The sequence below is a fragment of the Methanobrevibacter sp. genome (genome assembly GCF_045539575.1).
In the GTDB taxonomy this organism is placed as follows: domain Archaea; phylum Methanobacteriota; class Methanobacteria; order Methanobacteriales; family Methanobacteriaceae; genus Methanocatella.
The window spans coordinates 1-57,298 of the sequence record NZ_JAZQFM010000075.1; the positions used below are offsets into that span (position 1 = coordinate 1).

Here is a 57,298-nt window from a genome sequence, read left to right on the forward strand (position 1 = left end):
ATTTATTTTCATTTTTTCACATTTTTTTATTAATAATTTATTTATTCTATTTGTTTTTTAAATTTATATTATTTGTGATATTATAAAAAATATGGTAACCTTTATTAATGACTTAGTTAATATATTTAAGTATTCTATATATTACGATATATGATTTTTATATAGCTATTATTCGAACTTAATATTATATAGCTATTTTTTAATTAAACATGTTCATTCATGTTATTTTTATTTCGGAGGAATAATCATGGTTCGTGCTTATACAAGAAGAGATTACATTAGAAAAACCCCAAATTCAAGAATTGTACAATATGACATGGGTAATTTAAGAGATGAATTCCCTGTTTCTGTAAGTTTAGCTGTAAAAAAACCAGCTCACATTAGACACAACTCTTTAGAAGCTGCAAGGATTGCTTCTAACAGATTAATGCAAAGAGCTGCTGGTAGAATGGGATACCACTTAAAATTAAGAGTATACCCTCACCAAATCGTAAGAGAAAACCCAATGGCAACCGGTGCAGGTGCGGACAGGGTTCAAAGTGGTATGAGAAATGCTTTCGGTAAACCAATCAGTGTTGAAGCTATCGTTAAAAAAGATCAAAGAGTCATCACTATTGACTGCCAAGAAAAAAACTTTGAACAAGCTAAAGTTGCATTAAAAAGAGCAGGTATGAAATTACCAGTTCCATGCAAAATTGTCGTTGACAAAGGCGCTGAATTAATTAAATAATTTTAATTAATTTATTTTTACTCTTTTTTTTAATTTAACCATTTCAACTATTTTAACTATTTTTCTAATTTTTATAATTAAATATTTAAACATTAAAATTTATAGTATTATACATATTATTGGTAATGTTTTTATCCAAACTATTGTCAATTGAATATGTGTTTATACCAAGAGGTTTTATTTTATGTATGTTGTAAAATTTGAGGATTTAAGTAAATCCGATATTGGAATTGCAGGAGGAAAAGGTGCTAATTTGGGAGAATTAACCCAGGCAGGCATTCCAGTACCTCCAGGTTTTGTAGTAACTGCACAAGCATATGAAAAGTTCATGGATGAAGCAGGAATTAATGACAGCGTCATGAAAATTCTTGATGAAATTGATATCAATGATACTAAAGCTCTTCAAGCAGCAGCTGAAAAAATAAAAAAGATTATTATTGAAGCTCCTATTCCAGAAGATTTAGTTTTATTTATCCGTGAATTTTACAATGAACTTTGTCAAAGAGTTGGCGAAGATGATACTGATGTTGCAATCAGATCATCCGCAACTGCAGAAGACTTGCCTGAAGCTTCATTTGCAGGTCAACAAGATACTTTCTTGCACGTTTCAGGTGATGACGAAGTAATCGAATATATCAGAAAATGTTGGGCATCTTTATTTGAAGCAAGAGCAATTTTCTACAGGGAAGAAAATAACTTCGAACATTCAAAAGTTTACATTGCTGTTGTTGTTCAAAAAATGGCTATTGCAGATAAAGCTGGTGTAATGTTTACTGTAAACCCATCTACCGGTGAAGAAATCGCTTTAATTGAAGGATCATGGGGTCTTGGTGAAGCAGTTGTATCCGGAGATGTAACTCCTGATAATTATCAAGTTGATAAGAAAAATAATGAAATTATCAATGTAACAATTAGTGACAAAAAAGTAATGTACACTAATGATGAAAACGGAACTAGTGTAAAAGTTGAAGTTCCTGAAGATAAAAGAAATGAAAGAGTATTATCTGATGATGAACTCATAGAATTAACTGAAATGGGTAAAAGAGTTCAAGCTCATTATGGTGAACCTATGGATACCGAATGGGCATTTGAAAGAGATAACTTATTCTTATTACAAGCAAGACCTATCACTACTTTAGGTGACGTTTCAGAAGAGGAAGACTCTGATGTTGGCGCAACCGGAGATGTTCTTGTAAGAGGTCTTGGTGCAAGTCCAGGTATGGCAAGCGGTAAAGTCAAAATCGTTTTAGATATTGATGAATTAGATAAAATCAAAGACGGGGACATAATGGTCACAACCATGACCACTCCTGATATGGTTCCTGCTATGAAAAGAGCTAGCGGTATTGTTACTGATGAAGGTGGAGTAACTTGCCACGCATCCATTATTTCCCGTGAACTTGGAATTCCATGTGTTGTTGGAACAGGTAATGCTACAGCTACTTTAGAAGAAAATGCTGGTGTTACTTTAGACGGTAAAAAAGGATTAGTATTTGAAGGAATTTCTGAAGTTAAGGAAGAAGCTCCTGCTGTAGCTAATGTTGAAGCAGCTCCAATCATAACTGTTACTGAAGTAAAAGCTAATGTAAGTATGCCTGAAGCAGCAGAAAAAGCAGCTGCAACCGGTGCAGATGGTGTCGGACTTTTAAGAACCGAACACTTAATGTTAACCTCAGGTGTTCACCCTGGTAAATTCATCGCAGACGGTAAAGAAGACGATTTAATTGACACTATTGCTGAGAAGGTTCAAATTGTAGCTGATGCATTCTATCCAAAACCTGTATGGTACAGAACTTTAGATGCTCCTACTGATGAATTCATTGCATTAGAAGGTGGTGAAAACGAGCCTAGGGAACACAATCCTATGCTTGGTTGGAGAGGTATCAGAAGAGAATTGGATCAACCTGAAATCCTCAAATGTGAGTTCAGAGCTATTAAAAAGTTACATGAAAAAGGTTACACTAACATTGGAATCATGATTCCATTGTCACAAAATCCTGAAGAACTTGTACAAGCTAAAGCTCTTTGTTCCGAAATAGGTTTAGAACCTCACAAAGATGTTGACTTCGGTATGATGGTTGAAATTCCAGCAGCAGCTATTATGATTGATGAATACATCAAAGTTGGAATTGACTTTGTAAGTTTAGGAACCAATGATTTAACCCAATACACTCTTGCAGTTGACAGAAACAATGAATTTGTGGCAAAACACTATTCAGAAGAACACCCTGCAGTAATGAAATTAATTGAAAGAACAATTAGAAAATGTGCTGAAGCAGGTGTTAAATGTAGTATCTGTGGTCAAGCAGGTAGTGTACCTCACATTGTTGAAAAACTTGTTGGTTTCGGAATCTCAAGTGTATCCTCAAACACTGATGCTATTGCTGATGTGAGGAAAACTGTCGCTAGAGCTGAACAAAAAATTATTCTTGACGCTGCACGTAAACGTTTAGAATAATTTCTTTATTTCTTTTTTTTATTTTAATTTTTATTTTAGTTATTTAGTTTAATTAGGTTATTTTATGCAAGAAAAACCAATAGATAGAGAAGAAATCTTAAAGGAATTGGATGAAATTCATAAATTAGATAATAATTATGCGGACGGTAGGATTTTAGGGTCTATGTGTACTGAAGCCCATCCCTTTGCAAAGGAAGTTTATTGTAAGTTTTTAGATACTAATTTGGGTGATCCAGGTCTTTTTAAAGGAACAAAATTTATAGAAGATGAAGTAATCAAGTCTATTGGTAATCTGTTGTCTTTGGACAATGCTTTCGGAAACATTGTAACTGGCGGAACAGAAGCAAATATCATGGCTATTCGTGCCGCTAGAAATCATGCAAGAAAATACAAGGGAATTACTGATGGGGAAATTATCATCCCTGAATCCGCTCATTTTTCATTTAAGAAAGCTGCTGACATGTTAAACTTGAATATAGTTGAAGCAAAACTGGATGAAAATTATAAGATCGATGTTAATGCATTAAAAGATGTAATTTCTGATAAAACTGTGGCTATTGTAGCTATTGCAGGCACAACTGAATTGGGTTTAATAGATTCTATTGAGGAAATTTCACAAATTGCTCATGAAAATAATATCTATTTCCATGTTGATGCCGCATTTGGCGGTTTTTCAATTCCTTTTTTAAAAGAAATTGGTTATGATTTGCCTGTTTTTGATTTTTCATTGCCGGGAGTCTGTTCAATAACTGTCGATCCTCACAAGATGGGGCTTGCCCCTATTCCTGCTGGAGGAATCATATTTAGAAAAGAGGAATATCTTAATGTAATGGCTGTTGATTCTCCATATTTAACTGTTAAAACTCAATCAACAGTTGTTGGGACCCGTATTGGCGCTTCATCTGCTGCCACTTATGCCATCATGAAATATTTCGGGCGAGAGGGTTATTGCAAACTTGCTGAAAATTTAATGAATAATACTAAATTTTTAAAAGAAGGTCTTGAAGAGATAGGTTATGATGTTGTTTGCGAACCCGAATTGAATATAGTGGCTTTTAATCACCCTGATTTTGATGCGAATGTGCTTTCTGAAAAATTAGAAAAATTAAATTGGAAGGTTTCTGTAGCAAAATGTCCTGTTGCAATTCGGATAGTCTTAATGAATCATATTAAAAAAAGTCATTTAAAAGAGTTATTGGAAGATTTAAAAGAAATATATTAACTTTTAATCTTCTGCAATATCTTCAACATACATTAAAGGATAGTTTAACTCTTCAATGAATTCAATTCTTATTATTGCTGTGACATTTTCTACTTTTGTGTAGATTTTAACATCAAGCATATCTCCAGTAAGAGATGTGTATTCAAATTCAGTCATTGATTCTTCTAGTTTATCAAATCTGATATTGACTTTAACATCATCAATAGCTGGCTGCAATTTTAAAGATTCTTCCATACTTGTCTCTAAACTATTTTTAGTATTTTTATTGACGGGAGTTCCAACAAATTGATGAAATAGAGCTCCCATACTAATAGCTCCTTCAAATATGGCTCGTTCTCTTGTTGTTATATTAGAGAAATATTCTTTGTCGACATCCATCATATTCCTCCATTTAAAAAGATTATTTTGTCATATATTAACTCGGATGGCATTGGATGAATACAACAAAATATTAAAATTGCTGTAATAATCAATACTGTTGCTAAAATATAAACTCTTTGATTTTTCGGATAGAAGAAACTGAATATCAATCCAATTCCTAAAAAGATTGCAGTAATTATCAATGCATTCAATCCTTGAGGATTACTATTGATTATATCGCTATTTAGTGCATTAGTTTCACTCAATTCTCCTTGTATGATCAATCTATTTTCAGTAGATCCGATAGGATCACAGGTAATTAAATATAGTGAATTTCCACCTTCCACAGCGTCAAGCTGATAAGTAGCAGGCACAATTGTTGAACTTATGACTTTATATTTTAATTCTCCGATTCCAGGCCATTCTAAGATTAGTTCGTCTCCTTCTGATAATTCATTAAGCCTTAAGAAAGGAGAACCCTGCAGTGTTCTATGTCCGAATAATAATACATCACCACTTAATGGAGCATATGAACTTGGCTCATGCAATACTCCCTGTGAGAGAGATACCTCGTTAATTTTTTCAGTAACTCCAATAGAAGGAATTATAATCATTGGGGACTCTATATTGCTTTCCACAGCATTTTTTGATGAGAAGTAGTTAACTTCTCCCATTGCATATAATCCTATTATGAGTAAACATATAATAACAATTATTGTTGTAATACTTGGTCTATTCATAATATCACTTTTGTAAATATCTAATATAATAATTTTTTCAATTGTTATACGTAGTGTAAATTTCATTATACATCCAGTTTGGAGCATGTGATGTTGGAATAGTTAATACAATATTTTCCATGTTGTTTATTACAAAATTTACCTTATCTTGGGGCGTTTCAATTAAAAGCATGTATTGGGCATCTAAATCGCCTAGATTGATTTGACGTTCATAATTCGATAATTTAACCCCATAATCCTTAAGCATTTCAACGGTTTCCTTTTCACTATATCCTTTGACAATTGATCCCTTTAAAAGTTCCAATACGTTGGATGAAAAACTTTTCGTGTTTTCCTTTGGGTAGGTATCGTTTCCTTTCACATGGACATTGGATTTTGAGTATTCTGAGTCTATTTCTCCGTTTTCCTCATATCTCATTATGGAAAGCACTGTACATCCGCTTATTTCAGGGCTTGAATTGTTTTCGCTAATGTTTTCGTCAGTGTAATTCGAATTTAAATAGATGTCCACCACACTGCCCACATTAATTAGTCCTGCACCCGCCTGCAGCCTTGAAACTAATATCGGCACTGAAACTGTATTGGGGGTTTCAAATTTAATTTTTGACAGTACAGTTGCATCATTCTGACTAACAATTTCCATTGCCTCATTACTGTTCATTATGACGTCTTTGCTTTCATTTCCATATACTACCATGGTTCTGTTGAATTTATCCTGATTGGCGTAAATGGCTTTTTTATGATATGATTTCCAGTCTTTGGTTGCTGATGTCAGAATGTTTATGCTTTCCAATTCTTCACAGCTTCTTGCATCATCAATCTTGTTTTCTAAAACTAATGCATTTGATGATGTCACCAACGGGCCTGAATATAACTCGTGAAGCTCATTTAATTTTTCAGTTCTCATTAGGGACAGTTCCTCCTGCTGTGGCTGGTAAACTAAAAAGTAGTAAGACGCTATTATCAATGTGGATAATATCAAAATTGTGATTATTATTCCAATTTTTCTTTTTTGTTCATCTTCGGTAATTCTTGTTGTTTTCGGATTTAAATAAACTCCAATTTTATGATTAAGCTTTTTTAAGGGACTTAATTCATCTTTTTTTGAAGGTTTGGGAAAATTTTCTTCGATATACTGTTCTTTTATATCTTTTGTTTCCTCAAAACCTTTGGGAAATAATGGATCTTTTGGTTTGGTCATTTTTCTACTCCTAATATTTAATTAAAAGTAGATGGATTAATTTAATTGGTTTTTACAGTGAAATTTTTAATTAAATTAATTAAAAGGTAGTATAAACAGAATAATAACAATAATAGTGCTGGTATATTAATATTAAACAAGATTATTTTGAAAGGGAGAATTAACAAAATGATTAATATGACTGATATTGCTAGAATTGGCATGTTATCGAATTTAGGATAAATGATTTTACTAATCATGATTAAAGAAATTATAATGCTTAATATTATTGCAAGATATTCATTATATAATCCACTTAAATAATATGTAGCTAAGATAAATGCGATTCCAGGTATCGGGAATCCTATAAAATCTTTAGTTTTGATTTGATTTGCAATTACATTGTATCTTGTCAATCTCAAAATTCCACAAATAACAAGTAATAAACTAACGATTATTACAATTGGTTGAATAATAGTTGATGTGGTGTTAATAGTAGAATATAGGAATATTGCTGGCGCAACACCAAATGAAACAGCATCGGATAGGGAATCAATATTTTTTCCAAATTCCAATGTGTCATGTCTATTGGTTTTTCTTGCTACCCAACCATCTACTGAGTCAAACATGATTGCAAATATCATTAACAGTGCTGCTAGTTCAAAGTTGTTATTTACTGAACTGATTATAGATATAAATCCGCAACTCATATTGCATAATGAGATCATGTCGGATATTGCAATGAATTTTTTAATGCTTGTATCTTCAATATTCATGTTCAACCTCTGTAATACTTTTTAATTCATAAGTTATTAATTTTTTCTTGGATTTCGTCTTATATTTATTAATATTTGTATTTAATTATTTATAAGTGTTATTTTATATTGAATTTGTTAGTTTGTTTGGTTTTTAAGTTTTCACTTGTTGTATGTGTATTTTTTTTAATAATTTCGCATAATTATTTAGTTTGATTAAAAAAATTGAAATTTATTAACTAATTTTGAAAAATTAACCTTAAAAGATAAAATATATATAATAATATTTTTAATAAATATTAATTGATAAACTATCGATGAGTGGTTGAAAATTAAATTCTTAAATTTAATTTTAAGCTGTTTATCTTTAGTTTTAGAACTTAATATTAATGTAGTGAGTAGTTAAATGATTGAAGATAATATACGTGTCCTTAGGCAGGCTGCAATGGTCACAACAGACAGCAATTATAAAATTGAAAAAACTTGGTGTGTTATTGCAGGTAATGCGGATTTGGTTGATGAAATGGCATATAAAGCTATTTTATCTAATTCAACTGTCAAGATATTGTTTAGGGAGCATGTTGTATTAAAGGAAGGTAAATTGGATAAAACATTTGATTTTATCATGATTTATGGCAATTCTATTGTTATAAATGATTTTAAAAATCAAACAAGGCAACGTGGTGGAGCTTATGTCCAAATACTTCGTAAATATTTATCTGATGAACCTAATGTGATGGTATTTGTTGCCCCTGAGAATGTGCTGAAATCCACATTGTCAAAAATTGGCAAATCACGAGTGCCATTCAAGATTCTTCAAAAAGCTCAGACTACCAGTTTCATTAATGTTGACATAAGTAATGAAGTTAGATTACCAAATTTCATCAAATCTGCTTTGAAACCATTCTATAATGCTAATGAGGTCGTTCTAACAACAGTTGTTGTTTCTGTTGAGAAAAATGAGCATGTTGGAAAAATTCAAAGCATCGCTACATCTAATAAGGTATTCGTTATAGATTTTAAAGATATTGTAACGGAGGAATAATCATGAATATTTTTGGAAAAGAAGAGGAAGAACCACAAGTTGATGACACCAGAGTCATTAGCAACAGTCTCGGAATTGATTTAGGAACTTTAAACACAGTTATAGCAAAACCTTCTGGTGATAAATTTGATTTATATCAAATCCCATCAGTTGTTGCCGTAAAAAAAGATGATCCATCTGAAGTTTTGGCAGTAGGTGAAGAAGCTAAAAGAATGCTTGGAAGAACTCCTGAAGATATTCTTGCAGTAAGACCTTTGAAAAAAGGAGTAATCGAAAATGTTGTACAAGCACAAGCATTACTCATTAAAGCAATGCAAATTGGTATTAATGAAGGCGAAAGTGTTGGTAGAATAGTTATCGGTATTCCTGGTGACGCATCTGAAGTGGAAAAAAATGCTGCTGAAGAAATAGGTAGGAAAGCAGGTGCTCAAAATATTCTGGTTATTAGTGAAGGTTTAGCAGCCGCTATTGGTGCAGGTTTGCCTATTGCAGAACCAAATGGTACCATGGTTGTGGATATTGGTGCAGGTTCAACTGATATTGTAGTTATTTCCCTTGGAGGAATTAATGATATCGAAACTGTAAGATGTGGTGGTGACGATATTGATAACAGAATCGTTGAACTTGTAGCAGAAAAATATGATGTAGCTATTGGTATTCATGATGCAGAAGCTGCTAAGATGGAAGTGGGTATGGTTCACTGTTCAGAACAGCTTGAAAATTTAAGTGTTGAAGTCATTGGTAAATCTTTAGAAACTAACAGACCTAAAAAAGTTATTATTGATTCAATGTTAGTTGCTGAAGCTGTAGAGCCATTCATGCAACAAATTGTAGGCGGATTAAATATTATCTTGGAAAGATTATCCCCTGAATTGATGATGGGAGTTTATAATAACTCTGTTGCTGTTGGTGGAAGTTCAAGACTTCGCGGTATAAAAGAAAGGATTTTTGATGAAATTGGAATTCCAATTGAAATTTCAGAAGATCCAATGACTGTTGTTGCAAAAGGTACTGCTATTGTTGCTGCAGAACCACTTGCATTAGAACCTGAAGTCCGTCTTAGGGCTATGAAATAAATTTCAATATTTATTTCTCTTTTTTTTACTTTTTTTGATTTTTATGGATATTTTAGGCATTGATGAGGCTGGAAGAGGGTCTGTTTTAGGTCCGATGGTTATTGCAGGAGTTATAGTTCCTGAAAAAATGGAAAAGGTCTTGGAACGGATGGGCGTAAAGGATTCCAAAAGATTGGCTCCTCACAGAAGGACAATTTTATCCCGTAAACTTAAAAAGATGTTTGAATATGAAGTTGTAGTCATTTCTGCCCGTGAAATCGATGAAATGAGGGCTGATGGGATAAATCTCAATGAAATTGAAAAAAATGCCATGGAATCTATTTTAATAAAAATGAATCCTGAAAAGGCCATAGTCGATGCTGTTGATGTTAAAGCGGAACGTTTTCAAGAAAATTTGCGCAAAGACACTGGTGTTAATGTCATTGCCGAACATAAGGCAGATGATAAATATATTGAAGTTAGTGCTGCGTCAATTATAGCAAAAGCCGAAAGGGATAAGCAAATTGAAGAAATTAATAAAGACTTTATCAAGTCTGGGGGCATTGGTTCAGGTTATCCTTCAGACCCAAAAACAAAAGAATTTTTAACTCACTACACTTATGATGAAATGCCCGATTTTGTTAGAAGGTCATGGGCAACTGTTGCAAAATTGAAATAATTTCAATCCTTTTTAAATAATATTTAAGTATATGGAATAATAAAACTATTCTTATAAAATTTTCGATATAATGTTATATAGAGGATGAAAATGATTATAGAATATATTTATCCATTTCTTGACGGAATTGTTGATATTTTCTCTCAAGGTGGAATTATTACATATATAATTCTTTTTGTTGGTATCTATGGATTAATTATTTCAATAAGAAAAATTGCTTATCTTAGAAAGATTAGTAAAGTTGATACTACAGAGATTTTTGGCGTTGTTACTGCATCCATGGAAAGAGGTGGAGCAGTCGAGGCATTAAAACAAATCAACGGTTTTAAAAATCCTATTTCTAAAATTATTTCTGAGACTTTAAAAATTGGTTATAAAAACAAAACTGAAGTTGAAGAGAGTATGGAGCAAATTTTCATTGTTGAAGTAGCAAAGATGACAAAAGGATTAAGTACTATAAAAACTATTACAGAACTCGCTCCTTTTTTAGGTTTGATTGGTACAGTAATTGGTATTTGGATGACATTCAAGTCATTGGGAGTCAATCCTGATTCAGCCGCTATGGCAGAAGGTATTTACGTTGCTTTGACTACTACCATTATGGGTCTTTTGGTTGCAATTATATTATTGCCTATCTACACTTATATTCAGGACCTTATTTCTGCTGAAATGGACAAGATTGAGCTTGCTACAAAAATGACCAATTGGGGATTTGCTGTAGTTAAAGTGAGAGTTGATTCTAATGTTGAATGTGCTCTTGAAGCTCTTCAAAAAGCTGAAGGTGTTGTAAACACCAGGCTGATTTCAGATCCTTATGCTAATATTAAAGTTTCATTTAAGCCGAGCATGTTGGATAAGAGTATTTCAAATATTATTTTAGAAAAATGTAATGTTAATGCTGAGATTACAGAAAGTAAACTAAAACAATAGGTGATTTGATGGCTATTGACGTTAGAGGATATAAAAAGAAGGTATTAAATCAAAAACCAAGTATTAATCTTGTTCCATTTATTGATATTCTTTTTACTATCATGATCTTTTTAGTTGTTACTAGTAATTTTTCAGCTACTGATGTTCAAACCGACGACGCTGATGTTGTTGAAGATGCAACAGGAAAACCAAATGTGACTGATGTTTCTGGGGACGCCCAGTATTATGTTATGCCGGTAGCTAATTTGCATAAAGTTACGGTAAATGGTGTTGATAAGTCAGACACGATAGTCGGCAGTGCTGTTGGTGTACAGGCGAGAGTTATTGATGAAGGACAAATCACAATTAAGCCGGGAGAAATTAGTATTACCACTCCTCCAGGAGTCTCCCCAGATGTGGCTGTCCAACGTCCAGAATTATAAATGGGGAATAAAAGTGTATACAGGTAGAATTTTATCAACTGGGATGAATAGTGATGGTAAACCTTTCGTAGCTTATCGTGTTTCAAGCAGGTCATTTCCGAATAGGCAATGCTTAAAATTTGAAAACCGTGCAGCTATTGTTCCAAAAGAGGGTTTTGAGAAAGATATTTATGAGAATACATATATTACATACAATTGTATCCGTATTGTAAGAGATATGGCTATTGTATCCAATGGTTCTCATACTGATGTTATAGCAGATAAAATCGCTTTAGGAATGAATATCAAAGATGCAATTGCATATTCATTGCTTACCATGGATTATGAAAAAGATGATTATCATACTCCAAGGATAGCTGCTGTTGTTACATCAACAAATAAGAAGGATGAATATGGATGTTATGTTGGAATTGCTAACGATAAAAAATTGTTAGTGGAACAAGTTCCTTATGGAGATGCAGTATTTATTTCAACATACGGAAGTCAAGTACATGACTTGGTTGATTTTGAAGCAAAAACCGCAACAGAATCTGCTAAATTTATTTTTGACGAAGGTACTTTTGCTAATTATAAAAAACCAGTAACTTCATGTGCTGCTGTATTTAATGGAGAATGGACTATCGATGTCTATAATCCATAATTTTATTTTTTTTTAATTTTATTAGGGATATTATGAGTATTGAATTGATTGGTCTAGAAGGTATTCCTATTGTTGATGAGTCCAGTGATATTTCACAGATTATCAAAGATGCAATTTTAAAACAGGGCTGCGGACTTAAACATGGGGATATTATATTAATAGCTGAAACCTTAATTTCAAAAGCAGAAAACAATTTTATAAAACTTGATGAATTGACTCCAAGTGAAGAAGCTATTGAACTTGCTGAAAAGTCTAAAAAAGATCCAAAACTCGTTCAGGCAATATTGGATGAATCTGTGGAGGTTGTAAGGGTAGGTCCTAAATTCATCATCACAGAAACAAAACACGGATTTGTTTGTGCTAATGCAGGAATAGATGAATCCAACGTTGGTGAAGGTTTAGCTACTCCGATGCCTGTTGATGCTGATAAATCTGCCTTTGAAATTCGTGAATTTTTAGAAAAAGAGTTTGATGAAGAAATTGCAGTCATCATCACTGATACTCAAGGTAGGGCTTTTAGATTTGGAGCTATCGGAACAGCAATTGGATGTTCAGGAATCACTCCTCTTTGGAGAAGAGTAGGTGAAAAAGATTTATATGGCCGTGAACTGGAAACTACTGAAATTGCAACTGCTGATGAGTTGTCCGCTGCTGCATCATTAATTATGGGGCAAGCGGATGAAGGCCTTCCTGTTGTGTTAATTAGAGGATTTAACAGTTTTGATGCAATTCGTGACACTGACTCAAATATCAAGCCTTTGCTCATGACCAAAGAATTTGATGTATTTAGGAAATAGATGGTTTTTATGATTACTGTTTTATCCGGAGGCACTGGCACTCCAAAATTATTACAAGGTTTAAAAGAAGTAATTGATACTAAAGATTTAACAATTATTGTAAATACTTTAGAAAATGATTTTTTCTCAGGAGTTTATGTTTCAGCAGATATTGACACTGTGTTATACACCATGGCTGACATGATAAATGATGAGTTATGGTACGGTGTTAAAGGCGATACATTCATTACCCATGAAAGGCTTGGGGAGATAGGTTGTCCGGAATTGCTCCGTATTGGAGATATTGACAGGGCAACTAAAATTCAAAAAACTCAATTGATGGAAAAATACGGTCTTTTAAAAGCATGTGAAATTCAAGCAAAAAACATGGGGATTGATGCAAAGATAATTCCTATGAGTGAGGAAAATTCAGATATAAAAATTATAACTGACATCGGAGAGTTGGAATTTCATGATTTTTTAATTAAACATCAGTCACAACCTGAAGTTTTAGACGTTAAGTTTTCCAAAGTAAAACCTAGTGAAGGTATTATTGATGCGATAAAAAATTCTGAAGCAGTAATAATTGGACCTTCAAATCCAATAACTTCAATTTTACCAATCTTATCATTAGATGGCGTTCGTGAAGCTTTAAAAGACACTTATGTCATTGCTGTTTCACCAATTATCGGAAATGACAGTGTTAGCGGTCCGGCAAGCAAATTTATGGAGGCATTGGATATTGATGTTTCAGCGGTTGGTGTTGCATCAGTATATGATGATTTTTTAGATGCTTTTGTAATAGATGATAAAGACAATGATAAAAAAGTTGAAATAAATCAAATAGTTAATAAGGTAATAACTACAAATACAATAATGAATAATTTAGATGCTAAAATAAATTTAGCTCAGATAATTATTGATTGTATTCCTTAATTGAAGAGGCGATTATTCAATGATACAAATGACATTAATACAAATTGACAATTATGGTCCTTGGACTGTTACTCCAAGACCACGAACAGAATCTGACTTACAAATGCTCCAGGCAAGTTTATTTGCTGATTTAAACAACCATTTTGGTAATAAAAAAGGGTTAGTTTTCTTCACAAGATTTGACAATCTGCTTGCAATTTCAAATGGTCTTGATGAGGAAGACCACTTAAGGATTCAAAGATCAATTAGAAACAGATATCCTATAACTGTTAGTATGGGTGTAGGTGCAGCTGAAACACCTCATGAAGCTCAAAGATTGGCTACTATAGCACTCCAAAAAGCAGGAAGTGCTCAATCCGGTGAAAGAAAAGAAATATTAGCTATTGACAGTTTGGTTGATGAGGAAGATAGTTTTGTTCAAGCAGCTCACATTGATATTAATAGTGTAACTGAAACATTAACTGATATTGAATCTGCATTTGACACAAGTTTCATGGTTAATAAGGCTCAACATTATTTAATGACTAAATTAATCAAAAAAGGAGCATTATTATTCTTCATTGGTGGAGATAACTTTATGTCTCCATGTAATGGTTTGTCTGAAAAGGATATAGAAGAAATAATGATAGAAATTGATGAAGAAATAGGCATTAAACTTAAAGCAGGTATCGGTCGTGGAAAAAATGCGGAAGATGCAGCATATATGGCAGATATCGGTCTTGAAGAAATTCGTGCTCACAATAATGAAATGTGGACTTGGGTAATTGAAAAAGAATACTGAGGAATATCATGATTAAAGTAGTTGCACCTATGGCGGGGATAACTAACTCTGAATTTTTAAATAAGGTTATTCCGTATGGTTTTGATGTAGCTACTTTAGGAGGATATAGTCTTGATGCTCCAACAATTGAAGCAAGCAAAAAGATCATTGCAAGGGGAAGAAAAGAGTTTGATTTTCATTTAGATGAAATTTTTTCCCATATTGAAAGTGAAGTTGCTTCAATTAAAAAGATTCACAGTGATGTAAAAGTGTCTGCTAATGTGAGAGCAACAACTCCTCAACCAATTATTGAAGTAGGTAAAATAAAAGATTTGGATATTGTTGAAATTAATTGTCATTGTCGCCAAAATGAAATTTTGGATATTGGTTGCGGACAAGAAATGTTAAAAAGACAGGATTTGGGAGATTTTATCTCTCAAGTTGTTGATCATGTTGATTGCGAAGTTTCAGTTAAAATCAGGGCTAATGTCGATGGAGTAAATACATTGGATATTGCCCATATAATTGATGATGCCGGTGCAGACTATTTACATGTTGATGCTATGAAAAAAGGGGTATTTGATGCTGATTATAATCTCTTAAGAGAAATTTGTAATAATGTTAAAATCAAAGTAATTGGAAATAATTCTGTAAATTCAATATCAAATACTCAAAAAATGATTGAAACTGGTGTAAATGGTTTTTCAATAGCTCGTGGAGTTATTTCTGGTAATTTGGACTTTGATATTTCTAATTTTTAAGATTTTTAAAACAATTGTTATTAGAAAACATTATAAATGGTTTTAAATAAAAATTATTTCAATAGGTGATTTCATGGATTTTATAACTCTTAAGAATATTACAAAAACTTTCGATGGCGTTGATGTTCTTAAAGATATTAATTTGAAGATTGACGAAGGAGAAACTTTGGGAATTTTAGGACGTAGTGGAAGTGGAAAATCTGTTTTAATTAACATGCTTAGAGGTACATTAGATTACAAGCCTGATGCAGGTCAAATTTTAGTTAATGTTGCAGTTTGTCCTGATTGTTTGGCTGTAGATTCTCCATCTCATACTGGTGAAAAATGTAGTTGCGGTGGAACTTTAGAAGCACGCGAAGTAGATTTCTTCAATGCTGAAAGAAAATTATTCGCAAGTATTAAAAGAAGAATTTCCATCATGTTGCAACGTAACTTTGCTCTTTACGATGAAGAAACCGTTATTGAAAATGTAATGAGAGCAATGCCTGATGATCAGGAATACGAAGACAGCATTTATGAAGCATTGGAATTATTAGAAATGGTTCAAATGAATCACAGGATAACTCACATTGCTCGTGATTTAAGTGGTGGGGAAAAACAGAGAGTTGTACTTGCAAGGCAATTAGCTAAAAATCCAATGATGTTTTTAGCAGATGAACCTACTGGTACATTGGACCCACAAACCGCTGTAAAACTTCACAATACATTGAAAGAAGGAGTGAAAGATGAAGGAATCACCATGTTAATCACTTCTCACTGGCCAGAAGTAATGATTGAACTTGCAGATAAGGTAATCTGGTTAGAAGATGGTCAAATTAAAGAGGAAGGAGAACCTCAAAAAGTTGTTGATGAATTCATGGCAACTGTACCGATTCCTAAAAAACCAGAAATTCCTGAATTCGGAGAACCTGAAGTAGTTCTTGAAGATGTTAAAAAACATTATTACTCCATTGAACGTGGTGTTGTAAAAGCTGTGGACGGTATAAGCTTAACTATTAATAAAGAGGAAATTTTCGGTATTGTAGGATTAAGCGGTTCCGGTAAAACAACCACAACCAGAATGTTGATGGGATTAACCGAACCAAGTAGCGGTAATATCGAAATCAAACTTGGTGATGAATGGATTGACATGACTAAAGTAGGCCCTCTTAACCGTGGCCGTATCATGCCATATATTGGTTTATTACACCAAGAATATTCCTTATATCCTCACAGGACAATTTTAGGTAACTTAACTGATGCTATTAGTTTAAATTTACCTGCGGAATTCGGTAAAATTAAAGCTATTCACGCATTAACTACTGTTGGATTTACCGATGATACAGCAGCTAAAATTTTAGATAAATATCCTGACCAATTAAGTGTAGGGGAAAAACACAGGGTTGCTCTTGCTCAAGTTTTAATTAAAGAACCTAACCTTATTGTGTTAGATGAACCTACAGGTACTATGGATCCGGTTACTCGTGTTGTTGTAACTGACTCTATCTTAAAAGCTCGTACAGAATTAGAACAAACATTCATTATCATTTCTCACGATATGGACTTTGTTTTAGATGTATGTGACAGGGCTGCTTTAATGAGAGGAGGTAAACTCCTGGACATAGGCACTCCTGAAGAAATTGTTGATAAATTAACTGTAGATGAAAAAGAAGATATGCTTAAAGAAAATAGATAATTCTTCTTATTCATTTAATCTTTTTTTTATTTCTTTCCAATTTGGACAAAATTTGTCCATTAATTTTTTAAAATTTTTTCCATGGTTGAATTCAATCAGATGGCATAATTCATGTATCATAACATATTCCAAACATACAGGGTCTTTTTTTGCAAGGTTTAAATTTAAAGTAATTCTCTTGTCATGATATCTGCAATTTCCCCAGTTTTTCATCTTTCTTATTTTTACTTCAGACGGAGTTCTGCCCACTATTTTTGTGCATTTATCTAAAACAGGGGGGATTGCTTTTTGCATCTCCTGTCTGTAAAATTCATCCAATATTTTTTTTCTTTTTTCAATAGTGCTTCTTTTTGGTACTGGAAGATAAATCATTGATTTTTCTTCATCAATTAGAACCTGTTTGACACTATCATTTTTAATTAGGTGTAATTCGTATTCTTTTCCCCATACATAATGTTTTTCACCATTATCATATTTCAATGGGGCTTTTATGTCATTTTCCTGAATGTATTTTTGTTTTTTTAAAATCCAATCCTTTTTGGATTTAATAAAATTACTAATCTCATCATCTGATAAAAATAGTGGTGCGCTTACCTTAACTTCTCCGTTAGGCGGCAATATGCGCAGATACATATTTTTAATATTTTTACGCTCTAATGTAATGGTAATGTTTTCTAGGGTTATGGTTTCTTTTTTCATTTTAATCAAAAATTTGAATAAGGTTTTTAAAACCTTATTGTGCCATTGGATCAAATCCAAATACTTTTTTCGCAAGTCCAAATCCAATTGGATATATGATTATATTTATTAATAAATATGCTGTTACCCATCTCACAGGCCACAAATAGAACAGATATTCAAACGGCATTCCCATAGGCAATCCGAATATTGCTGCCATGATGAAACTCATCATCAGGCTTATGAAGAATGCAGCAGGGTTCCAAAGTCTCATGTATAACCTCCATTATTTTCTTTTTTATATTAATTAATTTGGGGTTTAAATATGTTTGTATAAAAAAGGTTATATATTCATAGTTAAAATAAATTATATTATTATTTTATATTTATTAAATTAGGTGAAATGAATTTATTTTTTCGGAGGTTTATCATGACTTGGGAAGATGCACCATCTCATATTTGTAGAGGGGGAGATGTAAGAGGATTAGCATTTTGTTGTCCTCCAGTAAAACCATGCCCAGTATTAAATGCTTTACAGCAAGTAAATTTAACTCCACGAGAGTACATAGAAATTAAAACTCAATTTGCAAAGGAAACTAGATTAGGCGAAGGAGCAGGAACTTGTTTTGGTTCACTTGTATGGTGTTGTAAGCCATCAAAACCATGTCCATTAAGAGACATGACTTTAAGAAATATGGGGATGAGTCATGATGAATATTTGGACTTGAAAAAAGAGTTATCAGAAAGGTTAGTTGGTGTTCAAAAGCCGGATCCTGATGAAAGGGCTGAGGCTTTGGCTGAAACATTCCATGTATCAAAACTTGAAGCAATGAATGTCTTGACTGAATGCAATAATGATTTAAGGGCTGCTGTAAAAGTATTGCACGCAAGATCTATTGAAGACTCTGATTAAAATGGATTGGACTTCTCTTTATTATAAAACTTCTAATTTGAATGTTTTTATATTGGGCGCTGGTGAAGTTGCAACAAGAAGAGCCAACAAATTTCTCGACCATGGGGCTAATGTGAGACTGGCGGGAAATAATTTATCCGAAGAGCTGGAGGATAAAGGGGCTGAATTATGCTCCACTCACAATGTAGATGAATTGGTTGAGTGGGCGGATTTGGTCGTTGTTGCCAGTGGAGATAATGAGTTGTCCGATTATGTTTCAAGGATATCCTGCGATAAATTATTGAATCGTGCAGATTATCCTTATGAGGGAAATGTTATTGTTCCAACAAGCTTTAAAATTGGGGATATTGAAATATCTATTTTTACTAATGGAAAAAGTCCATTGATGGCTCGTCAATTAAGAAAAAAAATTCAATCAATAATCACTGAAGAGGACATTTTGGAAATTGAACTTCAGGATTATGCTCGTTCTCTTTTAAAAGAGTCTATTGACGACCAAAAGGAAAGAAGAGAATATCTTTATCGGATATTTGAAGATGAAAAAATTAACGAGTTTATTCGAAATAATCAGATTGATGAAGCAAAAGTTTATATTGATAATTTGATAGGGGATTGCAGTGATACTTAATTTAAGGGTTGACCATAAGATGGCGGATATTCAGTCCATGGAAACTATTTCAAAAGACATGGATGAGTTGTTTTGGAAGTTGCAGGAAAAATATTCTATTGGGGAGTATATTGAAATTTCTACATGTAATAGGAAGGAATATTATATCAAAAATGATTATATTCCTGAAGATGAGGAATTATTGTCTCATGAAAATCAAAGCATCATTATAGAATACGGTGAAGCTGCGGTTATGCATCTTTTGAGAATGACTTCAGGGCTTGAATCAATGATAGTTGGTGAAGACCAGATTTTGGGCCAGGTTAAGGATGCAAAACATAAGGCAGTTAAAAACCGTCACTGCGGACGTGGCCTCGACACTATTTTCACAAAGGCCATTCATGTAGGTCAAGTTGTCAGAAACAAGACCAATATTAATAAGGGTTCAGTTTCTATAGGTTCTGCAGCTATTGATTTGGCGGAAAAACATATCGGATCTCTCGATGATAAATCTGTTCTGGTTATTGGTGCCGGAAAGATGGGTAAATTGGTTGCCAAAGCACTTGCAGAGAAAGACTTGAATGCTATTTTTGTTGCAAACAGGACCTATTATGTTGCAGTTGAGCTTGCTAAAGATTTGGGAGGGCAAGCTATCTTATTTAATGAATTGGAAAAATACTTGGCTACTGCTGATGTAGTAATAAGTGCAACAAGTGCGCCTCATGCAATAATTACTAAAAAACGACTTGAAGATATTGAAATGGACTATGAAAATATCATGATGGTCGATATTGCAAATCCTCGCGATATTTCTGAGGATGTAGGTGAACTTGGTGTAAAATTATTCAATATTGATGATTTAAGGGAAATTGCAGACATCAATACTCAACTTAGAATTAAGGAATTTGGTGAGGCCGAAAACATCATTGCAGATGAGTTCATTTTACTTAAAGAATCACTTAAAATAATGGAAGTTGATGAGATGCTTGGTAATTTAAGAGCATCTATGGAAGATATAAGACAACGTGAAACTAAAAAAGCATTGGTTAAGTTGGCTGATGTAGATGGTAGTGCAAAAATTTTAAATAATTTAACAAATTCCATTGTGAACAAAATCTTTTTTGATATTTCTAAAAATGTTAAGGATGCTGCAAAGGATGAAAACAAGGAAATCATTGCAGCTGCCGAATATTTGTTTAATTCAAAATAATTATTCAAACATTCCTTTTACATCATTGTTTTTTACTTTGCCTGCTTTTATGGCATAGTCTATATTTTCCATTCCGATTATGTCACTGTCGTTAGCTATTGTATTGTGAAGAGCGGTCTTGAGAATTTTTTCCTTGATGTCTCTTCCGGACAGTCCTTTGGTTAGCTTTACAATTTTTTCTAAATCTAAATCGTATTCTAATGGAATGGTTTTAAGATTATTTTCCAAAATCATTAACCTTTCTTCATCATTAGGCAATTTAAATTCTATTTCCTCTTCAAATCTGCTTCTGACTGCAAAGTCAAGACTTGTAGGATTATTTGTTGCACCAATGGTTATAACTGCCTCATTTTCACTTATTCCGTCCATTTCGGTTAAAAGTGAATTTACAATTTCAGATACGTCTCCTCTTAGGGATTGAAATGACCTGTGGAGTGCAATAGCATCAATTTCATCGATAAAAATTATTGATGGTGAATTTTCACTGGCTTTTTTAAATAAATCATGTATTTTAGATGCACCGTCTCCGACGTGGTCACCTATCAATGAAGTTGCTTTAATTAAATACAATGGAACTTCAAGCTCGTTGGCAAGTGCTTTTACAAGCATTGTTTTACCGGTACCTGGAAGGCCGTAAAATAAAATATTTTTTGGAGCCCATGGTCCAAAACTTTCAGGGTCTTCAAGATATTTGGTAATGACTTTAACTTTATTTTTGGCGTTAGTCTGTCCAACGATATCTGTTAGAGTAATGTTTGATTTAACTTGATTGTTCTCTTTTTTGGTGTTTAATTCATCAGTAATAAGTTTTATTTTAGTGTTTTCAGAAATTATTGAGTTATTCGGTTTTGCAGATACAATTTCAAAACCGTAATCAGGAATAATTTTTTGATCAAATAAGTGTGAGTTTTCTTTCACAACTAATCCCAACCACTGTTCGCGTGCATATTCTTCAAATAATTCATGATTTTTGATTTCAAAGTCATCTTCCATCATATTGAAATCAAAAGGATAACCCACTGGCTTTAAAACTACACATTGCGCATATTCCTTGTTGTCCTTTTCGATTTTTGTTGGTTTTTGGTTAGTTGTTTTCAGTTCTACTTTTTTGTTATCGCTTTTCAAAAACTCACCTCCACATTTTTTTACACAGTAACATATGTTTTAATTGTTTAAATAGTTGATGGGATATAATAGTTATGAGGTAATTTTTCATGAGTTTTAGGACCAAAAGAGTATTATTCATCACTCCATTTTACATGATTTTTCAGTTCTTTTTGTTGAAATATCTATTTTTACTTTTGGGAGATGTGTCTGATGGTCATCTGATAATTTTAACTATTCTGCTTGGTTTGATTCATTGCATGCCGATGTTTTTTGAGGCAAAAAAATCAACTTATTTGGGCAGATTGCTCTCAACGATAGATGGTATTTGGATGTGGGCATCGGTGATGTTTTTAATAGACATTGTGGTTATTTACATTATTGGCACATTTATAATGCTTCCAAAAATTTTTATTTATTGTTTGTTGGCTATTGTGCCGGTTTTAGGCATTTATAATTACTATAAAGCCCATCATCTGGTTGTCAATGAAAAAATTTTGGAATTGGATAATTTGACTAGGGATTTTAACATCGTACATTTGTCTGATGTTCATTTCGGGTCTGTTCGCCATAACGAAATCATTCACCAGATTGTCTCTAAACTAAAAGAGCTTGAAGGCGAATGTGACTTGGCAATAATTTCCGGAGATTTGGCAGACGGTTCATCAGTTGTGGAGGAAAACGATTTAATTGAGTTTAATGATGTGGATATTCCCATAATATTCACTCCTGGAAATCATGATTTCTATCCTGGAATTGAAAGTGTCATAATTGCATGTAAAAATGCAGGAATTATTGTTTTGGATAATGAAAGCAGGGAATTTGACTGTTTAAACATTTTCGGACTAACATACAGTATTGAGGATAAGGATATTCCAAAAATTGACAAATCATTAGTTAAGCCTGGATTTGTAAACATTATTAATTATCACGTCCCATATTATTGGGAAGAATTTTCCAGACTGGGTTTTGATGTTCAATTGTCTGGCCATACTCATGGAGGACAGTTTTATCCGGCTGTAAACTTTGCAGAAATGATGTTTAAGTATAATAGGGGTTTATTCAAAAATGATTTTGGCAAGTATCTGCATGTCACAACAGGTGTCGGTTCAATGGACACTCCGATGAGATGGGGAACCGACAGTGAACTCGTAGTTTTAAGGCTGAAAAAGAAGTGATTTTGTGCTTGTGGGCTAAAATTTATTATATGTAAAAATTCTAATTATAATCATATGGATATTGAAGATAATCACAATCATTTTTGTATTTACTGTGGAGCCAGAATTGATGTTGGACAAAATTTCTGCTCTGAATGTGGAAAACCGGTATTTAGAAAAGAAGTTAAGGTAAAAATAATTCCTTCTAAATACATGGATAAGATTAGTCAATTGGAACAGGATTATGACCTAAAACAAGGTAGAGCCAAGGAATTGGTTGAAAAACAGTTTGATCCGAATCATTTGGCTTATGAAAAATTCATGAATTCCATTAACAAGTCCAATAATTTATTTTCAACACAATTGGATATTGCAAAAAAGATGGCTGAAATGGATTTAAATGAGAGTCCATTTGTCGAAAAGGAAATAGAAAAAAAGCTGAAAACCCTTCAGGCATTCATTGATAAGATGGAAGATTTGATAAATGAATTGATTATCCATATGAGCTCAAATAAAGAAGATGGCACTGACATTAACAATTTATTTAGTGATATGGATGATTTGATCGATTCTGTAAAAGATTATTAAGAAACAATTTAAAATTATTTCTTCATATCCTCATATAGTTTTTTCATTTTAAGTGAATCCTCATCTCTTAGTGGGGTTTCACAGATAATATTTGCATTCCAACCATTATCTATCAAAACAGATAATAAGTCCTCAATATGCGGTCCATAATCATCGCTTTCAGCTAGTGTGTGATGCTTTACTTCACCGCCCTGACCATACTCGATTGTTGTAAAGTGACAGTGCAGTATGTCAATATCCAAATTATCTTCTATTGTTGAAAATATGCAATTGTAATCTTCTTTTTTGTTTAAAAACCCACGGCCTCTTGCATGAACATGTGCAAAATCGATTGTAGGCTCAAAGTGATCAAATGTGGCACAGAGTTCAACAACTTCACCAACGTTACCGAGCTGTGTTCTTTTTCCGGTGGTTTCGGGTGCGAAAGTAAATTCTTCAATGCCTTCTGCTTCAAGTTCTTCAAATAATCTGTTGACAGTGTTTTTGGATATTTCCATGGCTTTTTCCGGCTTACGGTTCAGGTAGGCTCCAGGGTGGAAAACTAACCTGTATGCTCCCATCCATTCCCCTGCACGGGCGGCTGCTATTAAATGACCAATGCTTTTTTCAAGTTTGGATTCCTCTTTGGCGCATAAATTTATGTAATACGGAGCGTGCATTGATACCAGAATGTCATGCTTTTCAGATTCTTCCTTTAATGTATTTGCAGAAGTTTCACCAATTCTAACTCCATATGGGGATTGATATTCATATGAGTTCAATCCTTCTTCAGAAATATATTTTGGCGCTTTATATGCTGCACCTTTATAATTTATAGGACTGCCTGCAGGTCCAAAAAGTACATTATGTTTCATTTAAATCAGTTAAAAAAAATAGTAAAAAAGGGAATTTAGAATATTCCCATAGCTTTGTTAGTTTTTGCAATTGATTTTTCGTTGTCACTTTCCATTTCTAATAGTGCACGAATTGCATCAATGTTTTCTGGAATTACGTCAGATTCTTGGTGGACTGCTTGCATGTAGAACAATTCATTTCCAACGACATTAATGGATTCTCTCCAAACTGGAATTTCGTATAAGTCATTTCTGTTTCTTCCAAGTTCTTTTGCATATTCCATTAACTCAGCGGTGGAACCTAATCCTTCTTCTGCAGAAACTACAAGTACTCTGGAACGTTTTTCTAAAGCTTCAATAATTTCTTCGGTTTCAACGTCATTGTTGATTTCAACCATAATGTTGTGTTGGTGCATTAAAGTGGTAGGTACGAGCAATGCCATGGTTGTCACATCAATTCCGTTCATAACGGTTTTCACGTCAGGACCGTGGTGAGATGGTACTTTTGGAGGATTTGGAACAATAGCATTGATTGGTCCTTTTTTAATTTCTGATGGGTCTGATCCTCTTCTAACCATTACTGCTCTTACTTTTTTGATGTCTGCAATAGGATCAATTGTAGATAATGTACGGGTGAGTCCGGTAGTGTTACATGAAACTACACGGGTGTAATCTGCACCATAGGAGTCATCATAATTGGAAATAGCATTAAATGAAAGGCCGGTTAATTCATGATCTTCTCCACCTTGATAAATTGCTTTAACGCCTGCTTTTTTATACATTTCAAGGTTTTGCGGTCCGATACTTCCTGGAGTACAGTCAACAACAACATCAGCTTCTTGTATCATGTCCTCAACGGTACCTGCTATTTCAATTCCAGCATCTTTAAACATTTGTTCTCTTTCTGGAATTCCGATGTATAAAGGATAGCCTTTTTCTTCAACTGCAGTTCTTGCTTCGTAGTTTGGTCTAGTTTTACTTACACCAATAACTTTCATATCATCTTGAGCAGCTACTGCGTCAGCTACTCTCTTACCGATGGTTCCATAACCATTAATTGCAACAGTTTTCATTTTAATCCCTTTTTAATTATAATACTTAAATATTATATGGATTAATCTCTGTTTTTCAAATTATATATAATTTGATATTTTTAATGGACTTGTAAAAACTAAGATTTGCCTTTATCTTTGAAATTAAAAATTTCAAATAAAGGTATTTATAATGAGTATTATAATATATTTTATGAATTATAAAATTGAGGGAAATGGTGATGCCTTACTTTTCATTCATGGACTTTCAGATAATTTGCTCTACTGGGAAGTTTTAGCCGCCCATTTAAAAAAAGATTATACTGTTATAAGAGTTGATTTAAGGGGTCATGGTGAATCTGAACTTGGAAGCGAGGAAATTTCAATCAGTTCCTATGTGGATGATTTGAAATGTCTTTTAGATGAATTAAATCTTAAAAACTTTAATCTGATTGGCTTTTCTTTAGGTGGAGCAATTGCACTTGATTTCACAATAAAATATCCTCAATTGGTTGATTCTCTTATTTTGATGTCCACTTTTTTCAAAGTTAATGAACATTCAGCAATGATGTTTGATGAATTTAAAAAAGCATTGAATATGGGATTTGATGAATTTTTTGATTTTATGTTGCCTTTGGTGCTGTGTCCGAATGTCATTGCGGATAATAAAGAAGAACTGGAAATGCTGAAACAAATCAGTTCACCATCTGCCAATGTTGAAGCGTATATTGCCGCTGTTGATGCCTGTTTGAACTTTGATGCTGAAAGTGGTTTGGCCAGTATTGTAGTTCCAACATTAATTTTGGCAGGCCAATATGATGAGATATTTCCTGTGGATATGCAAAAAGAGTTGCAAAACAAAATTAAAAATTCCAAATTGATTATTCTTGAAAATTCAAAGCATAATCTTCTTGTCGGGAAAAATAATGAAAAAATAATAAATATAATAAAAAAAGAAATTAAGTAGAATTATTCTACTTTGAATCCTGCTTCTTCAACAGCTTCGTTAATGTCTGCATCACTTACGTCGCCAGACATAGTAATTTTGGTAATTCCAGAATCTAAATCTGCTTTTGCATCTTCGATTCCGTCAACATCTTTTAAACAAAGTTCTACAGCATTTACACATGATGGGCAGTGCATGCCCACTACTTTGATTTCTTTTTCAGCCATAATTAATCACCTTATTATCGATATATAATATTATGTAATGGATTTATTTAAACTTTTAGTCATGCCTAACTTTTTAGCTTTTTTGTAATCTTTTTTTGATATTTTGTATTTGATTAATGATGTTGAATAAATGATTACAATTACTGATCCTAGATTGTGTATTAATGCTCCTTCAATAGGATTTAACATTCCGAGAATCGCTAATCCCATGGCGGCAATATTCAATATCAATGCAAATGCAATGCTGAAGTTTATTGTTCTGATAGTTTTTCTTGCAATTCCAATTAAGTGGGGAATATCTTCAATGTTATCGTTAATCAAAGCTATATTCGCTGCTTCAACACTTACATCACTTCCAATGCTGCCCATTGCTATTCCCACATTTGCCTTTTTGAGAGATGGCGCATCATTTATGCCATCGCCGATCATTGCAACTTTATGTTTTAATAATTGTTCTTCTTTAATGTAGTTGGTTTTATCTTCAGGCAAGCAGTTTGATTTAACATTTCTAATTTTTAATTGTTTTGCAATGTAATTTGCGGTTTTTTCATTGTCTCCTGTAAGTAATGTTGTTTTGATTCTTAATCGTTTAAGATTTCTTATTATTCCTTTTGATTCGTTTCGTATTGTATCTGCGAGTAGGATTTTTCCGATATATCTGTTATTTTTGGCAACATATATTGGTATTTCACCGCTTTCAGGTTCATGTTCTTTAGTTAATTCAATTTTTTCCAGTTCAAACAGTTCTTTATTTCCGGCAATTACTTTAAAACCATCTATTGTTCCGCTAATTCCTTTTCCAATATGCATTTTAAAGTCATTGACTTGCGCTAAATTGTTTTTATTGTAATGATTAACTATGGATTTGGCTAAAGGGTGCTCGGATTGGGATTCCAGTGATGCTAGAAGATACATCATCTCTTGAGGATTATCTGAAATGATGTTAATTACCTTTGGCTTGCCGTATGTTAGTGTTCCTGTTTTATCAAACACCATTTCATCAACCTTTGCCAGTTCTTCTATGGCTTCTCCATCTTTTACAAGAATGCCGTATTTAGTTAGATTTCCTATTGCGGCCATGATTGCAGTGGGTGTTGCAAGAACCAATGCGCATGGGCAGAATACCACTAAAATTGTGACTGATCTAATTATTTCAAATGTGAATAAATATGTAAGAATTGCGGCAGTAAATGCAATAACTACAATTAAAGTTGCCCATTTGTCCGCTTGACGAACTATTTTTGCATTTTCAGGTTTGGAGGATTCAACCAATCTTATTAATTTTTGAAGAGAACTCTCCTGGCTGACTTTTGTGGATTTCATTGTAAATGATCCGTAAAGATTGATTGTTCCGCTGTACACTTCATTATTTGCTGTTTTATCGACTGGCAGTGATTCTCCTGTTAATGTGGATTGGTCAATTGATGTTTCTCCGCTGACAATTATTCCGTCTGTAGGTATGCTTTCTCCGGGAAGCACTTTTAAGATATCTCCGACTTGTACATTTTTTACAGCTATTTTTTCTTTGACTCCATTTTTTATTCTTGTTGCTACTTGAGGTGACATTTTAACAAGTTCTTTAATTTTTCCTTGTGTTTTGTTAACTGTGTATTCTTCCAAGAATCCTCCAATTGCCATGATGGTTGCAATTTCACCTGCTGCAAATACTTCACCTATGATTATTGATGCAATAATTGCAATTGAAACGAGCAAATCTGCCTTAATGTCAAATTCAGTTATCAAACCTTCTATACATTCCTTAAATATAGGTATTCCACAAAGTATAACTGCAATCCATGCGATGTAATCGAGAGATAGAGTGAAACTTGCAGCTACACTTATTGTGGAGATTACTATAAGTAGGATATCTACTTTTTCATCCCTTGTAAAATTCATATTAAACAGCCCCAATAGTATAGATATACCCCATAGGGTATAAAGTTATTTTAAAAAAAATTAAAGTCTGGAGTAATATTCCAAAATTGAAGTAATGTCACTTATCGCTTCATCAGAATCTTCATCTTCAATAGCCTGTTTTACACAGTGTTCTAAGTGTCCTTCAACAATAATGTGTCCGACTTTATGTAATGCTGATTTTGATGCATTTACCTGCATTAAAATCTGTTCACAGGGAATATCCTCATCAATCATTCTGTCAATTGCATTGATTTGTCCGATGATTTTCTTGAGTCTCCTGTGTAAATTGTCACTATCCATACATTCTTTCAAAATAACACATCCTATACCTATGGGGGTATATGAATCTTATAGTATATAAATGTTATCTTGAAAATATTTTTAAAAAAATAAAAAAAGGAGGAAAGGTTCAAGACTATGCTTGATTTTCCATTTCTTCAAATTTAGCTGGGAAGTATGTGTCTACAACATACTCAAGCCCATATTTTGAGAAAGATTGCTGTTCTGCTTTCTTACCGATTTTAAGCATTTTCTTAATTTCTGTTTGCCAGAAATCACCTTTATACCTTGGGTCTTTTGAAAGCTCTTTCAATCTCATCACGTCAACATCTTTCAATTTGTCTGTTGGTAAGTCGTAATTGATGATGTCTGATGCTGTTACTCCGATAAATTTAGCGTCAGGAGTAGCAAGCTGATCGTTAACGTGAGCTAGTTTTGCACTTCCGGAAATAATTACCTGTGCAATGTGGAATCCCCAAGGGTCTCCGTCGTTACAAATGTAGACCGGTAAGCCAAGTTCTTCATTAACTCTTTTAATGAATCTTCTTGTTGCACGAGCTGCCTGTCCTTTAAGACCAACAATCAAACAGTTAAATCTTTTATGAGCATTTTCTTGAACTAACCTGTGGAACATTCCCATTGTTTCCACAGCCAATACTTTGTCTACATTGTGGTCGAGGAATTCTACCTGGTCAATTGTTGGAGAAATTGTATACCCGGATTTTCCCATTTTTGCTGCATTAATTTCCACTTCATCCAATAGTGTGATGTCTCCGTAAACTGATGCGCCGTCTTCTTCAGGCATTAATCCTAAATCCTCACGGGTTACCCCTAATTTCACTTCAAGGTCTTCACCCACAATGTTGGATTCCTGTTGTGTTTTAAAGCTGATTCCCCAACCTTCAGAAACGTAATACATTTCCCTGATGGTAGCTGTTTTTTCTCTTGCAACTAAATCTTTACAGAAATTTCCTACATAAACCATTTGACCTAATTTTCTGATTTGTTTTACATTTCCTAAAGATCTTCTTCCATACCTGTCACCTAACTCGTAGTATCTTTTTGCATCATTGAAAACAATGTTTCCAGTACCACGGGATGGAATTTTAAGACTAGGCACTTTATTTTTTTCAATGTCTTCGATAATTTCTTGACCTAATCCTTTTAATTTATTGTAGGTGTATTGTTTTCTTTCTTCTTTATGGGATTTTCCACTTTTTGGTTTGTCTGCCATCTAAATCACCTAATCTTCAAAACCGTCTTCAACATCATCTTCCTCGAAGTTATCTAATGCGGATTGGCCGTCTTCAACAGCATGTCCGAATTCATCAACTTCTTCCATGATGATTGCATCAAGTTCTTCTTCCTCTTCTTCTTCCACTTTCTCACCAAGTAACTCGGCAAGAGCCCTTTTAGTAACCTTTACAAGAATGTCCTGATATTCAGGAACTCCAGTTTCACCAAGTTTTGCAGCTTCTTCAATAATTACCGGTACGTATTCTTCAAATACTTTTGAACGTTTTTCTTTTTCTTTAGCTGCTCTTTTAGCTCTTAAGTGTTTTTGTAATTTACGAGCTAGTTTCATGGTTGCTTGTCTGATTTCATGGACAATTTCAGGTTCAGGTGAAACACTTTGTTTACCTGTTGAAAGGTACGGTACCTGAGTTGAGATAATGTTTACAAATAAAGTTAATGGGGTGTTGTCCATGTCTCTTAATCCGTAACGTTTCCAGTCGATACTTTTGAGCGCTTCTGTGATTGCACAGCTTCCTGCATCGAAAGTTAATGGAACTCTGTTAGCGAATCTCATGATTTCAGATTTTCTCTGTTCGCTTACGACTCTTCCTGCTTCCCCACCGTATGCGAGGCCTGCTTCAATAATGAATGAGACACCACCTGCATAGGTTACAGGTTTTCTTGTAATTGTGGTAACAAATTCAGGTTTAAGGATTTGTTTCATACCTTTTTCAATTTGTTCAGATCCGATTGGTATAAGTCCGTCTGTTGGAGGTGCCATGAATTTCATTTTCTTAAAGCAGTGAACGATAGCTTCCGCTTCCTGGAAGGTCATGGCTTTTGGACGTTTATTCATGTCAATTCCAGTGATTTCTGCGATTTCATCAACTCTTTTTGCGGACATTCTGGACATTGATGAAGTTAACATGCTTTTATATCTTCTACTGTCTGTGTTTTTAGCCATTGTCATTAAGTCGTCAGCGCTTACACCTTTAGGGTGAGGTAAAACTTCTTTTGGTTGTACTGGAACTACGTCAGCTGCTCTTTTAAAGATATATTTGTGTCCGGATGGGTCTCTGAATGTGATTTTTGCGTGAGGGTTTCCAATCATGGTTCTTCTGATGTATTCGAATGCACCTTGTTCTGCAAGGGAGTATGAAACCTCTTTGAATTGCAATTCAATACATACTCCTGTACTTTCAGCAGGATAATCCTCTCTTTCCATTAAAATTCCACGGTTGTTTTCTACATCCATTTGGAATTTCATTTTCATTCCTTTGATTTCATCTCCATCCTTGTAACAGGAGATTACGCGAGCAGGCTTACCTGTAGTCATCTGTGATAATAGCACACATCCACTACAACCTAAACCTTGCTGACCTCTGGATTGAATGTTTCTGAATTTAGATCCTGCAAACATCATACAGTATACTTGCATTACATAGTCTTCAGGAATTCCCGGTCCGTTATCCTTATGTCTTAGGATATAATGTTCTTTGTCGACACGCTTCAATTCGATGTCGATGTCAGGCAATATTCCGGATTCTTCACATGCGTCAAAACTGTTTGTAATCAATTCGTGGAAAACAATAGTTAAAGAACGGATTTTACCTGTAAATCCAAGCATCTGCTTGTTTTTTCTAAAGAACTGTGATGGGGTTAATCTTTGAAAATCCTCTTCCCAATCAAGTCCCATTTGTTGTTCTTGAGCCAAAATTTTTCCTCCTTATTTTAATATGTTTAAATTTATTATAATGGATATATTTAAATTAAATCAGAGAGCATTTGAAAAGTAATATTCATACCCTACCCTATCTAACTTGTTTAAATATGTGGTAAAATAATAATTTAAAAACATGTAGAAAATATAGTATTTGTACTATGTTATCTATATATGTTGGTTGAAGTATATAATAGTTTGCTATATTTTGCATAATTTTTATAGCTATCTTTCATTAAAATTGATTTAACTTTGTAATATTTATTTGATTCTGTTTTAGGAAGTTAATAAGATTTATTTTTGAAAAACAATAAAAAGTTGTATGGGTTTGTAATATTGTAATAACTTCATAAAATTGTTTTAATTTAAAACTGACTATTTTAAATAATTTAAATTATAAATCAAGGGGTATGATTTCAAAAAATAGTATTAACAATATTGTTCGTAAACTTCACCTTGATGGGTTCATTGAATCGCATAAGATGTTGCTGAGAGATAATCGTGGGGGATTTTTAATTCCATTTGAAGTTAAAATAACAGACAAGGAATATGAAAGATACAGGCATCTTCCAATTGACTGGTCACTTTCACCCATAACAAAAGAGGATTTACCTGAGGAATTTTCTGAAAAAGCTGTTAAAACAGTTGACATATTTAGAAGAAAAACTATTGGTTTGAATTTTGAATGTTTAATTTACTTTGATATCGATAATGGTAATATTATTTCATGTAATTTTGCTGATAAAGATAATCCCGATAAAGTTTCAAGCGATATATTTTCTGATGTTTTAACAAATATGAGCATTGCATCAATTCATAATCATCCCATTCAATATTATTCGCCGCCCTCCGGTAAAAATTTTGAGATGTTAGGTTTAGATTTTGAAGAGTATGAAATAATTGTATCTAAAAATGAGTTATGGATTTTAGAATCAAAAGAAATTATTTTTACTGATGGGGAAATAACGGCTATTCGTCATAAAGCTAAAGATTTTTTCGTTTCAATTTCTACTGATATGAATATTGAATTTAAAAATGGTTATCAGACTATTGATGCAATTGATAAGTTATATGGTGATTTCTTGTTAAATTATTTAAACAATAATTATGATAATATTAATTTAAGTAGGAGGTATTTAGATGGGTGAGCCTGTGGATTTGGGTAAACCGACTAGAGTCACAAGGGATGGAGGATACAGTAAATTAAAATCTATTTCTTCAAGAAATAGATATGAATCAATAAATGTTGTAGAAAATTCTAGTAAATATAAGTTAAAAGAAATTTTTGCTGAAATTGATATAGTTGTTAATCCTGAAGCAATGACTTATCTTTTCTTTAATAATAAGTAATATTTAGGAGAAATACTCCTAAAAATCTTTTTCATCGAAGTCGATTCCATCCTTAAATTCGATTTTATCGTCTTCGATTCCGACTAAATCCTTGAATTCTTTCATTTTTAAAGTTTCCTTTTTATGTTCTAAGAATCCATAGACTGACTTGTGTCTTGATCCGTTTAAAATCATTTCAATTGCTTCTTTTGCAATCATGATGTTATCCATCTCACCAATCAATGAAACGGTTTTACCATACACTGCCATGTCCACTTCGGCCATTTCCATTATTATTTCACGTGTTTTTCCATCTTTTCCGATGATTCTACCTTTATATCTTGCAAGGGCCTTTTTGGATTTTCCTATGTATAACGGTAAGCTTAACACTTCCAGATAAATGTCATCACTAACTAATTTTAAAGCAATTTCAGGATTGAATCCACGAGCTACCGCTTTTACAATGTGATTTGCATTCCACACGCCTAATGGGTCTTCCATATCTTCTCTAGGTGTAATGTAAACTGTACCATCATCACTGTCAATATCTAAAATGGTTCCGGTAGCATTCTCAATGGATTTTTTGACTTTTCCATTGCTTCCGATTAATGCCCCTACTCTGTTTTGAGGTATTTTCAAATAATCTGTTTCCGGCATTTTATCACCTTTTATTTAATTAGAATTAATAATATTTATTTAATTTTAAATTTTTAAATGTTTTTGTTAAAAAGAATATTATTTAAAATTTAGAATAGGTCGGTAATTAACTTTACGGATTTTTTATAAAAAAAGAATCTGTTATTATAGCACTGGACGTGTTTGGTTTCCAGTGCTATTTGGTATTTGGATTAATGTTTAGATTTGCTTTAATATCCGTGTTGTGCTTGTTGGATATTAAGAACAAATTGATATTGAGGTTTTAAAATGGTTTATTTTTTCATAAAGTTATAACAATTTGTTCATTGGGTGGTAATCAACAGGTTCGGTTCCTAAAGGTTTTGCAGCTTCTGAAATGAACATATCAGTTTGAGCTAAGTAATATTTTCTTTACATTGCCGAATTGCTTTTGAAAAACTCAATTAATTCAATTAGTCATATTAAATCATGATTATTAAAAAATATTTTAAATTTGAAGAGATATTTCTAAAATAAGAATTTTATTTTAATTTTCAATGCTTTTAACTGATTTAAATTGATAAAATTTTTTGTTTCATGCTATTAAAACAAGTAACTTTTGAATTAAATTCCTAATTCGTGTTAAAAATATATTACAAAAAATAGCTTTTTAGAATAACATGGGTTTGAGATCATAATTTAAATTTTCACATGATGTGGCTGTAATCAATAGGATAAAAATAGAATGAATAAATTCTGGAAAAATAATAAAAAGAGAAATAAAGATAATTAGAATGCTACTGGTGTAACACCATTATCTTTATTGAAATTGGTTAATTTTGTCATCAATGCTGTATTGTTAATGTTACTTGCATCTTTAGCCCAAAATACTACTGTGTATTGTTCTCCGCCGTGCTGTACGACTTCTACAATACCGTGTTCAGCATCATCCACGTCGGTGAAAGTAGCGGTATTGTCGGAATTTTTGGTAATCTGCATATCATCACGGATGCCGTTGTATACGTTGCCGCTATTTTGAATAACGTAATCGTCATCATAATCATGATCATAGATGTCGTCATAGTCATGGTCATACGCGTCATCATAGTCGTATCCGTCATCATCGTAATCATAGTATCCGTCGTCGTCATAGTCGTAGTATCTAGCGCCATTGGCGTTTTTGAAAATTGATACTCCGGAATCGCCATTGTTGTTCACAAATGCTGAATTTATATCAGTGTTGTATGAGCTGTTGTATCCATCTACTTTAAAGTCATTTATGCTTGCTGCACAGACACTTCCAATCAGAAGTGACGTCACAATTAGTGCAAATAATATTTTTTTGATGTTCATTTTTGTTACCTCCAAAATTATTTAATTTAAATTCCCGAAACAATTCTGTTTTTAAAATTTGTTTCTGTAAGACAATTAATTCTTTGAAAAACTTATTATATAAAGTTTTTCGAATGTAAGTGCTCACTTGCATCGTTTTATGGCGATTAATTAGATTATAATTGGTTATTTTAAAAATTAAACTCTAAAAAAGGAGGTTATAGATTTTTGGCACTAAATACATATTATGAATAAACTTGTATTCCTGCCGTTAGGATTGATATTTTCTGAATGCATAGGCAAGAATTGATCCTGCAAAATTCTGCCAGACTGAATAAAGCGCTCCTGGAACTGTTGCCTGGGCAAGGTTTGGGAAATGAGTTTTTGCAAGGCTTGTTGACAAGCCTGAATTTTGAAATGCCAGTTCGATAGCTACTGTGACTGTCTCTTTTCTATTCATTCCTGCAAGACGTCCAATTCCAAACCCAAGTGACATTGCAATGATGTATTGTAGAGCGATGACAATGAGTATTATTGTTGATGAAGTTAAAATTGCTTGTTTGTTGGCTCCAATCACTCCCGCAACAATTAAACAAACTACGATTGATGATACTGTAGGCAAATAATGTTTTAATTTATCACAAAAGTCAGGGAATAAGTAATTCAAGAGTAAACCTAAAATTATTGGAACAATCACTATTTGGACAATTGAAATGAACATGTCTGTAGGATTGAAATGAATTCTATTGCCTATTAACAATAATGTGATTAATGGAGTTAATATTGGTGAAATTACGGTGGATACTGCAGTCAAAGAAACGGACAATGCCACATCTCCCTTTGCAAGAAAAGTAATGACGTCTGATGCGGTTCCTCCAGGAACTGTTCCAACAAGAATGAGTCCGACTGTCAAAGCGGTATCAAGAGAAAATGCCCTTGCAAGAACAATTGCTATAAGTGGCATTACGATATATTGCGCTGAAATTCCAACCCCAATTGCCTTAGGATTTTTTAACACATTAATGAAGTCATCTGTTTTCAGTGTGGTTCCCATTGTAAAAAGAACAACACTTAAAAGTAAATTAAGAATATTGATGCCATTATATTCACTTAAAACCCATTTGAATGAATTAGGATAAACTAAAGAAATAGCTACTGCCACCAATATTATTATAAAAAAATATTTTTCAATAACGTTAAAAATCCCTTTCATATCTTCAATTTTTGATTTTGAACATTAAAAATGTATTGACTGTATAATCAGTAATTCGGTTGGCAATTGAGTTGTCTGATTTGAGGTGATGTTAATTTAGTTGATTTTTGAGGAATATATTTAAAATTTTGGGCTCACATATTCCGTAGAAAAGATGTTTTACTCACGTCTCGGTATAACATTTTTCTGTAATGAAGTTTGGATTAATTGTTTAATTAATTTTCTCCATAAAAAAATATTTATTTAATATAAAATTAAAATTAAATATTAATTAGATTAATTTTCATTAGGTGTTTTTAATGATATTTACAATTGAAGAAATCACAAAAAGAACCATTCCAATTGCCATTAAGCATGGGGTTAATAGGTTATGTCTTTTTGGATCTTATGCTAGAAATGAGGCAAGTGACGACAGTGATTTGGACTTCATCATGGATGATGGGGATGTGACTTCTTTAATTAAATATATGTCTTTTGTTCAAGACTTGGAAGATGAATTCAAATGTCATGTTGATTTGGTTTCATCATGCAGTCATAATAAGGAATTTTTAAACAAAATCAAAAAAGATGTGGTTATAATCTATGAACGCTAAAGATGAAAAACATATTAAGAAAATCATAGAATACTGTGAAGCAACAGCAAGTGATATTGAGTATTTTGGTGATGATTTTAATGAATATTTGGCCAATGACCATTACCAAAGAGCATGTGCTTTTAACATTATCCAAATTGGAGAGTATATTGGTAGATTGTCCGATGAGTTCAAAGACCAGCATCCAGATATTGCTTGGAATAGTTTAAAAGCAATGCGGAATATTCATGCTCATGATTATGAAAATGTTATTGAACATCTGGTTTGGGAAACTATGAAAGTGGAGCTTCCAGAACTTAAGGAATACTTAGAAAAATTGTTATAATATATTTCTAGATTAAAAATATTTATTTAAAATTTGTCAATTGGTTTTTAAATTATAAAAATGCGCAATATTGCGAGAATTACAGCTATTAGTATATATAATTTTATTGTACCTCTCCAGCTTCTAAGATTAAATGGCAATATTTTATCCAACAAATCTGGGGATAATAACAAGAATAATGCGGCTATTAAAAATATTGATTGCAATAAGTTGGATGTAAAATATGATGAAACTAGAATGTCTTTTACATAGTCAGTTAAACATATTCCAATTAATATGCTTATTGGAAATCCAATAAAATAATAAATTATAGGATTATATCCTAATGTATTTTCATAATGGATGTTTCCCAGTTCATCTTCTTTTTTGACACGGCAATTTTCATCATCAAATACATTAAGTCTCAATAACATGAAAAGTAATGGTATTTGCTGTGATAAAAACATTATGGCTGCATTAATAGGGCCTTGAGTTTTTAGATTTGGATAAAAGAATATTAGTGAAAGAGCTAAATTTAGATACCTATAAAATAAAATACAACTTGATAACTCATTCCGATATGATATTTTGAAACTAAACCATATTTTCTATCAAACCAATCTCTTTTATAAGTAAAAATTGCCATAAGTGCACTTATTATAGTAAAAGAAAATATTGTGAAGAATATGTTTGTTGGATTTATTGAGGATATCAGAATCGAAGCGACTATTCCTCCAACAAAACTTAAAATAAAAACTACTATTGAATATATTTTAAGTTCTTCAGAATCTAAAAGCAACCATGATTTGTTAATAATTGAAAAAAAATTGTTAGTCATTTACTAAATCCCCATTTTAATAATCAATAAATGTAATCTTTTTTTTACCAAAATGGTATTTGTAATTATTTATATTTAAAATTTTGGGCTAACATATTCCCAAACTTCTTTAAAACTAGTTTCAACGCCAAGTTTGGTATATTCACGAACAAGAGTGTTTATGTCTCTTTCAAGAAGCTCTTTAGAAATAGGATTGTCCAGTACGACGGACTGTGAAACATCAATGATTACTGGTTCTTCATTCAAATTTAAGATATTGTAGTTGGATAGGTCTCCATGAACTAGTTTTGCCTCATTTACAAATAGTTTTAATTGCACAAGCAATTTGTTCCAGAATTCATCTGGATTTTGTGGTGGCTGGTTTCTGACTGGTTGGGCAGGATTTCCGTTTTCATCGCCAATGAATTCAATCAGCAATACATTGTTTGCACTGGTAATCGGTTTGGGTACGGTAACGCCTGCATCATATAATCTTGTCAGGTTCTTGAATTCCTTTGTAACCCATGAGTATATGATTTTCCTTTTGTTTTTGGTTTTAACGTTAAATCTCGGATCGCCTTTAAGATAGTAATCCATCTTTTTAAAATCAGAAGTTGCAATTCGGTATATTTTAACTGCAATGAACTTTTCATCATCGGTGATTCCAGTTAAAACATTAGCCTCTTTGCCGGTACTAATTGCACCGTTTAAAATATCAATATGTCCCTGATTAGCTAATTTGTATAATGTTTCCAATGTTATTTTATCAAAAACTTCATTTCCGGTTTTTCTCTCTGAATTGTCTTTTCTTCTTTTTTCAGAGTGAATTTTCGCATGTTTTTTATCTGCTTTAGCTACTTTAGGGTCCATTTATATCAAAAAATAAGTAGTAAGACTACATTTTTAAGTAGCCTTTTCTTTCAAGCCAGTTGGATTCTGTTTTTGTGTATCTCCAAATTACGTCTGCTTTTTCATCGGCTTGGAAGTCCCATGGTTTTACAAGGATTACGTCTCCTTCACGAATCCAAATACGTTTTTTCATTTTTCCAGGGATTCTGGTCATTCTTATGTTTCCATCAGCACAGCGAACTTTTAGTTTTCCGTGTCCCATGATTTGTTCAACTACTCCAGGTATTTCTCCTTTTTTAGGAGTTCTTACCCTTCTGTACTCTTGTTGATTATTGTTATTAGGTCTTGACAAATACTCTCCTCCAAAAAATATAATAATTTCTCATTAGATTAAATTATTTATATATTTATTGATATATTATATATTAATTTATTGGATAATATATAAGAGAGATAACTATGGGAACTGAATTTTTAAAAATAAAGGAATGCGATGAGGCAATCGATATTATTCAAGATTTATTTGACAAGAACTTGACTGCAGAAAGTGAAGAAATAGCAGTAACTGAATCTTACGGCAGAATATTATTTGAGGATGTTTACTCAAGAATGGATTTCCCTCCATTTGATAAGGCATTGAAGGATGGTTTTGCAATTCTTGCTGAAGACAGTTTCGGCGCATCTGAGGAATCTCCGAATACCCTGGAAGTCATCGACTTTTTGGAAGCAGGTTCAATCACTGATAAGAAAGTCGAAAAAGGCAAATGCATTGAAATCAGTACCGGTGCGGCCATGCCTGAAGGTGCTGAAGCTGTAGTGATGGTCGAATACGCGGAAAAATTGGATGGAAAAGTCAATTTGCTTACAACCGCAACACCTTCACAGGATGTTGCCAAAAAGGGATCTGACATTGAAGAAGGCAATCTGATTCTTAAAAAAGGGGACTTTTTAAATCCTGGAAAAATCGGTGTTTTGCTTTCACAGGGTTTTGAAACTATTGAAGTTTATAAAAAACCGACAGTTGGTGTAGTTTCATCAGGTAATGAAATCACACTTCAAGGTGAAGACCTTCCATTTGGAAAAATCTATGATGTAAATGGTGGTATGATTAAAAACGATGCAATTTCCTGCGGTGCGGATGCAAAATTCTTGGGAGTAATGAGGGACAACTATGATGAAGTCAAGGAAAAAATCACAGAATCCTTAAAGGATGTTGATGTCTTGTTGTGTTCCGGCGGAACCTCTGCAGGCCTTGGTGATGTCCTGAAGCATGTTCTCGATGAGCTTGGTGAAGTCTATATTCACGGAATTTCAGTTCAGCCTGGAAAACCTACAATCGTAGGGGTCATTGACGGCAAAATTGTCATAGGACTTCCGGGCAATCCTGTATCTGCCCTGATGATATTCAACGCATTTGTGGCAGAGCCTCTAACAAGACTTGCAGGAATTGACAAGGACTTTGAACTTGAAACCATAAAAGGTAAAATTACTAAAAGAATCCATTCTCAAGTTGGAAGGATGCAATACCAACTGGTTAAGGTCGATGGAGAAAACATTCAACCTATATTCAAGGATTCAGGAGCAATCTTTTCACTTTCAACTGCTGACGGCTATGTGAAGATTCCGAAATTAGTCGAGTTGGTGGATGAAGGTGAGGAAGTAGAAGTTTATTTATTTAATTAGGATTAAAATTAATGTAAGGTGTAATTATGGATTATGAAGTAAAAGTTATTCCAGAACAAAAATTAGGAGTAATTAACTGTAAAACTCCAATTGAAGATTTAGGAATATTTCTCTCTATATTAATGGGTTGGGTTGATGCAGAAGAGATAGAAACTGAAGGAGAACCATTCATTGTTTATTTCTCACCACGACATGAAGTAAATCAAGGTGATGTAGTTTATGATGTCAGCATTGCAATTAAAGGGGATGCTGATGAAACCGACAGAATCCGTGTTGTTGACATGATTGAAAATAAGGTATTGGCAGCAAAGCATTTCGGTTCAACTGACACAATTATGGACACTTATGCAGAGCTTGTTGAAGTTGCTCAAAAAAATCACTATGACATTATCGGATCACCTAAGGAAGTTCTAATAAAAGGTTTACATAACTGTGACAATGAGGATGAGTTCATAACCGAGATTCAATTGCCTATTATTGAAATGTAGTGATATTATGTCTAAAAAAGATTTTGATGTGGATAAGGAACTGGAAAGAATTGCTCGTAAAACAAATTTAAACATGAGAAAATCAGAATATTCTTTTGAAAATCAACTAAAAAAACTAGATAAAGACATTAACAATCTCACAAAACAAAAAATAAAGGATTTTGATAAAAATAAAGAATTAACTTCACAATATCTGTCCATTGACTATAAGCAGGATACAATTGACAGATATAGAGAAAAATTAAAAAAGATTTAATTTTTCTTCTTTTTTTTTAATTTTGGCCAACAACTCTTAAATCATGCACTAGCAGTTTAGGAATTATGTATGGTCCGTATTGTTTGATTTCTGAGTTTAAACCTTCTACTTTTTTCATAATTTCAAAGATATTTCCAGAAATCATTGCCTTATTGATAGGGTCTGTTAACTCACCATTTTCTATTTTAAAAGCGTTGCTTGCTTCAACTGAAAAGTCTCCGGAAATTGGGTTTGCGGTATGGGCTCCCAAGACGCTTGTTGTTAAGACTCCATTGTTGATTTCATCCAAATCCTTCATTTCACTGAATTTAAATTCCAGATTTGTCGGATTAATCATTGGGGTGGTTAGGTATGAACCTCTGTATCCGTTTGAGGTTGTTTTTAAACCGGCCTTGTTTGCGGTGTAAATGTCATAAATAAATGAGTTTAAAACACCGTCCTTAATCAAATCGGTTTTTTGAGATGCGCTTCCTTCTCCGTCACATTTTGCAGTATACATTCCTTTTTCTAAAAGAGGATTGTCTATGATTGAGAGTGTTGGGTTGGCAATTTCTGAGCCGATTTTGCCGTTTAAAATTGATCTTCCCCTCATCACATTTTCACCGTTGAATGCGCTGATAAATGTTTGAAGAAGTCCGGTTGCAGCGTAATAATCTAGAACAACGTCATAATCATTTGTTTCAATAGGTTTTGTGTCAAGTGAACTTTTTGCAAGGTTGCATACTTCATTTGCTAATTTTTCACCGTCCAAATCGAAAAATCTTGAAGCCTGTGAGTTGTATGCTGTGGCAATTTTGCCGTCCTCTTGGATAGTCACTGAAAGACTTACTCCGAATCCTGTTCCTTCATCTTCTATTGAAACTCCATTCGAGTTTAGGATTAATGATCTTCCTTCACTTGCGGAAAAACCTGATCCTGTTACTTCACATCCGCTGTCAGTTGCAGTTGTGATGACATTTTTTAAAAATTCAACGGATTCGTTAAGGTCCAAATCATTAAATTTTTTGTCATAAACTTTTTTAACATCGCTTACTTTTTCAACTTCAGCGAATGCATAGTTTTCATCTTTTTTGTTAAGTTTTGTATTTTCTATTGCCTGCATTCCGGTTTCAGCTATTTTTTCCAAATTTGATGTGAATGCAAAACCAACTTTATTGTCTTTAATTACTCTTATTCCAACACCTTGCTCGATTTCCTCTTTTGCAAAGTTCAATTCATCCTGTTTTGAGTCCAGCTCGATAAGTTTGGATTCATCAATGTAAATTTCATAAGAGTCGCATTCGTTTTCAACGGCCCTTTTTGCTTTATTAGCTATTTCATATATCATTTTATCACTATAATGCAAATTTTTCAATAGCTTCCGCCACTCCATCGCCATAAAATTTTTCACAGGAGTATGTGCTTATTTCTTTTAGTTTGTCTTCAGCATTTCCGACGGCTATCTTGTATCCGACTTCCTTGAGGAAATCCTCATCGTTTTGACTGTCTCCAATAGCCATCACGTTTTCCATATTTATTCCGTTTCTTTCGCATAAATATCTCAGTGAAGTTCCTTTGTTCACTCTTTTATCGGTAATATGGAGTGCAAAGCCACTGTCATAAATTTCAAGTTCGTCCAGATATTCAAAGTCTTTTAAGGCATCTTCTATTTCTTCTCTTGATATTGTCTTGTAGAATACTGTTTCAGTTAAACGGTACATGTTGTCATGAGATGCATGTTTTTCAAACTTGTCGCCTAATTTCTCTTTAAGGTGATTTTCAGCAGATGTTACGAAGTTTTTATCCACCATTATTTCAACGGCATTGTTGTTTTCACCTTCTTTAAAGACGACTCCTCCATTTTCACATACAAGTCCTCCACTGCATCCTATGAGAACTTCAGTAGCATATGCATAGTTGACTACGTTTCCGGTAACAATTATTGTTGGTATTCCTGCGGCTTCCGCTTTTCTTAAAGCTTCAATTGCGGAGATGCAAATTTGTCTTTTTTCGTCAGTTATTGTTCCGTCGATGTCTACTGCTATTGCCTCGATTGTCATGGTTATCCTCTTGAATATCTGTGTGCGATGTTACAAGTTCCTTCTTTACTTACCATACATGCACCGATTGGATGAAGAGGATTGCATGCTTTTCTAAATAATTTGCAGTCTTCAGGCCTTGCAAGACCTCTTAGAATCGGACCGCAAATGCAGCCTTTAGGAGCTTCATTAACATCTTTGACTTCAATGTCATATTTTTCACGAGCGTTAAATTCACTGAATTCGTCCTTGATTTCCAGGATTGAATTTGGTATTTTTGGAAATCCTCTCCATTCTCTGGAGGTTACATCAAATACCTGGTCTATCATTTTCTGTGCAACGACGTTTCCTTCATCTTTAACTGCTCTTTTGTATTCATTTTCAATTTTCGGTGTTTCATTATGAATTTGTCTTAAAATCATGTACACTGACATTAATATGTCCAGCGGATTAAATCCTGCTACTGCTTGAGGTATTCCGTAGTCGGTTGAGAAGTATTCGAAAGGTTTTGTTCCAATTATTGTACAGACATGTCCTGGTTGGATTAATGCGTTTAGACTGGTTTCTCCTGAATTGATTAAAAAGTCAATTGCAGGCGGAATCAATCTGTGGCATGAGAGCACTGAGAAGTTTTCAGGCGGTGTAGCCAGAAGTTCTGCAGCAGTTGTAGGTGCTGTTGTCTCAAATCCTGCTGAGATGAATGCAACATCATTGTCTACTTTTTCAGCTATCTCAATCGCTCTGTTAATTCCATAAACGACTCTTACATCTCCTCCTTCTGCTTTTGCATCAGCAAGTGATCTTTCAGAACCGGGCACTCTTAACATGTCTCCAAATGTTGTTATTGTAACTCCTTTGTCAATGAGTTCCAAGGCTTCGTCAATTTCACGTGATGGCACTACACACACAGGACATCCAGGGCCTGCGATGATTTCCACTTCTTCCGGAAGCAGACTTCTAATTCCATTTTCCATAATGGTATGTTCATGAGAACCGCACACGTGCATAATTTTTACGGGTGTAGCTAATTCATTTATTTTTTTCAATAACTTTTCAGACATATCTTTCATATTCATATTAACACCGAAGATTTAATATTATATCATAAATATATTTAGTATTGGATTTATTATATTTTGTTATTTTAAGGGATAGATATGTTTAATAATAATATGATTTTAGTAGTTATTCCAGCCAGGGGCGGCTCAAAAGGCATTCCCCGTAAAAATCTGAGATTACTCAAGAATAAACCGCTCATTTCTTATTCTATTGGTGTTGCCAAGGAATCTCAATATGTTGATGATGTTGTTGTAACTACTGATGATTCTCAAATTGCATTGATAGCTGAAAAATTCGGAGCCAGTGTCGTTAGGCGCTCTGAAGAACTGTCCACTGATGAGGTTCTTCTTGATCCGGTTATCCATGATGCAATGATTCAAAAGGAAAAATTGGCATTTGATGAGTATGACATTATAATTACGCTCCAGCCAACTTCTCCATTAATAAAAGCGGAAACTTTAGATAAGGTAATTGAAAAATTCGAAGACTTCAGCGTTGACAGTGTAATTTCAGTCGTTGACGACAGGCATTTAAGCTGGGGATATGATGAAAATAATGACAGGTATTTCCCGAATTATATTCAAAGGGTAAGTAAGGAGAATTTACCTAAATCCTTCAGGGAAACCGGCGCAATTCTAGCCACAAGACGTTCCTTTGTTCATGAGGACTCACGTTTAGGCACAAATATTGATATCGTTGAAGTGTCTCCTGAAGAAAGTGTCAACATTGAAAGATATGAGGACTGGTGGCTTGCTGAAAATTATTTGATGCGTAGAAATATTGCAATGGTGGTGGCTGCAAATGATGAAATCGGAGCCCGCCATATTGACAGATGCGTTTCACTTGCATCCAAATTGGTTTTCCATAAGGTTTTATTTTTGATAAGGGAAAATCAGCAACTGGCCATTGATAAGTTGGATAAATTAAATTATTCATATAAAACTTTTGAAGATTTTAAAGAGTTATTCGATATTTTAAACGGATTTGGTGCTCAAATTGTTGTCAATGATATTTTGGACACTTCAGAAGACTACATTTTAACTTTAAAGGAAAATGGTTATTTTGTGGTTAATTTTGAAGATTTAGGTGTGGGCATGCAACATGCTGATGTGGTGTTCGATGAGTTATATGAACATGATATGTCCGAAGAAAACGTTTATACTGGATATAAGTATTTCCTATTAAATGACGAGTTTTATTATCAGCCTCCAAAAATTATTAAAAATGAAGTTAATAGAGTTTTAATTAATTTTGGAGAGGTGGACAAACAAAATCTTACAGAAAAAGTCATTGATTCAATTTTATCCACAACCTATGAGGGAAGAATTGATGTTATTGTTGGAAGAAGCTATGAAAACTTAGAAGGACTTATCTCCAAATATGAATCAAATCCATTAGTTCAGATTTATCAAAATGTTTCAAATATCAGTGAGTTCATGTTTAATGCGGACCTGATTTTCACTTCAAATGGCAAATCATTATATGAAATATGCTCTATTGGAGTTCCTGCAATTGTATTGTCTAAGGATGACAGGGAAATGTCACATACTTTTGCAAACATCAATAACGGCTTTGTCAATCTTGGTTTAGGTGAATCAGTGGATTCTCAGAGTTTGGTTGAGGAATTTGCAAAACTAGTCAATGATTATGAGCTAAGGCTGAATTTGCATAAAAAAATGCTTTCATTCAATTTAAGAAATGGATTTGAAAATATCGCCTCTGTTGTTGAAGAGAACTATCGTACATTCGAATTTAATAAAGATTTAAATCAGGTTATATGATGAAAGTATTTAACAAATCCCCATTCCTCATTGCAGACATCAGTTTAAATTTATTTGATTTTGCTAATCAGGAAAAGATATCCTTAATGGAATCAGCATTATTTTTAATTGACGAGGCCAAGTCCTGTGGTGTTGACGGAGTAATGTTTCAGTCATACACCTCAGAAAATATCATTTCAAGAGATTCTTCTATTTTTGATGAGTTATACATTGAATCTCCAAATGACTATTTTGATTCATTGAGAAAATATGACAAATTAACTGTTGAGGAATACAGGAGATTAGCTGAGTATTGCCATGAAATAGGTGTGGTTTTTTTATCAACACCCAATGACTTTGAATCTGTTGATTATTTGGATGAATTTATGGATGTTTTTAAGATTTCATCTTCCGATTTGACCAATATTCCTTTCATTAAACATGTTGCAAGTAAAAATAAGCCGATATTGCTTTCAACCGGTGGTGCAACAATTGGTGAGATAAAACAGGCCGTCAGAGCTATTGAAGATGTTTCAATTTCAGACATTGTCATTATGCATTCTGTTTTATCATTTCCAACAAGATATGAGGATGCAAATCTCTTGATGATTAAAGATTTGGCTGAGAATTTTCCGGAATATGAAATCGGATATTCCGATCATACTATGCCTGATGAAAACATGATGGTTTTGACTACTGCTTTTAATTATGGCGCTTCCGTATTGGAAAAGCATTTTACTTTTGATAAAAAAATCGACTCTTTGGACAGTTCATATGCAATGGACGGCGATGATGTAATTAATTTCAAGAGAAATGTTTTATTTTTATCAAAGATTAACGGTCGTAGGAATAAGCAGCCTTTGATTTGCGAATCTTTAACCAGAAAGGAAATCAGAAAATCAATTGTTTCAGATGTGGATATCAAATGTGGAGAGATAATCAATGAATCCCATATTGCATTTAAAAGGCCTGGAGTGGGAATTTCTCCATCAGATATTGATGATGTAATTGGTAAAAAAGCAAATCAGGACATTCCTAAAGATACTGTACTCAAGTTTGAAATGCTTGAAAATTAAAAAAAGAAAAATTAAATTTCTGAAGAACAATCTGCAGAGTAGTTGTTAATTAAAACAGCACATTTGTCAATTGTTTCAGAATCTAATTTAATAGTACTTGTTTGGATTTGATTTAATAATTCTTCAATAAATAGGTCTTCATCGGTTAAAGGCATATTTATTACAACAACTTCATTGTTAATGAACCCGACTAACGGTTCAACAAAACAGTTTCTAATATTGTTCTCATTTAAGAAGTTAATTAAATCTTCACCTAAACTCAAAGCTTTTTGTTTGATTTTATTGTCTTGAGAGAATTTAGCTTGTTTTGTAGTGTATCTAAATTTCCTCATATTTCCATTAGTTGGAACTTCTTCAATCTTATCTTCATCTAGTTCGCTGGATCCGATTAGATTTAGATTTTCATTTTCAGACTCTAATCTAAGTTTTGGATTGTATTTCTGTGAGAGAAGTGCATAAATTCCAGTTGGACCTACAACTAAATGGTTTATACTAGCATTTGATGTTGGAGTTTTAACGTTGTAGAATACGTAGTAATCTTCAGGTAAAGTTAATAAATGTTCCCTGATGATTCTGGTTCTAATTTCAGTCTCTTTCACATCTCTATTTTTATATAAACCATAACATAAGATAATTACTCCGATAAATAGAGCAACTATTCCAACACCGCTATTTATTAATAATATCTCAATAATGCTTAATATGAAAATTACAGCACCTATTAAAAGAATAGTATTGTTTGTATCCATATTTTTGATATCGAAATCATTTCCAGATGAGAGTCCTATTCCTGTTTCAGGTTCAGGTATGGTGAGCCTGTCAATAAAGCTTCCAAATGATTTTTCAGAAGCTTCATTTTCATTATTAGGGTAATACTCGTTCATTCCTTTAAAGAATTCATCTTTGAGGAAATTTTTCAAGATATTATAGTCGTTAGTTTTTGGAAGAGCAAATTCTTTTCCAAATTTGGATAAAACAGGTTGAGGAATTGTTGTTCTTGCAGTTTTGGAATTCCTTTCTTCTTCCTCTTTAAGCTCTTGCTCTTTTTGCTCAGTTTTTGCAATTTCGAGCATATGCTCTTCAGAGAAGAAATTTTCCAATCTGCCAGTAATTGACTTAAAGGAGCGTGCATTATCCTCTGTCTGTTCTTCTTCAGGTTCTGAATTTTGTGGTTGTGATTGTTGTCTGATGTGTTTAACTTCTTTACGTCTTTCTTCAATGTAGTTGTCAAGTTCTTTGTTCAATTCATCATCTAAATATCTTAAAGAACCTCCGCAACTGTCACATTCATAATCCAGTATGTTATCACTGCTTTTTATTTTATATTTTAATCCACAGTCTTCACATTGAACAATATGTGAATTATCATACTTGAATGAACTAATGAAAGATGAACGAGATGAAGTTTCTCCATCAGAATATTCTTCCAAATATTCGAGGTCACCTGCACATGAAGAACACTCGAATGTAGTAATGTCATCATTATCTTCGAGTTGGTATTTTGCACCACAGTTCTTACAGCATACAACTTTCATATTATCCTCTTTTGTTAATTATGTTATTAATTTTAAATTTTTTTAATTATATATGTTTCTAATATTGTGTAAAATGTTAATGTTGATAATTAATTATCATTTTCATAATAGTATAAAGACACTTCTCCGTTTTGATATAACTTAACGTAAGGTTCTCCAATTGTATTATTGTAATTGGCAATGAAATAGGTCACATTATTTTTCATCAATTCATCTGTAAAATTGGTCTCATTCGATGTCTTTTCACAGGATGGAATCTCCATTTTCAGATTGAATGACATGTCTCCTCCTCTGTCTGCCCATATGGTTTTATTTGCATAATTCGGATCATGTTTGACTAGCCATTCGCAAACAGCTTTTTCTTCAGATGCCGCTGTTTCAAAATTAGTGTGCATTTGATTGTCAAAGGTATGCGGTGAGTTTCCAAGTGCAAATACTCCAGTGCATAACAGTATTAGACATACTAATGCAATTGGGACAACTGTTTTAATTTTATCAGCATGTTTGATAGTTTTTATTTTATCAAATATTAAATTCAAGGATAAAATCACGAAATATGCTACAAATGGAAGCATCGGCATGAAATATCTGTCCACTTTTATGTGGTAATATGTAAAGAACGCGAAATTCACAACAAACCAGTATAACATGATGAAATCAAATGTAAAGTCATTTAGCTCTGTCTTGTATAGCAGTCTGTAAATTGCCAGAAGAGCTATTGAAATTATAATTACTGAAAATATGATTGATATCTTGATGTAGGTTAAGAAGAATAACGCAAGGAAAATTATAAAGATTGCTAATTTCAATGTTTTATTCTCATTTTTCAATATTTCTCTGTTCTTTTCATTGAATAACTTTTTAAGGGCAAGTATTAATCCGATAACCATTATTGCTGCCAAAATGTATGATGTTATTGAAGGGTATCCTCCAATCCATTGCATTTTGGTTATTATGAAACTTCCAGGTTTTAAGGAGTATGGAACGAATTTTTCTGTCCCGATATATATTAAAAAGTTCTTAATATAATAGAATACATTAATCACTGCAGTTCCGCCAACAGTATTGGTGCTTGAGCTGGAAATGTCTCCTCCCTGGGATAGGAAAAACATGCCTATGTTAAAGTATTGATATATTCCAAGGAATATTGCCAAAACAGCAGCTCCAAGACCCATTCCGATTATTATGTCTTTGATGTTGTTTTTTATATTTAAAATAGGATCTTTGACCAGTAAAAATTGCATTAAAACGACAGGCACTGTCAGCAATGCGGTGAATCTTGCAAAGAATCCAAATATGGCCAGTGGAAATGCGATATATAAAAATTTAGTGTTCTTTCTAAATGATAATATTGTGAAATAGATTGTCCAGATTGAAATGCACATTGCGGGAATGTCCAGCATTCCTTTGGTGACCCATACGATGACTAACGGGAATGTTGAAAGAATCATTGATCCTGAAAAACTCAGGATTTCATCAAATTTCAGCCTTAACAGCAAATACATTCCAATAGCTGCAAATATGTAAAAAACGCTGCTGACAATGATAATTGTCGCATCTGATATGAATCCCATTCTGAAAAATATTGATGTTATCATTGGTATTAATGGAGACAGTCCACGTGTGGCTTCCATTCCGGTATCATAACCTGCATAGAATAGGGCATTGTTCAAATAGAAAAAGACATCCCTAACATAGTAAACTCCAACTTTACAGTCAATGTTAAGCAATAATAATGTTATTGCGGTTATAATTATTGCCAGTGAAGATATTGCAATAATATCTCTTTTGTGTTCTTTAAAGTTCATTTTAAATCTCCCTTAAAATGTTCCGAATATGAATGAAACAAATGCTATGAGCATTCCCATTTTCAAGTATTTTGAAACTTTGCCTGCAGTTTCCCTGTCCTGATTTCTTATAATGAGCACTGCGGAGTAAAGGAATATGATCACTGCAATTGCAATTACGATTAAGTAATAAAATCCGAAGACATGATAGTAATAAAGGAGAGGGCATAATGCACAGTCAATCACAATTAATATGGCTGCCAAAACGGAAGTTATTTTCGCACCGTAGAGGATTGGCAATGTCCTGGCTCCTTCTGATTTGTCCCCTTCCATATCTTCAATATCTTTTACAAGTTCACGTGCTGTGGTCATGACAAATGCAAAAAATCCTAAAAATATTGATGTTGAAATGATTGTAGGATTATTTAATGTGTATCCTCCAAAAACGAATCCAAAACCTGTCATGAATCCCACTGCAAGGTTTCCAATCAGAGGTGTTGCTTTTAAGGTGTATGCATACAGGTAAAGAACCACATCTGCAATCAATACAATAATAAATGGAATCCAATTGTTTGTTAAGTAACTTATTAGGAATCCGCAGATTGTTCCAAGCAAAAATAGAAGATATCCATAATTTCGACCATTTTTTAGGGAAATTCTTCCAGAAGGAATTGGTCGTTCTGGTTTGTTAATCAAATCAATTTGGTAATCGAAATAGTCATTAATCACATTTCCGGCAGCTGTTTCAAAAAATACTGCAAGCATTGCAAGAATTATGGGTAAATTAAGGCTTCTGTCAATAATTGCTATCAGAATTATTGCAATTGCACCCATCATTGCATTTCCAGGTCTCAATATCTCAACATATGGATTCATTATTTTTTCCCTCTAAGGATTTTTTAATAAGATATACGAATAAAGCATAATTTTATAAAGTATATTATATAACATAATATTAGTATTTTATTTAATAAAAATTATTACTAATTAAATTTTTAGCTGGTGTTAAATTTGGAAAAAATTAAAATAGCTATTGTTGGAATAGGTAACTGTGCAAGTTCACTTATTCAAGGAATTCATTATTATGATGGTAAAAATCCAGAGGATGCAATAGGTCTCATGCACTGGGAAATTGGAGGATACAAACCTAGTGATATTGATGTTGTTGCAGCTTTTGATGTAGATGCTAGAAAAGTTGGAAAAACAATTGATGAAGCAATTTTTGCAAAACCAAACTGTACAACTGTTTTCCAAGAGAATATTCCAAAATATGATGTTAAAGTAAGTATGGGTCATGTTTTAGACGGCGTTGCTGAACATATGTCCAATTATGACGACGAATACACTTTTGTAGTTAGTGACGAAGAACCTGTGGATGTAGTTTCCGTTTTAAAAGAAAGCGGTGCTGAAATATTAGTAAACTACTTGCCTGTAGGATCTGAAGAAGCTGCAAGATATTATGCTCAATGCGCTCTTGATGCTGGAATCGCATATGTGAACTGTATGCCTGTATTTATTGTAAGTGATGATGAATGGGATGCAAAATTCAGAGAAAAAGGCATACCAATCGTCGGTGATGATATTAAAGCTCAAATTGGAGCTACTATTACTCACAGAACACTAGCTAGTTTATTCATGGACAGAGGTGTTAAATTAGATAGAACTTATCAAATTAACACTGGAGGTAACACTGACTTCTTAAATATGCTCAATCGTGAAAGACTCGATTCCAAAAAAGAATCTAAAACCGAAGCTGTACAATCTGTTTTAGATGAAAGAATGGATGACAGAGATATTCACATTGGTCCAAGTGATTATGTCCCATGGCAAAATGATAATAAATTATGCTTCCTTAGGATGGAAGGTCGTACATTCGGTGATGTTCCAATGAACATCGAATTAAGATTAAGTGTAGAAGACTCTCCAAACTCAGCTGGATGTGTAATTGATGCAGTTAGATGTTGTAAAATCGGTTTAGAAAGAGGAATTGGCGGACAGTTAACTTCCATTTCATCATATACCATGAAACATCCTCCTGTACAATACACTGATGATGAAGCATATGAAAATGTTGAAAAATTCATTTCTGGCGAATTAGAAAGATAATTTTTCAATTTTTCTATTTTTTTACTTTTTTTTTAAAAATTTTTTTCATTAACTTTTTTTCGTATTTTCAAACTTATTGTATTAACAATTTATATAATATCAAGAACATATATTATAGTTGGATATTTATTGATTATTTATAAATAAAAATTAAAAGAGGTGTAAAAGAATGGCAAAAGTAAGATTTACAGAAACAGCACTTCGTGATGCTCACCAATCTTTACTTGCAACTAGGATGAGAACTAGGGATATGATTCCTATTGCAGAAGAGATGGATAATGTAGGATATTTCTCTGTTGAAGCTTGGGGTGGAGCTACTTTTGATACTTGTATTAGATTTTTGAATGAAGATCCTTGGGAAAGGTTAAGACAATTAAAATCTGAATTTAACAAAACTCCTATTCAAATGCTTTTAAGAGGACAAAATTTAGTTGGTTATAAACATTACCCTGATGATATTGTAACTAAATTTGTTGAAAAATCCTATGAAAACGGTGTTGATGTTTTCAGGATTTTCGATGCATTGAACGATATAAGAAATATGGAAAAAGCAATTAAAGTAGCAAAAGACCAAGGAGCACATGTACAAGGTACAATAAGTTACACAATAAGTCCGGTGCATTCCATAGATAATTTTGTAAATCTTGCAAAAGACCTTGAGGCACTTGACTGTGATTCTGTAGCTATCAAGGATATGGCTGGTTTAATCACACCTACAGCTGCATATGAATTGGTTTCAAAACTAAAAGAGGAAACTGATTTGCTTGTCGATTTGCACTGCCACTGTACAAGTGGTATGACTCCAATCAGTTACTATGCTGCATGTCAGGCAGGTGTAGATATTTTAGACACTGCTATTTCACCTCTCGCTTGGGGAACAAGTCAACCTCCTACTGAAAGTATGGTTGCAGCTCTTCAAGGAACTGAATTCGATACAGGTTTAGATTTAAACTTATTGACTCACATTAAAAAATACTTTGAAGATATCAAAGAAAAATACCACTGTATTTTAGATCCGATTTCTGAAAGTGTTGACGCTGACGTATTGCTTTATCAAATCCCTGGAGGAATGCTTTCAAACCTTATTTCTCAACTTAAAGCTCAAGGAGCAATGGACAGGTATGAGGATGTATTGGATGAAATGCCAAGGGTTAGAAAAGATATGGGATATCCTCCTCTTGTAACTCCAACAAGTCAGATTGTAGGTACTCAAGCTGTACAGAACGTTTTGGCTGGTGAAAGATATAAAATAGTTTCCAATGAAGTTAAAGACTACATGAAAGGAATGTACGGAAAACCACCGGCTGCTGTAAATGAAGAAATTTCCAAAAACATCATTGGCGAAGAGGAAGTAATTACCTGCAGACCTGCTGATTTGATTGAACCTGAATTTGATAAATTCAAAGAAGAGGGTGAAAAAGAAGGATTCGTCGAAACTGATGAAGATGTATTGACTTACGCATTATATCCTACTGTAGCTCCAAAATTCCTCATGGGTAAGGCTGAAGAAGAAAAACTTTGTACTAAAGTTGAAGACCCTGTTGAAGAGGATGCAATTCCAACAGATTATACTGTTGATGTTGACGGAGACATTTTTGAAGTAAGAATCATGCCTACAGGTTTTGTCAATCCTGACAGTGAGGATGCTGAAGGTCCTGTCGTTTATGAGGAAGGAACAGTATTCACATCCATGCAAGGTAACATAATTAAACTTTCCGTTGAAGTTGGTGACAAAGTCACTGCTGGAACTCCTATCTGTGTCCTGGAAGCTATGAAAATGGAAAACAACATTGAAGCAGACCATGATGGTGTTGTAACAGAAATTCTTGTAGAACCTGGTGATACAGTAGCTGTCGGTGACGGATTAATGGTTATTAAAGATGAATAACCATTTTTATTTTCTTTTTTTTAGATAAGTTTAAAATTACTTAACAATTTAAATATACTCATTTTTAAATAATCTTATATTTAGTAGTTATATGGTGATATTATGAAAGACATATTTGATGAATGTCAATTAGGGGAGTTAAAGCTTAAAAGCCGTGTTGTAAGAACTGGAACATGGGAAACCGAAACTGAAGAGGGAGGATTTCTATCTCCTGCGGTTTATGATAAATATGAAAAGATAGCAAGCAGCGGCATAGGTCTGATAATATCAGAAATGTTTGTGCTTGACCACAAGGACCGTTTTGCACAATATTCCTCAAGTTTGAATTATCTAGGTTTTGTTAAAGAATATAAGATGATAACAGACATCTGTCATAATCATGATGTTCCGATTTTAGGCCAATTGGCGTTCTTTTACTATGATGACGGTGATAATCAAAAGGCAGAACCAAATGACTTGACTCTGGAGGGAATTAGAAAGCTTCAGGCAGAAGTGATAATGGCTGCTAAAAAATTCTCATTTGCAGGTTTTGACGGAATGCAGATAGATGTGGGAAACAATTTCTATTTGACACGTTTCATAAACCCTTACTTCAATCAAAGAAAAGACCAGTATGGTGGAAACACTGAAAATCGTGTAAGGATAGTGTCTGAAATCATCAAGGTAATCAAAAAGACAATGCCCGATTTTCATGTAAGCATCAGAATTAATCCGTGGGATGTAAGAAAAGATGGAATGACTGCTGAGGAAAGTCTTAAAGTTGCAAAGGAACTTGAAAAGGCAGGTGCGGACAGTATTCAGTTGACCGCACGTACAATATCATATCTTTATGACGGCAGTGAAAAAAATCCATTTTTGGTATATGTTGACAATTTGATTGATGAGATTGATATTCCGGTTATTTTAGGCGGATCTTTAAGGGACATGAAATCAATGAACGATGTTTTAAACCATTCCAATGTGGAATTCATGTCAATGTCAAAACCGTTTGTAGCTCAGGCTGACTTTTTGGCTGACTGGAAGAAAAACGGTGAGGGAGTTTCAATCTGTCAAAGCTGCAACAATTGTTACTCTAAAAAGACCAGTACCTGTTTTAAATATTAAACAGTACTGTTGTTTATTTTTTTTATTTTTTTTTCATCATGTAATTTTTTGCTCTATTTCTGATTAAATTGACACATATGTAAATTATCAGTTTATATGCTTTTTAAACATGGTGTGGATATTAGTTGCAGTATATGCCTTTTTCATATTTTTCATTCATCCAACCATTTTTTAATTCATTATTTCGCCGCAAAGTTTATATGCGATGTTTTTCTCACTTCAATTTTACAAAATGTCTTCAACAAGCTTTAAATAATTCTCAGTGCATATGTATTATCTTGAAAGGCCTCAATCTATAAAACATTTTTGGAAGGGGGTGAATAAACATGATACGATTCAGTATAGTCAATGTTTATTTGTTAATCAGAGTAGTTTTACCGTATGACTTTTCTGGTGTTCTTTCCATGCGTCAAATGGAGGTGAAAAAAGTGGAGTTAATTATCTTCATCATTGGATCATACTGTCGAATATCATGACAATACTGATTCTAATGAAAGATAAAAGATAATGACTCAAATTTTCACCCACTAAGGCAATTAAATATAAACAAGTCAATGATGGGTATTGAAGACTAATGTTTTCATGAGGCATTTCCTCTGAGATGGGCACTGTTTAATTGCCCATTTTTTCTAAATCAATTAAGTTTATATATGTTATTCAATAATAGGATTATACAAGGGATTTACTTTTTAAGTAAACCTCTATTAAGATGCTAAAAAATGTTTTATGATTAATGTCTAATACGGGATATTGCAGGGATTTTTCTCTGCAATAGGACATTATCTTATTTTTTAAAACCTGATTATTTAATTCTTCTCTAGTTTTTGTTAAGAAACAATATAATTAAAAATAATTACATATTATAGCCATCCGATTTAAAATAGTTAGGTTTATAATATCAGGTTGACTATTTTTTTTACATAATCGATAGTTATAGAAATATCAGTTTATATGCTCTTATTTTTCTAAATCTATTATATATTTGAATATAAATAGTTTTCAGGAGTTTCAATAATGTTTATGATTTGCCAAAGTTATTTGAGGGTTAATATTTGAATTTGATGTGTTAAAAATATTTTTCAAAATCAATCATCTGTTGTGGTAAGTTAACAGGATCCTGTTAAACCTGGTGTCGTCGGGTGTGTTTTGATGATTGGATTGTGACTGGAATTTGGATTCCAGATAATTGTATTCTCCATCCTGATTTAACTTGTTTATTTTTTGCTCTTTGTATATATCAATGGATTTGTCTAATGTATTGTAAAAGGTTTCATCGCTCAAGTCACTTTTAGGCGTATTTTTAATTAACTTTTCAATGTCTCCTGTAATTTCTGAGCCTGTCCATTTAATTTCGTAGGTCGAGTTGCCTGATGCAAAATATGCATGGGAAAGATTTCCGTCAACATATTCATTATAAGAATAGTAATGTCTAACCGGATGGCCGTCAATGTTTGTCTCTTCGCTCGAATCTTTTTCGACAGCCCAAAGCCCGATTGCACTGGCCAGATTGTCATCAATGCATCCGATTGAGAAAACATTGTCAAGTTTATAATAACTGCCGGTTAGCTCGCCTCCCTGATATTTGGAGGGTAGGCTAAAATCAACATTGTTGATGGTTACTGTTGAGTCATTTGCATATGCGCAGCCCATTATGAGTATTGTTAATGCGAATGCGATGAATATTTTTCTCATTTTTCAACCTCATTAATATCTTTGTATACACAAACTTAAATATTTTTAACAACATATAAAATAGTATGGCAAAAAATGATAGGAGCAGTGTCAACCCGTTTACAGGAAAGTCTCATTTTGACATTGTAAATGACGATAAATTCATTGAGGAGTCATATAATGAATATTACAGTATGATAAATCAAGCACAGCTTTTAGATGATACTCCCAATGGTCAGATAGTT

General features: G+C 33.2%; 62 protein-coding genes (1 of these 62 cut by a window edge). 34 read left to right on the top strand and 28 right to left on the bottom strand.

Going from position 1 to position 57,298, the window contains the following annotated elements:
• Positions 1-247 precede the first annotated feature (247 nt).
• The 3 genes from rplJ to mfnA all read left to right on the top strand — a co-directional run bounded on the left by rplJ (position 248) and on the right by mfnA (position 4,410).
• A complete protein-coding gene (gene rplJ, locus ACKI30_RS09175) occupies positions 248-730 on the top strand; it encodes a 50S ribosomal protein L16 (protein WP_292739192.1) in 483 nt (160 codons plus the stop codon).
• Between the two features lie 184 nt (positions 731-914).
• Positions 915-3,188, top strand: a complete 2,274-nt coding sequence (ppsA, locus tag ACKI30_RS09180; protein ID WP_407411834.1) for a phosphoenolpyruvate synthase — start codon at positions 915-917, stop codon at positions 3,186-3,188.
• A gap of 64 nt (positions 3,189-3,252) precedes the next feature.
• The gene (gene mfnA, locus ACKI30_RS09185; RefSeq protein WP_407411836.1) at positions 3,253-4,410 is read left to right on the top strand and encodes a tyrosine decarboxylase MfnA; all 1,158 of its coding nucleotides are present in this window, start codon (positions 3,253-3,255) and stop codon (positions 4,408-4,410) included.
• A gap of 3 nt (positions 4,411-4,413) precedes the next feature.
• On the opposite strand, the gene ACKI30_RS09190 is transcribed toward mfnA, so the two are convergent.
• The 4 genes from ACKI30_RS09190 to ACKI30_RS09205 are packed head-to-tail and all read right to left on the bottom strand — an operon-like array spanning position 4,414 to position 7,466.
• Complete coding sequence (locus tag ACKI30_RS09190) at positions 4,414-4,788, bottom strand: dihydroneopterin aldolase family protein (RefSeq protein WP_407411838.1); 375 nt, start codon at positions 4,786-4,788, stop codon at positions 4,414-4,416.
• The gene (locus tag ACKI30_RS09195) at positions 4,788-5,510 is read right to left on the bottom strand and encodes a class E sortase (RefSeq protein WP_407411840.1); all 723 of its coding nucleotides are present in this window, start codon (positions 5,508-5,510) and stop codon (positions 4,788-4,790) included. Before ACKI30_RS09195 ends, ACKI30_RS09190 begins: the two co-directional genes overlap by 1 nt.
• Positions 5,511-5,547: 37 nt before the next feature.
• Positions 5,548-6,711: a DUF515 domain-containing protein gene (locus ACKI30_RS09200; protein WP_407411842.1), complete on the bottom strand. Its 1,164-nt coding sequence runs from the start codon at positions 6,709-6,711 to the stop codon at positions 5,548-5,550.
• Between the two features lie 41 nt (positions 6,712-6,752).
• The gene (locus ACKI30_RS09205) at positions 6,753-7,466 is read right to left on the bottom strand and encodes an archaetidylserine synthase (RefSeq protein WP_407411844.1); all 714 of its coding nucleotides are present in this window, start codon (positions 7,464-7,466) and stop codon (positions 6,753-6,755) included.
• Between the two features lie 385 nt (positions 7,467-7,851).
• On the opposite strand from ACKI30_RS09205, the gene ACKI30_RS09210 reads away from it, so the two are divergent.
• The 11 genes from ACKI30_RS09210 to atwA all read left to right on the top strand — a co-directional run bounded on the left by ACKI30_RS09210 (position 7,852) and on the right by atwA (position 17,124).
• The gene (locus ACKI30_RS09210; RefSeq protein WP_407411846.1) at positions 7,852-8,490 is read left to right on the top strand and encodes a hypothetical protein; all 639 of its coding nucleotides are present in this window, start codon (positions 7,852-7,854) and stop codon (positions 8,488-8,490) included.
• Between the two features lie 2 nt (positions 8,491-8,492).
• Positions 8,493-9,566 carry a rod shape-determining protein gene (locus tag ACKI30_RS09215; RefSeq protein ID WP_407411848.1) on the top strand — a complete coding sequence of 358 codons (1,074 nt, stop codon included), beginning with the start codon at positions 8,493-8,495 and terminating at the stop codon, positions 9,564-9,566.
• Positions 9,567-9,609: 43 nt separating this feature from the next.
• Positions 9,610-10,224, top strand: coding sequence for a ribonuclease HII (gene rnhB, locus ACKI30_RS09220; protein WP_407411850.1), 615 nt, complete (start codon positions 9,610-9,612; stop codon positions 10,222-10,224).
• 90 nt (positions 10,225-10,314) lie between these two features.
• Positions 10,315-11,154 (top strand): MotA/TolQ/ExbB proton channel family protein, encoded by an 840-nt coding sequence (locus tag ACKI30_RS09225; protein WP_407411852.1) that lies wholly within the window; start codon positions 10,315-10,317, stop codon positions 11,152-11,154.
• Positions 11,155-11,162: 8 nt separating this feature from the next.
• On the top strand, positions 11,163-11,576 hold the full coding sequence (locus tag ACKI30_RS09230; RefSeq protein WP_407411854.1) for a biopolymer transporter ExbD: 414 nt from the start codon (positions 11,163-11,165) through the stop codon (positions 11,574-11,576).
• Between the two features lie 13 nt (positions 11,577-11,589).
• Complete coding sequence (locus tag ACKI30_RS09235; RefSeq protein WP_292739212.1) at positions 11,590-12,216, top strand: IMP cyclohydrolase; 627 nt, start codon at positions 11,590-11,592, stop codon at positions 12,214-12,216.
• A 32-nt stretch (positions 12,217-12,248) separates the two neighbouring features.
• Positions 12,249-13,013 (top strand): coenzyme F420-0:L-glutamate ligase, encoded by a 765-nt coding sequence (locus ACKI30_RS09240; RefSeq protein ID WP_407411857.1) that lies wholly within the window; start codon positions 12,249-12,251, stop codon positions 13,011-13,013.
• Between the two features lie 9 nt (positions 13,014-13,022).
• The gene (gene cofD, locus ACKI30_RS09245) at positions 13,023-13,928 is read left to right on the top strand and encodes a 2-phospho-L-lactate transferase (protein ID WP_407411859.1); all 906 of its coding nucleotides are present in this window, start codon (positions 13,023-13,025) and stop codon (positions 13,926-13,928) included.
• A gap of 19 nt (positions 13,929-13,947) precedes the next feature.
• Positions 13,948-14,709 (top strand): GTP cyclohydrolase III, encoded by a 762-nt coding sequence (locus ACKI30_RS09250; protein WP_330009256.1) that lies wholly within the window; start codon positions 13,948-13,950, stop codon positions 14,707-14,709.
• Positions 14,710-14,738: 29 nt separating this feature from the next.
• Positions 14,739-15,449, top strand: coding sequence for a tRNA-dihydrouridine synthase (locus ACKI30_RS09255; protein ID WP_407412054.1), 711 nt, complete (start codon positions 14,739-14,741; stop codon positions 15,447-15,449).
• A 73-nt stretch (positions 15,450-15,522) separates the two neighbouring features.
• The gene (gene atwA, locus ACKI30_RS09260) at positions 15,523-17,124 is read left to right on the top strand and encodes a methyl coenzyme M reductase system, component A2 (RefSeq protein WP_407411861.1); all 1,602 of its coding nucleotides are present in this window, start codon (positions 15,523-15,525) and stop codon (positions 17,122-17,124) included.
• 6 nt (positions 17,125-17,130) lie between these two features.
• Here atwA and ACKI30_RS09265 read toward each other — a convergent pair whose 3' ends face one another.
• The gene (locus ACKI30_RS09265; protein WP_407411862.1) at positions 17,131-17,823 is read right to left on the bottom strand and encodes a M48 family metallopeptidase; all 693 of its coding nucleotides are present in this window, start codon (positions 17,821-17,823) and stop codon (positions 17,131-17,133) included.
• A gap of 34 nt (positions 17,824-17,857) precedes the next feature.
• Positions 17,858-18,076 (bottom strand): hypothetical protein, encoded by a 219-nt coding sequence (locus tag ACKI30_RS09270; RefSeq protein WP_407411864.1) that lies wholly within the window; start codon positions 18,074-18,076, stop codon positions 17,858-17,860.
• A gap of 156 nt (positions 18,077-18,232) precedes the next feature.
• Between ACKI30_RS09270 and ACKI30_RS09275 the strand changes: the two genes are divergently transcribed.
• The 3 genes from ACKI30_RS09275 to hemA are packed head-to-tail and all read left to right on the top strand — an operon-like array spanning position 18,233 to position 20,532.
• The gene (locus ACKI30_RS09275) at positions 18,233-18,715 is read left to right on the top strand and encodes a methanogenesis marker 9 domain-containing protein (RefSeq protein ID WP_295161883.1); all 483 of its coding nucleotides are present in this window, start codon (positions 18,233-18,235) and stop codon (positions 18,713-18,715) included.
• Between the two features lies 1 nt (position 18,716).
• Positions 18,717-19,343 carry a bifunctional precorrin-2 dehydrogenase/sirohydrochlorin ferrochelatase gene (locus ACKI30_RS09280; protein ID WP_407411866.1) on the top strand — a complete coding sequence of 209 codons (627 nt, stop codon included), beginning with the start codon at positions 18,717-18,719 and terminating at the stop codon, positions 19,341-19,343.
• The gene (gene hemA, locus ACKI30_RS09285; protein WP_407411868.1) at positions 19,333-20,532 is read left to right on the top strand and encodes a glutamyl-tRNA reductase; all 1,200 of its coding nucleotides are present in this window, start codon (positions 19,333-19,335) and stop codon (positions 20,530-20,532) included. Before ACKI30_RS09280 ends, hemA begins: the two co-directional genes overlap by 11 nt.
• Here hemA and ACKI30_RS09290 read toward each other — a convergent pair whose 3' ends face one another.
• Positions 20,533-21,657, bottom strand: a complete 1,125-nt coding sequence (locus ACKI30_RS09290) for an AAA family ATPase (RefSeq protein WP_407411870.1) — start codon at positions 21,655-21,657, stop codon at positions 20,533-20,535.
• Positions 21,658-21,746: 89 nt separating this feature from the next.
• On the opposite strand from ACKI30_RS09290, the gene ACKI30_RS09295 reads away from it, so the two are divergent.
• Positions 21,747-22,814, top strand: a complete 1,068-nt coding sequence (locus ACKI30_RS09295; RefSeq protein WP_407411872.1) for a metallophosphoesterase — start codon at positions 21,747-21,749, stop codon at positions 22,812-22,814.
• Positions 22,815-22,868: 54 nt separating this feature from the next.
• Positions 22,869-23,381 (top strand): zinc ribbon domain-containing protein, encoded by a 513-nt coding sequence (locus ACKI30_RS09300; RefSeq protein ID WP_407411874.1) that lies wholly within the window; start codon positions 22,869-22,871, stop codon positions 23,379-23,381.
• 14 nt (positions 23,382-23,395) lie between these two features.
• On the opposite strand, the gene ACKI30_RS09305 is transcribed toward ACKI30_RS09300, so the two are convergent.
• Both ACKI30_RS09305 and ACKI30_RS09310 read right to left on the bottom strand, forming a co-directional pair.
• The gene (locus tag ACKI30_RS09305) at positions 23,396-24,235 is read right to left on the bottom strand and encodes a TIM barrel protein (RefSeq protein ID WP_407411876.1); all 840 of its coding nucleotides are present in this window, start codon (positions 24,233-24,235) and stop codon (positions 23,396-23,398) included.
• Between the two features lie 35 nt (positions 24,236-24,270).
• Positions 24,271-25,287, bottom strand: a complete 1,017-nt coding sequence (locus ACKI30_RS09310; RefSeq protein WP_407411878.1) for a phosphorylating glyceraldehyde-3-phosphate dehydrogenase — start codon at positions 25,285-25,287, stop codon at positions 24,271-24,273.
• 172 nt (positions 25,288-25,459) lie between these two features.
• On the opposite strand from ACKI30_RS09310, the gene ACKI30_RS09315 reads away from it, so the two are divergent.
• Positions 25,460-26,212, top strand: a complete 753-nt coding sequence (locus ACKI30_RS09315) for an alpha/beta fold hydrolase (RefSeq protein ID WP_407411880.1) — start codon at positions 25,460-25,462, stop codon at positions 26,210-26,212.
• 2 nt (positions 26,213-26,214) lie between these two features.
• Here the strand turns inward: ACKI30_RS09315 and ACKI30_RS09320 are convergent, their stop codons facing one another.
• The 5 genes from ACKI30_RS09320 to top6B form a co-directional block, all read right to left on the bottom strand.
• Positions 26,215-26,418: a heavy-metal-associated domain-containing protein gene (locus ACKI30_RS09320; protein ID WP_330009265.1), complete on the bottom strand. Its 204-nt coding sequence runs from the start codon at positions 26,416-26,418 to the stop codon at positions 26,215-26,217.
• A 30-nt stretch (positions 26,419-26,448) separates the two neighbouring features.
• Complete coding sequence (locus ACKI30_RS09325; protein ID WP_407411882.1) at positions 26,449-28,314, bottom strand: heavy metal translocating P-type ATPase; 1,866 nt, start codon at positions 28,312-28,314, stop codon at positions 26,449-26,451.
• A gap of 60 nt (positions 28,315-28,374) precedes the next feature.
• Entirely contained in the window at positions 28,375-28,647 is a 273-nt protein-coding gene (locus ACKI30_RS09330; protein WP_292739250.1) for a metal-sensing transcriptional repressor, read from the bottom strand.
• A gap of 103 nt (positions 28,648-28,750) precedes the next feature.
• The gene (locus ACKI30_RS09335; RefSeq protein WP_292739252.1) at positions 28,751-29,848 is read right to left on the bottom strand and encodes a DNA topoisomerase IV subunit A; all 1,098 of its coding nucleotides are present in this window, start codon (positions 29,846-29,848) and stop codon (positions 28,751-28,753) included.
• Positions 29,849-29,857: 9 nt separating this feature from the next.
• A complete protein-coding gene (gene top6B, locus ACKI30_RS09340; protein ID WP_407412056.1) occupies positions 29,858-31,546 on the bottom strand; it encodes a DNA topoisomerase VI subunit B in 1,689 nt (562 codons plus the stop codon).
• Between the two features lie 434 nt (positions 31,547-31,980).
• Here top6B and ACKI30_RS09345 point away from each other — a divergent pair, with 434 nt between their 5' ends.
• Both ACKI30_RS09345 and ACKI30_RS09350 read left to right on the top strand, forming a co-directional pair.
• Complete coding sequence (locus ACKI30_RS09345) at positions 31,981-32,718, top strand: hypothetical protein (RefSeq protein ID WP_407411884.1); 738 nt, start codon at positions 31,981-31,983, stop codon at positions 32,716-32,718.
• Positions 32,711-32,920, top strand: a complete 210-nt coding sequence (locus tag ACKI30_RS09350; RefSeq protein WP_407411886.1) for a hypothetical protein — start codon at positions 32,711-32,713, stop codon at positions 32,918-32,920. The genes ACKI30_RS09345 and ACKI30_RS09350 overlap by 8 nt, the downstream gene beginning before the upstream one ends.
• 18 nt (positions 32,921-32,938) lie before the next feature.
• Here the strand turns inward: ACKI30_RS09350 and ACKI30_RS09355 are convergent, their stop codons facing one another.
• The 3 genes from ACKI30_RS09355 to ACKI30_RS09365 form a co-directional block, all read right to left on the bottom strand.
• Positions 32,939-33,556, bottom strand: coding sequence for a KH domain-containing protein (locus ACKI30_RS09355; RefSeq protein WP_292739259.1), 618 nt, complete (start codon positions 33,554-33,556; stop codon positions 32,939-32,941).
• Between the two features lie 747 nt (positions 33,557-34,303).
• Positions 34,304-34,867: a hypothetical protein gene (locus ACKI30_RS09360; RefSeq protein WP_407411888.1), complete on the bottom strand. Its 564-nt coding sequence runs from the start codon at positions 34,865-34,867 to the stop codon at positions 34,304-34,306.
• 250 nt (positions 34,868-35,117) lie between these two features.
• Positions 35,118-36,059, bottom strand: a complete 942-nt coding sequence (locus ACKI30_RS09365; RefSeq protein WP_407411890.1) for a bile acid:sodium symporter family protein — start codon at positions 36,057-36,059, stop codon at positions 35,118-35,120.
• A gap of 299 nt (positions 36,060-36,358) precedes the next feature.
• Here ACKI30_RS09365 and ACKI30_RS09370 point away from each other — a divergent pair, with 299 nt between their 5' ends.
• On the top strand, positions 36,359-36,652 hold the full coding sequence (locus tag ACKI30_RS09370) for a nucleotidyltransferase family protein (protein WP_058739896.1): 294 nt from the start codon (positions 36,359-36,361) through the stop codon (positions 36,650-36,652).
• Positions 36,642-36,977: a DUF86 domain-containing protein gene (locus tag ACKI30_RS09375; RefSeq protein WP_296852839.1), complete on the top strand. Its 336-nt coding sequence runs from the start codon at positions 36,642-36,644 to the stop codon at positions 36,975-36,977. The genes ACKI30_RS09370 and ACKI30_RS09375 overlap by 11 nt, the downstream gene beginning before the upstream one ends.
• Positions 36,978-37,024: 47 nt before the next feature.
• Here ACKI30_RS09375 and ACKI30_RS09380 read toward each other — a convergent pair whose 3' ends face one another.
• The 4 genes from ACKI30_RS09380 to eif1A form a co-directional block, all read right to left on the bottom strand.
• Entirely contained in the window at positions 37,025-37,390 is a 366-nt protein-coding gene (locus ACKI30_RS09380; RefSeq protein WP_407411893.1) for a hypothetical protein, read from the bottom strand.
• Positions 37,391-37,491: 101 nt separating this feature from the next.
• Complete coding sequence (locus ACKI30_RS09385; RefSeq protein WP_407411895.1) at positions 37,492-37,794, bottom strand: hypothetical protein; 303 nt, start codon at positions 37,792-37,794, stop codon at positions 37,492-37,494.
• 75 nt (positions 37,795-37,869) lie between these two features.
• A complete protein-coding gene (locus ACKI30_RS09390) occupies positions 37,870-38,643 on the bottom strand; it encodes a serine protein kinase RIO (RefSeq protein ID WP_295162162.1) in 774 nt (257 codons plus the stop codon).
• 25 nt (positions 38,644-38,668) lie between these two features.
• Entirely contained in the window at positions 38,669-38,974 is a 306-nt protein-coding gene (gene eif1A / locus ACKI30_RS09395; RefSeq protein ID WP_292739265.1) for a translation initiation factor eIF-1A, read from the bottom strand.
• A 107-nt stretch (positions 38,975-39,081) separates the two neighbouring features.
• On the opposite strand from eif1A, the gene glp reads away from it, so the two are divergent.
• Genes glp through ACKI30_RS09410 form a run of 3 tightly spaced genes read left to right on the top strand, consistent with a single transcriptional unit; the run spans position 39,082 to position 41,049 of the window.
• Positions 39,082-40,305: a gephyrin-like molybdotransferase Glp gene (glp, locus tag ACKI30_RS09400; protein WP_407411897.1), complete on the top strand. Its 1,224-nt coding sequence runs from the start codon at positions 39,082-39,084 to the stop codon at positions 40,303-40,305.
• A 26-nt stretch (positions 40,306-40,331) separates the two neighbouring features.
• Positions 40,332-40,793, top strand: coding sequence for a GyrI-like domain-containing protein (locus tag ACKI30_RS09405; RefSeq protein WP_407411899.1), 462 nt, complete (start codon positions 40,332-40,334; stop codon positions 40,791-40,793).
• Positions 40,794-40,800: 7 nt separating this feature from the next.
• The gene (locus tag ACKI30_RS09410; RefSeq protein WP_295162167.1) at positions 40,801-41,049 is read left to right on the top strand and encodes a hypothetical protein; all 249 of its coding nucleotides are present in this window, start codon (positions 40,801-40,803) and stop codon (positions 41,047-41,049) included.
• Between the two features lie 16 nt (positions 41,050-41,065).
• On the opposite strand, the gene ACKI30_RS09415 is transcribed toward ACKI30_RS09410, so the two are convergent.
• The 3 genes from ACKI30_RS09415 to hypD are packed head-to-tail and all read right to left on the bottom strand — an operon-like array spanning position 41,066 to position 44,137.
• Positions 41,066-42,376 carry a TldD/PmbA family protein gene (locus tag ACKI30_RS09415; protein ID WP_407411901.1) on the bottom strand — a complete coding sequence of 437 codons (1,311 nt, stop codon included), beginning with the start codon at positions 42,374-42,376 and terminating at the stop codon, positions 41,066-41,068.
• Between the two features lie 7 nt (positions 42,377-42,383).
• Entirely contained in the window at positions 42,384-43,088 is a 705-nt protein-coding gene (locus ACKI30_RS09420; RefSeq protein WP_407411903.1) for a phosphoglycolate phosphatase, read from the bottom strand.
• 2 nt (positions 43,089-43,090) lie between these two features.
• Entirely contained in the window at positions 43,091-44,137 is a 1,047-nt protein-coding gene (gene hypD, locus ACKI30_RS09425) for a hydrogenase formation protein HypD (RefSeq protein WP_407412058.1), read from the bottom strand.
• A gap of 87 nt (positions 44,138-44,224) precedes the next feature.
• On the opposite strand from hypD, the gene ACKI30_RS09430 reads away from it, so the two are divergent.
• Both ACKI30_RS09430 and ACKI30_RS09435 read left to right on the top strand, forming a co-directional pair.
• Positions 44,225-45,907 carry a cytidylyltransferase domain-containing protein gene (locus ACKI30_RS09430; RefSeq protein WP_407411905.1) on the top strand — a complete coding sequence of 561 codons (1,683 nt, stop codon included), beginning with the start codon at positions 44,225-44,227 and terminating at the stop codon, positions 45,905-45,907.
• Positions 45,907-46,962 carry an N-acetylneuraminate synthase family protein gene (locus ACKI30_RS09435; RefSeq protein WP_407411907.1) on the top strand — a complete coding sequence of 352 codons (1,056 nt, stop codon included), beginning with the start codon at positions 45,907-45,909 and terminating at the stop codon, positions 46,960-46,962. Before ACKI30_RS09430 ends, ACKI30_RS09435 begins: the two co-directional genes overlap by 1 nt.
• A gap of 11 nt (positions 46,963-46,973) precedes the next feature.
• Here the strand turns inward: ACKI30_RS09435 and ACKI30_RS09440 are convergent, their stop codons facing one another.
• From ACKI30_RS09440 to ACKI30_RS09450, 3 genes are all read right to left on the bottom strand, one after another.
• Positions 46,974-48,497, bottom strand: coding sequence for an NERD domain-containing protein (locus ACKI30_RS09440; RefSeq protein WP_407411909.1), 1,524 nt, complete (start codon positions 48,495-48,497; stop codon positions 46,974-46,976).
• A gap of 89 nt (positions 48,498-48,586) precedes the next feature.
• Positions 48,587-50,305: an ArnT family glycosyltransferase gene (locus ACKI30_RS09445; RefSeq protein ID WP_407411911.1), complete on the bottom strand. Its 1,719-nt coding sequence runs from the start codon at positions 50,303-50,305 to the stop codon at positions 48,587-48,589.
• Between the two features lie 12 nt (positions 50,306-50,317).
• The gene (locus ACKI30_RS09450; RefSeq protein WP_407411913.1) at positions 50,318-51,160 is read right to left on the bottom strand and encodes a UbiA family prenyltransferase; all 843 of its coding nucleotides are present in this window, start codon (positions 51,158-51,160) and stop codon (positions 50,318-50,320) included.
• 135 nt (positions 51,161-51,295) lie between these two features.
• Here ACKI30_RS09450 and ACKI30_RS09455 point away from each other — a divergent pair, with 135 nt between their 5' ends.
• The 4 genes from ACKI30_RS09455 to ACKI30_RS09470 all read left to right on the top strand — a co-directional run bounded on the left by ACKI30_RS09455 (position 51,296) and on the right by ACKI30_RS09470 (position 55,858).
• Positions 51,296-52,390 (top strand): inositol-3-phosphate synthase, encoded by a 1,095-nt coding sequence (locus tag ACKI30_RS09455; RefSeq protein WP_407411915.1) that lies wholly within the window; start codon positions 51,296-51,298, stop codon positions 52,388-52,390.
• A gap of 169 nt (positions 52,391-52,559) precedes the next feature.
• Complete coding sequence (oadA, locus tag ACKI30_RS09460; RefSeq protein ID WP_407411917.1) at positions 52,560-54,278, top strand: sodium-extruding oxaloacetate decarboxylase subunit alpha; 1,719 nt, start codon at positions 52,560-52,562, stop codon at positions 54,276-54,278.
• Positions 54,279-54,380: 102 nt separating this feature from the next.
• Positions 54,381-55,382, top strand: coding sequence for a tRNA-dihydrouridine synthase (locus ACKI30_RS09465; protein WP_407411919.1), 1,002 nt, complete (start codon positions 54,381-54,383; stop codon positions 55,380-55,382).
• 326 nt (positions 55,383-55,708) lie between these two features.
• Positions 55,709-55,858, top strand: coding sequence for a hypothetical protein (locus ACKI30_RS09470; RefSeq protein WP_407411921.1), 150 nt, complete (start codon positions 55,709-55,711; stop codon positions 55,856-55,858).
• A 613-nt stretch (positions 55,859-56,471) separates the two neighbouring features.
• Here the strand turns inward: ACKI30_RS09470 and ACKI30_RS09475 are convergent.
• A complete protein-coding gene (locus tag ACKI30_RS09475; RefSeq protein ID WP_407411923.1) occupies positions 56,472-57,074 on the bottom strand; it encodes a hypothetical protein in 603 nt (200 codons plus the stop codon).
• A gap of 65 nt (positions 57,075-57,139) precedes the next feature.
• On the opposite strand from ACKI30_RS09475, the gene ACKI30_RS09480 reads away from it, so the two are divergent.
• Positions 57,140-57,298: the 5' end (the start) of a M48 family metallopeptidase gene (locus ACKI30_RS09480; protein WP_407411925.1), read on the top strand. Its footprint extends 855 nt past the window's final position; 159 of the gene's 1,014 nt are visible here — the first part of the coding sequence; its start codon is at positions 57,140-57,142; its stop codon lies off the right edge, out of view.

Bases quoted from the DNA above. Each gene is read 5' to 3' on its own strand.
- ACKI30_RS09405 (WP_407411899.1), top strand. From the start codon at position 40,332: ATGGATTATGAAGTAAAAGTTATTCCAGAACAAAAATTAGGAGTAATT.
- ACKI30_RS09475 (WP_407411923.1), bottom strand. From the start codon at position 57,074: ATGAGAAAAATATTCATCGCATTCGCATTAACAATACTCATAATGGGC.
- ACKI30_RS09300 (WP_407411874.1), top strand. From the start codon at position 22,869: ATGGATATTGAAGATAATCACAATCATTTTTGTATTTACTGTGGAGCC.
- ACKI30_RS09195 (WP_407411840.1), bottom strand. From the start codon at position 5,510: ATGAATAGACCAAGTATTACAACAATAATTGTTATTATATGTTTACTC.
- ACKI30_RS09415 (WP_407411901.1), bottom strand. From the start codon at position 42,376: ATGATATATGAAATAGCTAATAAAGCAAAAAGGGCCGTTGAAAACGAA.
- ACKI30_RS09355 (WP_292739259.1), bottom strand. From the start codon at position 33,556: ATGCCGGAAACAGATTATTTGAAAATACCTCAAAACAGAGTAGGGGCA.
- ACKI30_RS09450 (WP_407411913.1), bottom strand. From the start codon at position 51,160: ATGAATCCATATGTTGAGATATTGAGACCTGGAAATGCAATGATGGGT.
- ACKI30_RS09325 (WP_407411882.1), bottom strand. From the start codon at position 28,314: ATGAATTTTACAAGGGATGAAAAAGTAGATATCCTACTTATAGTAATC.
- rplJ (WP_292739192.1), top strand. From the start codon at position 248: ATGGTTCGTGCTTATACAAGAAGAGATTACATTAGAAAAACCCCAAAT.
- rnhB (WP_407411850.1), top strand. From the start codon at position 9,610: ATGGATATTTTAGGCATTGATGAGGCTGGAAGAGGGTCTGTTTTAGGT.
- ACKI30_RS09470 (WP_407411921.1), top strand. From the start codon at position 55,709: ATGATACGATTCAGTATAGTCAATGTTTATTTGTTAATCAGAGTAGTT.
- ACKI30_RS09280 (WP_407411866.1), top strand. From the start codon at position 18,717: ATGGATTGGACTTCTCTTTATTATAAAACTTCTAATTTGAATGTTTTT.
- ACKI30_RS09310 (WP_407411878.1), bottom strand. From the start codon at position 25,287: ATGAAAACTGTTGCAATTAATGGTTATGGAACCATCGGTAAGAGAGTA.
- ACKI30_RS09360 (WP_407411888.1), bottom strand. From the start codon at position 34,867: ATGAACATCAAAAAAATATTATTTGCACTAATTGTGACGTCACTTCTG.
- ACKI30_RS09305 (WP_407411876.1), bottom strand. From the start codon at position 24,235: ATGAAACATAATGTACTTTTTGGACCTGCAGGCAGTCCTATAAATTAT.
- ACKI30_RS09215 (WP_407411848.1), top strand. From the start codon at position 8,493: ATGAATATTTTTGGAAAAGAAGAGGAAGAACCACAAGTTGATGACACC.
- hypD (WP_407412058.1), bottom strand. From the start codon at position 44,137: ATGAAAGATATGTCTGAAAAGTTATTGAAAAAAATAAATGAATTAGCT.
- ACKI30_RS09230 (WP_407411854.1), top strand. From the start codon at position 11,163: ATGGCTATTGACGTTAGAGGATATAAAAAGAAGGTATTAAATCAAAAA.
- ACKI30_RS09350 (WP_407411886.1), top strand. From the start codon at position 32,711: ATGGGTGAGCCTGTGGATTTGGGTAAACCGACTAGAGTCACAAGGGAT.
- ACKI30_RS09315 (WP_407411880.1), top strand. From the start codon at position 25,460: ATGAATTATAAAATTGAGGGAAATGGTGATGCCTTACTTTTCATTCAT.
- ACKI30_RS09270 (WP_407411864.1), bottom strand. From the start codon at position 18,076: ATGAGACTTTGGAACCCTGCTGCATTCTTCATAAGCCTGATGATGAGT.
- ACKI30_RS09365 (WP_407411890.1), bottom strand. From the start codon at position 36,059: ATGAAAGGGATTTTTAACGTTATTGAAAAATATTTTTTTATAATAATA.
- ACKI30_RS09225 (WP_407411852.1), top strand. From the start codon at position 10,315: ATGATTATAGAATATATTTATCCATTTCTTGACGGAATTGTTGATATT.
- ACKI30_RS09465 (WP_407411919.1), top strand. From the start codon at position 54,381: ATGAAAGACATATTTGATGAATGTCAATTAGGGGAGTTAAAGCTTAAA.
- ACKI30_RS09345 (WP_407411884.1), top strand. From the start codon at position 31,981: ATGATTTCAAAAAATAGTATTAACAATATTGTTCGTAAACTTCACCTT.
- ACKI30_RS09240 (WP_407411857.1), top strand. From the start codon at position 12,249: ATGAGTATTGAATTGATTGGTCTAGAAGGTATTCCTATTGTTGATGAG.
- ACKI30_RS09410 (WP_295162167.1), top strand. From the start codon at position 40,801: ATGTCTAAAAAAGATTTTGATGTGGATAAGGAACTGGAAAGAATTGCT.
- ACKI30_RS09430 (WP_407411905.1), top strand. From the start codon at position 44,225: ATGTTTAATAATAATATGATTTTAGTAGTTATTCCAGCCAGGGGCGGC.
- ppsA (WP_407411834.1), top strand. From the start codon at position 915: ATGTATGTTGTAAAATTTGAGGATTTAAGTAAATCCGATATTGGAATT.
- ACKI30_RS09375 (WP_296852839.1), top strand. From the start codon at position 36,642: ATGAACGCTAAAGATGAAAAACATATTAAGAAAATCATAGAATACTGT.
- ACKI30_RS09390 (WP_295162162.1), bottom strand. From the start codon at position 38,643: ATGGACCCTAAAGTAGCTAAAGCAGATAAAAAACATGCGAAAATTCAC.
- cofD (WP_407411859.1), top strand. From the start codon at position 13,023: ATGATTACTGTTTTATCCGGAGGCACTGGCACTCCAAAATTATTACAA.
- oadA (WP_407411917.1), top strand. From the start codon at position 52,560: ATGGCAAAAGTAAGATTTACAGAAACAGCACTTCGTGATGCTCACCAA.
- ACKI30_RS09440 (WP_407411909.1), bottom strand. From the start codon at position 48,497: ATGAAAGTTGTATGCTGTAAGAACTGTGGTGCAAAATACCAACTCGAA.
- ACKI30_RS09295 (WP_407411872.1), top strand. From the start codon at position 21,747: ATGAGTTTTAGGACCAAAAGAGTATTATTCATCACTCCATTTTACATG.
- ACKI30_RS09335 (WP_292739252.1), bottom strand. From the start codon at position 29,848: ATGGCAGACAAACCAAAAAGTGGAAAATCCCATAAAGAAGAAAGAAAA.
- ACKI30_RS09265 (WP_407411862.1), bottom strand. From the start codon at position 17,823: ATGAAAAAAGAAACCATAACCCTAGAAAACATTACCATTACATTAGAG.
- ACKI30_RS09380 (WP_407411893.1), bottom strand. From the start codon at position 37,390: ATGTTATTGAGACTTAATGTATTTGATGATGAAAATTGCCGTGTCAAA.
- ACKI30_RS09320 (WP_330009265.1), bottom strand. From the start codon at position 26,418: ATGGCTGAAAAAGAAATCAAAGTAGTGGGCATGCACTGCCCATCATGT.
- mfnA (WP_407411836.1), top strand. From the start codon at position 3,253: ATGCAAGAAAAACCAATAGATAGAGAAGAAATCTTAAAGGAATTGGAT.
- ACKI30_RS09275 (WP_295161883.1), top strand. From the start codon at position 18,233: ATGACTTGGGAAGATGCACCATCTCATATTTGTAGAGGGGGAGATGTA.
- ACKI30_RS09385 (WP_407411895.1), bottom strand. From the start codon at position 37,794: ATGACTAACAATTTTTTTTCAATTATTAACAAATCATGGTTGCTTTTA.
- top6B (WP_407412056.1), bottom strand. From the start codon at position 31,546: ATGGGACTTGATTGGGAAGAGGATTTTCAAAGATTAACCCCATCACAG.
- ACKI30_RS09370 (WP_058739896.1), top strand. From the start codon at position 36,359: ATGATATTTACAATTGAAGAAATCACAAAAAGAACCATTCCAATTGCC.
- atwA (WP_407411861.1), top strand. From the start codon at position 15,523: ATGGATTTTATAACTCTTAAGAATATTACAAAAACTTTCGATGGCGTT.
- ACKI30_RS09250 (WP_330009256.1), top strand. From the start codon at position 13,948: ATGATACAAATGACATTAATACAAATTGACAATTATGGTCCTTGGACT.
- ACKI30_RS09205 (WP_407411844.1), bottom strand. From the start codon at position 7,466: ATGAATATTGAAGATACAAGCATTAAAAAATTCATTGCAATATCCGAC.
- ACKI30_RS09420 (WP_407411903.1), bottom strand. From the start codon at position 43,088: ATGACAATCGAGGCAATAGCAGTAGACATCGACGGAACAATAACTGAC.
- ACKI30_RS09445 (WP_407411911.1), bottom strand. From the start codon at position 50,305: ATGAACTTTAAAGAACACAAAAGAGATATTATTGCAATATCTTCACTG.
- ACKI30_RS09435 (WP_407411907.1), top strand. From the start codon at position 45,907: ATGAAAGTATTTAACAAATCCCCATTCCTCATTGCAGACATCAGTTTA.
- ACKI30_RS09210 (WP_407411846.1), top strand. From the start codon at position 7,852: ATGATTGAAGATAATATACGTGTCCTTAGGCAGGCTGCAATGGTCACA.
- ACKI30_RS09255 (WP_407412054.1), top strand. From the start codon at position 14,739: ATGGCGGGGATAACTAACTCTGAATTTTTAAATAAGGTTATTCCGTAT.
- glp (WP_407411897.1), top strand. From the start codon at position 39,082: ATGGGAACTGAATTTTTAAAAATAAAGGAATGCGATGAGGCAATCGAT.
- ACKI30_RS09200 (WP_407411842.1), bottom strand. From the start codon at position 6,711: ATGACCAAACCAAAAGATCCATTATTTCCCAAAGGTTTTGAGGAAACA.
- ACKI30_RS09190 (WP_407411838.1), bottom strand. From the start codon at position 4,788: ATGGATGTCGACAAAGAATATTTCTCTAATATAACAACAAGAGAACGA.